At 45.9% G+C, this 55,818-nt stretch carries 48 protein-coding genes and 1 other annotated feature; of the genes, 30 read left to right on the top strand and 18 right to left on the bottom strand.

The window, feature by feature from the left end; all coding sequences use genetic code 11:
* Positions 1-124: 124 nt before the first annotated feature.
* Positions 125-448, bottom strand: a complete 324-nt coding sequence (gene fdxA, locus RH85_RS21730; protein WP_006714874.1) for a ferredoxin FdxA — start codon at positions 446-448, stop codon at positions 125-127.
* A gap of 240 nt (positions 449-688) precedes the next feature.
* On the opposite strand from fdxA, the gene RH85_RS21725 reads away from it, so the two are divergent.
* The 6 genes from RH85_RS21725 (at position 689) to RH85_RS21700 (ending at position 5,644) form a co-directional block, all read left to right on the top strand.
* Positions 689-2,305 (top strand): NAD(P)/FAD-dependent oxidoreductase, encoded by a 1,617-nt coding sequence (locus RH85_RS21725; protein WP_006714873.1) that lies wholly within the window; start codon positions 689-691, stop codon positions 2,303-2,305.
* A 178-nt stretch (positions 2,306-2,483) separates the two neighbouring features.
* Positions 2,484-2,984, top strand: a complete 501-nt coding sequence (locus tag RH85_RS21720) for an opioid growth factor receptor-related protein (protein WP_006714872.1) — start codon at positions 2,484-2,486, stop codon at positions 2,982-2,984.
* 148 nt (positions 2,985-3,132) lie between these two features.
* Positions 3,133-3,792 (top strand): tetratricopeptide repeat protein, encoded by a 660-nt coding sequence (locus tag RH85_RS21715; RefSeq protein ID WP_006714871.1) that lies wholly within the window; start codon positions 3,133-3,135, stop codon positions 3,790-3,792.
* 196 nt (positions 3,793-3,988) lie between these two features.
* The gene (def, locus tag RH85_RS21710) at positions 3,989-4,492 is read left to right on the top strand and encodes a peptide deformylase (protein WP_006714870.1); all 504 of its coding nucleotides are present in this window, start codon (positions 3,989-3,991) and stop codon (positions 4,490-4,492) included.
* A gap of 247 nt (positions 4,493-4,739) precedes the next feature.
* Positions 4,740-5,297, top strand: coding sequence for a hypothetical protein (locus tag RH85_RS21705; RefSeq protein ID WP_006714869.1), 558 nt, complete (start codon positions 4,740-4,742; stop codon positions 5,295-5,297).
* 35 nt (positions 5,298-5,332) lie between these two features.
* Positions 5,333-5,644 (top strand): hypothetical protein, encoded by a 312-nt coding sequence (locus tag RH85_RS21700; RefSeq protein WP_006714868.1) that lies wholly within the window; start codon positions 5,333-5,335, stop codon positions 5,642-5,644.
* Between the two features lie 29 nt (positions 5,645-5,673).
* Here RH85_RS21700 and RH85_RS21695 read toward each other — a convergent pair whose 3' ends face one another.
* The 6 genes from RH85_RS21695 to rnm all read right to left on the bottom strand — a co-directional run bounded on the left by RH85_RS21695 (position 5,674) and on the right by rnm (position 16,619).
* Complete coding sequence (locus RH85_RS21695; protein ID WP_006714867.1) at positions 5,674-7,197, bottom strand: hybrid sensor histidine kinase/response regulator; 1,524 nt, start codon at positions 7,195-7,197, stop codon at positions 5,674-5,676.
* 1 nt (position 7,198) lies between these two features.
* Positions 7,199-8,320, bottom strand: coding sequence for a response regulator (locus RH85_RS21690; protein ID WP_006714866.1), 1,122 nt, complete (start codon positions 8,318-8,320; stop codon positions 7,199-7,201).
* 52 nt (positions 8,321-8,372) lie between these two features.
* On the bottom strand, positions 8,373-13,772 hold the full coding sequence (locus RH85_RS21685; RefSeq protein ID WP_241210443.1) for a response regulator: 5,400 nt from the start codon (positions 13,770-13,772) through the stop codon (positions 8,373-8,375).
* A gap of 250 nt (positions 13,773-14,022) precedes the next feature.
* Positions 14,023-14,991 carry a 23S rRNA pseudouridine(2605) synthase RluB gene (gene rluB, locus RH85_RS21680; RefSeq protein WP_005596522.1) on the bottom strand — a complete coding sequence of 323 codons (969 nt, stop codon included), beginning with the start codon at positions 14,989-14,991 and terminating at the stop codon, positions 14,023-14,025.
* 128 nt (positions 14,992-15,119) lie between these two features.
* A complete protein-coding gene (locus tag RH85_RS21675) occupies positions 15,120-15,740 on the bottom strand; it encodes an L-threonylcarbamoyladenylate synthase (protein ID WP_006714864.1) in 621 nt (206 codons plus the stop codon).
* Positions 15,741-15,761: 21 nt separating this feature from the next.
* Entirely contained in the window at positions 15,762-16,619 is an 858-nt protein-coding gene (gene rnm / locus RH85_RS21670; protein ID WP_006714863.1) for an RNase RNM, read from the bottom strand.
* Positions 16,620-16,861: 242 nt separating this feature from the next.
* Here rnm and trpL2 point away from each other — a divergent pair, with 242 nt between their 5' ends.
* The 8 genes from trpL2 to RH85_RS21635 all read left to right on the top strand — a co-directional run bounded on the left by trpL2 (position 16,862) and on the right by RH85_RS21635 (position 25,488).
* Complete coding sequence (trpL2, locus tag RH85_RS22555; protein ID WP_005596518.1) at positions 16,862-16,987, top strand: tryptophan operon leader peptide; 126 nt, start codon at positions 16,862-16,864, stop codon at positions 16,985-16,987.
* Positions 16,934-17,049: a sequence feature (Trp leader region), on the top strand. It overlaps the preceding gene by 54 nt.
* A 126-nt stretch (positions 17,050-17,175) precedes the next feature.
* A complete protein-coding gene (locus RH85_RS21665; RefSeq protein WP_006714862.1) occupies positions 17,176-18,756 on the top strand; it encodes an anthranilate synthase component 1 in 1,581 nt (526 codons plus the stop codon).
* 16 nt (positions 18,757-18,772) lie between these two features.
* Positions 18,773-19,363 (top strand): aminodeoxychorismate/anthranilate synthase component II, encoded by a 591-nt coding sequence (locus RH85_RS21660; protein WP_006714861.1) that lies wholly within the window; start codon positions 18,773-18,775, stop codon positions 19,361-19,363.
* An 11-nt stretch (positions 19,364-19,374) separates the two neighbouring features.
* A complete protein-coding gene (gene trpD, locus RH85_RS21655; RefSeq protein ID WP_006714860.1) occupies positions 19,375-20,373 on the top strand; it encodes an anthranilate phosphoribosyltransferase in 999 nt (332 codons plus the stop codon).
* Between the two features lie 12 nt (positions 20,374-20,385).
* On the top strand, positions 20,386-21,813 hold the full coding sequence (trpCF, locus tag RH85_RS21650; protein WP_039949545.1) for a bifunctional indole-3-glycerol-phosphate synthase TrpC/phosphoribosylanthranilate isomerase TrpF: 1,428 nt from the start codon (positions 20,386-20,388) through the stop codon (positions 21,811-21,813).
* An 11-nt stretch (positions 21,814-21,824) separates the two neighbouring features.
* Positions 21,825-23,015, top strand: a complete 1,191-nt coding sequence (trpB, locus tag RH85_RS21645) for a tryptophan synthase subunit beta (RefSeq protein ID WP_006714858.1) — start codon at positions 21,825-21,827, stop codon at positions 23,013-23,015.
* Positions 23,015-23,821, top strand: coding sequence for a tryptophan synthase subunit alpha (gene trpA / locus RH85_RS21640; protein ID WP_006714857.1), 807 nt, complete (start codon positions 23,015-23,017; stop codon positions 23,819-23,821). Before trpB ends, trpA begins: the two co-directional genes overlap by 1 nt.
* 404 nt (positions 23,822-24,225) lie before the next feature.
* The gene (locus RH85_RS21635; RefSeq protein ID WP_006714855.1) at positions 24,226-25,488 is read left to right on the top strand and encodes a dicarboxylate/amino acid:cation symporter; all 1,263 of its coding nucleotides are present in this window, start codon (positions 24,226-24,228) and stop codon (positions 25,486-25,488) included.
* Positions 25,489-25,551: 63 nt separating this feature from the next.
* Here the strand turns inward: RH85_RS21635 and RH85_RS21630 are convergent, their stop codons facing one another.
* Positions 25,552-26,088 (bottom strand): RDD family protein, encoded by a 537-nt coding sequence (locus RH85_RS21630; protein WP_006714854.1) that lies wholly within the window; start codon positions 26,086-26,088, stop codon positions 25,552-25,554.
* A gap of 307 nt (positions 26,089-26,395) precedes the next feature.
* Here RH85_RS21630 and RH85_RS21625 point away from each other — a divergent pair, with 307 nt between their 5' ends.
* On the top strand, positions 26,396-28,414 hold the full coding sequence (locus tag RH85_RS21625; protein ID WP_006714853.1) for a hybrid sensor histidine kinase/response regulator: 2,019 nt from the start codon (positions 26,396-26,398) through the stop codon (positions 28,412-28,414).
* Positions 28,415-28,510: 96 nt separating this feature from the next.
* On the opposite strand, the gene RH85_RS21620 is transcribed toward RH85_RS21625, so the two are convergent.
* The 3 genes from RH85_RS21620 to RH85_RS21610 form a co-directional block, all read right to left on the bottom strand.
* Positions 28,511-28,996: an outer membrane beta-barrel protein gene (locus RH85_RS21620; protein WP_006714852.1), complete on the bottom strand. Its 486-nt coding sequence runs from the start codon at positions 28,994-28,996 to the stop codon at positions 28,511-28,513.
* 174 nt (positions 28,997-29,170) lie between these two features.
* Complete coding sequence (hrpA, locus tag RH85_RS21615) at positions 29,171-33,100, bottom strand: ATP-dependent RNA helicase HrpA (protein ID WP_039949542.1); 3,930 nt, start codon at positions 33,098-33,100, stop codon at positions 29,171-29,173.
* A 108-nt stretch (positions 33,101-33,208) separates the two neighbouring features.
* Positions 33,209-34,534, bottom strand: coding sequence for a MipA/OmpV family protein (locus RH85_RS21610; protein WP_039949541.1), 1,326 nt, complete (start codon positions 34,532-34,534; stop codon positions 33,209-33,211).
* Between the two features lie 97 nt (positions 34,535-34,631).
* On the opposite strand from RH85_RS21610, the gene RH85_RS21605 reads away from it, so the two are divergent.
* From RH85_RS21605 to RH85_RS21595, 3 genes are all read left to right on the top strand, one after another.
* Positions 34,632-35,006 (top strand): VC1380 family protein, encoded by a 375-nt coding sequence (locus tag RH85_RS21605; protein ID WP_006714849.1) that lies wholly within the window; start codon positions 34,632-34,634, stop codon positions 35,004-35,006.
* 29 nt (positions 35,007-35,035) lie between these two features.
* Complete coding sequence (locus tag RH85_RS21600; RefSeq protein WP_006714848.1) at positions 35,036-36,949, top strand: metallophosphoesterase family protein; 1,914 nt, start codon at positions 35,036-35,038, stop codon at positions 36,947-36,949.
* A gap of 61 nt (positions 36,950-37,010) precedes the next feature.
* On the top strand, positions 37,011-37,460 hold the full coding sequence (locus RH85_RS21595) for a tellurite resistance TerB family protein (RefSeq protein WP_006714847.1): 450 nt from the start codon (positions 37,011-37,013) through the stop codon (positions 37,458-37,460).
* A gap of 80 nt (positions 37,461-37,540) precedes the next feature.
* Here RH85_RS21595 and RH85_RS21590 read toward each other — a convergent pair whose 3' ends face one another.
* Together RH85_RS21590 and RH85_RS21585 are read right to left on the bottom strand one after the other, a co-directional pair.
* The gene (locus RH85_RS21590) at positions 37,541-38,071 is read right to left on the bottom strand and encodes a 3'-5' exonuclease (RefSeq protein ID WP_006714846.1); all 531 of its coding nucleotides are present in this window, start codon (positions 38,069-38,071) and stop codon (positions 37,541-37,543) included.
* A 96-nt stretch (positions 38,072-38,167) separates the two neighbouring features.
* Entirely contained in the window at positions 38,168-39,697 is a 1,530-nt protein-coding gene (locus tag RH85_RS21585) for a sensor domain-containing diguanylate cyclase (protein WP_006714845.1), read from the bottom strand.
* A gap of 289 nt (positions 39,698-39,986) precedes the next feature.
* On the opposite strand from RH85_RS21585, the gene RH85_RS21580 reads away from it, so the two are divergent.
* The 7 genes from RH85_RS21580 (at position 39,987) to RH85_RS21550 (ending at position 48,049) form a co-directional block, all read left to right on the top strand.
* Positions 39,987-40,619, top strand: a complete 633-nt coding sequence (locus tag RH85_RS21580; RefSeq protein ID WP_006714844.1) for a DUF2760 domain-containing protein — start codon at positions 39,987-39,989, stop codon at positions 40,617-40,619.
* Entirely contained in the window at positions 40,619-42,589 is a 1,971-nt protein-coding gene (locus RH85_RS21575) for an Hsp70 family protein (protein ID WP_006714843.1), read from the top strand. The genes RH85_RS21580 and RH85_RS21575 overlap by 1 nt, the downstream gene beginning before the upstream one ends.
* A gap of 177 nt (positions 42,590-42,766) precedes the next feature.
* Positions 42,767-45,598 carry an Hsp70 family protein gene (locus RH85_RS21570; RefSeq protein ID WP_006714842.1) on the top strand — a complete coding sequence of 944 codons (2,832 nt, stop codon included), beginning with the start codon at positions 42,767-42,769 and terminating at the stop codon, positions 45,596-45,598.
* A 168-nt stretch (positions 45,599-45,766) separates the two neighbouring features.
* The gene (locus RH85_RS21565; protein WP_006714841.1) at positions 45,767-46,129 is read left to right on the top strand and encodes a hypothetical protein; all 363 of its coding nucleotides are present in this window, start codon (positions 45,767-45,769) and stop codon (positions 46,127-46,129) included.
* A 91-nt stretch (positions 46,130-46,220) separates the two neighbouring features.
* Complete coding sequence (locus RH85_RS21560; protein WP_006714840.1) at positions 46,221-46,841, top strand: thiol:disulfide interchange protein DsbA/DsbL; 621 nt, start codon at positions 46,221-46,223, stop codon at positions 46,839-46,841.
* A gap of 90 nt (positions 46,842-46,931) precedes the next feature.
* Complete coding sequence (locus RH85_RS21555; RefSeq protein ID WP_039949551.1) at positions 46,932-47,624, top strand: DNA-3-methyladenine glycosylase I; 693 nt, start codon at positions 46,932-46,934, stop codon at positions 47,622-47,624.
* Between the two features lie 164 nt (positions 47,625-47,788).
* The gene (locus tag RH85_RS21550; protein WP_006714838.1) at positions 47,789-48,049 is read left to right on the top strand and encodes a hypothetical protein; all 261 of its coding nucleotides are present in this window, start codon (positions 47,789-47,791) and stop codon (positions 48,047-48,049) included.
* Positions 48,050-48,106: 57 nt separating this feature from the next.
* On the opposite strand, the gene RH85_RS21545 is transcribed toward RH85_RS21550, so the two are convergent.
* From RH85_RS21545 to RH85_RS21525, 5 genes are all read right to left on the bottom strand, one after another.
* Positions 48,107-48,349 carry a DUF6868 family protein gene (locus RH85_RS21545; protein WP_006714837.1) on the bottom strand — a complete coding sequence of 81 codons (243 nt, stop codon included), beginning with the start codon at positions 48,347-48,349 and terminating at the stop codon, positions 48,107-48,109.
* A 135-nt stretch (positions 48,350-48,484) separates the two neighbouring features.
* Entirely contained in the window at positions 48,485-48,919 is a 435-nt protein-coding gene (locus RH85_RS21540; protein WP_006714836.1) for a hypothetical protein, read from the bottom strand.
* A 46-nt stretch (positions 48,920-48,965) separates the two neighbouring features.
* On the bottom strand, positions 48,966-49,316 hold the full coding sequence (locus RH85_RS21535) for a putative quinol monooxygenase (protein ID WP_006714835.1): 351 nt from the start codon (positions 49,314-49,316) through the stop codon (positions 48,966-48,968).
* Positions 49,317-49,502: 186 nt separating this feature from the next.
* Positions 49,503-50,096 carry a hypothetical protein gene (locus RH85_RS21530; protein ID WP_006714834.1) on the bottom strand — a complete coding sequence of 198 codons (594 nt, stop codon included), beginning with the start codon at positions 50,094-50,096 and terminating at the stop codon, positions 49,503-49,505.
* Positions 50,097-50,225: 129 nt separating this feature from the next.
* A complete protein-coding gene (locus RH85_RS21525; RefSeq protein ID WP_138956515.1) occupies positions 50,226-50,717 on the bottom strand; it encodes a hypothetical protein in 492 nt (163 codons plus the stop codon).
* A 285-nt stretch (positions 50,718-51,002) separates the two neighbouring features.
* Here RH85_RS21525 and RH85_RS21520 point away from each other — a divergent pair, with 285 nt between their 5' ends.
* The 5 genes from RH85_RS21520 to RH85_RS21500 are packed head-to-tail and all read left to right on the top strand — an operon-like array spanning position 51,003 to position 55,693.
* Entirely contained in the window at positions 51,003-51,653 is a 651-nt protein-coding gene (locus tag RH85_RS21520) for a hypothetical protein (RefSeq protein ID WP_006714832.1), read from the top strand.
* Positions 51,654-51,662: 9 nt separating this feature from the next.
* The gene (locus tag RH85_RS21515) at positions 51,663-52,361 is read left to right on the top strand and encodes an ABC transporter ATP-binding protein (RefSeq protein WP_006714831.1); all 699 of its coding nucleotides are present in this window, start codon (positions 51,663-51,665) and stop codon (positions 52,359-52,361) included.
* Complete coding sequence (locus tag RH85_RS21510; protein WP_006714830.1) at positions 52,349-53,614, top strand: ABC transporter permease; 1,266 nt, start codon at positions 52,349-52,351, stop codon at positions 53,612-53,614. Before RH85_RS21515 ends, RH85_RS21510 begins: the two co-directional genes overlap by 13 nt.
* Positions 53,607-54,398 (top strand): outer membrane lipoprotein-sorting protein, encoded by a 792-nt coding sequence (locus RH85_RS21505; protein ID WP_006714829.1) that lies wholly within the window; start codon positions 53,607-53,609, stop codon positions 54,396-54,398. Before RH85_RS21510 ends, RH85_RS21505 begins: the two co-directional genes overlap by 8 nt.
* A gap of 2 nt (positions 54,399-54,400) precedes the next feature.
* A complete protein-coding gene (locus tag RH85_RS21500) occupies positions 54,401-55,693 on the top strand; it encodes a hypothetical protein (protein WP_006714828.1) in 1,293 nt (430 codons plus the stop codon).
* The last annotated feature ends 125 nt before the right edge of the window (positions 55,694-55,818 follow it).

Genomic DNA, 55,818 nt, shown 5'->3' with positions numbered 1-55,818 from the left:
CGTTACGCTTTTTTTTTATTCTAAATATTGGTGTTACTGCTGATGCGCTGGTTATTACTTCTATGCTCGTTGTTGCTTCTGTACTATGGCAGTAAACAAGCGGTAAACACAGCCTAATCAGGTCTTAACGCTCTAACTTGTCGAGTTTGTTTGGCACGCCATTCCATTGCTCTGCATCATCCATTGCAGGCTTAACTTCAGTTTGTACCGGCCAGATTTCAGCCAGTTCTGCATTGAGCTCGATGAACACTTGTTGATCGTCGCTCAGTTCATCTTCTTGAAAGATGGCTTGCGCGGCACACTCATCGACACAAAGGCCGCAATCTATACACTCAATCGGGTTGATCACCATAAAGTTTGGCCCTTCATGGAAGGCATCTGCTGGACATACCGCGACACAGTCAGTGTATTTACATTGGATACAGTTATCCGTTACGACAAACGCCATGACAATCAACTCTTAAATTAGGTAAAAAATAAGATGGGGATAATACTCGTCCCAAATCAAAATTCAACATTATGCACGGTTAATATTAGCCAAAATGCTCTCCTCTCCCTGATTTAGTATGACAGACAAATCAATTTCTCGTAAAATGCGCGCCATTGTGAGCGAGTAGACGATCCTCAACACCTGAGAGACAGACACTGGCTAAGACACCTACAGCAACATAAGTACCGAGATATCACTATGATACGTTTAACTGAAATTAAACTGCCTCTAAACCACGAGGAAGGCGCGATCTTAGACGCCATTACTAAAAAACTTGGCATCGCAGCTGACCAAGTTCTTTCTTTTAATCTGTTTAAACGTGGCTACGATGCTCGTAAAAAAGCCAACATCCAACTGATTTACACCCTAGATGTTGAAGTGGCAAACCAAGCTGAAATGTTAGAAGCGTTCATTAGCGATCCACACGTAAAAGAAACGCCTGATATGGATTATAAATTTGTCACTCAAGCGCCAGCAAACCAAACTGAACGCCCTGTGGTTATCGGTTTTGGTCCATGTGGTCTTTTTGCTGGCCTAATCCTAGCGCAAATGGGCTTTAACCCAATCATCGTTGAACGTGGTAAAGAAGTTCGTGAACGTACCAAAGATACGTTTGGCTTCTGGCGTAAGCGCACCCTAAACACAGAATCAAACGTGCAGTTTGGTGAAGGCGGCGCTGGTACATTCTCTGATGGCAAACTTTACAGCCAAATCAAAGATCCAAACTTCTACGGCCGTAAAGTGACTACTGAATTTGTTGCAGCTGGTGCTCCTGAAGAAATCATGTACGTGAGCAAGCCACACATCGGTACGTTCAAACTGGTGACAATGATTGAAAAAATGCGTGCAACCATCATCGAGCTAGGCGGCGAAATTCGTTTTAGCACCCGTGTTGATGATATCCATATGGAAGATGGCCAAATCACTGGCGTAACACTTTCAAATGGTGAAGAAATCAAATCTCGCTATGTGGTTCTATCTGTTGGCCACTCTGCGCGTGATACGTTTGAAATGTTGAACGAGCGCGGCGTGTACATGGAAGCAAAACCATTCTCTGTTGGCTTCCGTATTGAACACAAGCAATCAATGATTGATGAAGCACGTTTTGGTAAAAATGCTGGTCACCCAATCCTTGGCGCTGCCGATTACAAATTGGTTCATCACTGTAAAAATGGCCGCACTGTTTACAGCTTCTGTATGTGTCCAGGTGGTACTGTGGTTGCGGCAACATCAGAAGAAGGCCGTGTTGTGACTAACGGTATGAGCCAATACTCTCGTGCTGAGCGTAACGCAAACAGCGCTATCGTGGTGGGTATCGACCCTGAACGTGATTACCCAGGTGATGCGCTTGCGGGTATCCGCCTGCAACGTGAACTTGAATCTGGTGCTTACGTGCTAGGTGGCGAGAACTACGATGCGCCAGCACAAAAAATCGGTGACTTCCTGAAAGGCCGCGATCCAAGTGCAATCGGTGGTGTTGAGCCATCATTCACACCGGGCATCAAGCTAACCGATATTTCAAAAGCACTGCCTGATTTTGCGATTGAAGCGATTCGTGAAGCAATCCCTGCTTTTGATAAGAAAATCAAAGGTTTTGCATCTGAAGATGGCCTACTGACCGGTGTTGAAACTCGTACGTCTTCTCCAGTGTGCATCAAACGTGGTAAAGACTACCAGAGTGTTAACCTAAAAGGCTTCTACCCAGCGGGTGAAGGCGCAGGTTATGCTGGCGGCATCCTTTCTGCTGGTATTGATGGCATCAAAGTCGCAGAAGCAGTGGCACTAGCGATGGTTGCTGACGCAACTAGCAACTAGCAACTAGCAACTGGGCATTAGCCACAGAGAAATGACATTGAGCCAGTCAGCGATAGTTGACTGGCTTTTTTATTGATTCCGTTTCGTGCTTTAGCGTGTAAAATCACGTTTAATCAATTATTTAATCGTTCACCCATCAATGTATCGGTGAATGACACTTCTTCACTGGAAGCTTGCCATGACTGATATCGCTGGTTTTATTTTGGGTGACAAACCCGATAGCTTAGGTCGACATATCGACCAATTCTTTGCCTACAACCATTTTTGGTTAGAGCACGACCATAAATACATTCAGGTGCTATTTCCGATCGATCAAGGCACCAAGTTCAACCGTCACGCACCATTAGTGACCGATGATGTCCGCGCACAATTTGCCAATGATCCACAGCTACCCATCGCGCATTTGCGAGCCCTGGATTTAATGCTTGAATTCTGGGGGCTTACCCGTGATGGCGAGACGATTAGCTCTCCCTACCCTCTCAGTGCCACGCACCATGTCTGGCTAAAGAATCAAGATCATAATCAACTGAGAATCACCCGCGCAATACGTAGCCTTGCTCTGTTAGGTAACAAAACCATTGCAGAAAATTTAGCCCATTTTGTGATTAGCCAGTCACAGGAGAACGCCTCTGTTTCTGAATTAACACATCAATATTGGTTGCAAGCGCTGGACGTATAACGGAGGCTCTACACGGTTATTACTCAATAAAATAATCTCGTTTGCCAATGTTAAACCGCTAAAGTCATGCTATTCTACGCCACCGAATTTAACCGCTAAAACGCCAGTTCGGCCGCTATGACCTTATTCATCTATCACAACTAATGCCATGAATCGCCTAAAAAACTTCCTTAATCTGTTAAAAACCTCTCCGGACGACACAAGATTAGAGCAACTAAACGCACAGATTGAATCTCAGCCCAACTTGGCAAGCGCTTATTATCAACGAGGAATTTTACTGGCTGGAGAGTACATGCTGCCGGTGATGCACCATAGCCGCAACGAACAAAATGATGTTCCCCAAGCCATCGCCGATTTTAACCACGCAATCGAACTTGACCCGAACTTAGTGGATGCTTACTACCAGTTGGCGAACCTGTATTTTGCGCTGGATATTGATGATCACACCGCGCAGGAGCTGCTTGAGGCTGCGCTAAACCTTGCGCCGAATAATATTGATTGCTTGCTGTTATACGCCGATCTTATTTGCTGTGAAGGCGTCAATGCCTACGCGATTGAAATCTTAGATCGAGTGATCGGTGAAGACCCAAGTGCTAAGCATTTTTTCTACAAAGCAAGAACCTTAATGGATAACGGTGAAATTGCGTGGAATGGCGATAACTTTGCTCAAGGTGGTAGCCTATTCCAAGCCGCTATCGAGATATTCCAACAAGTGATGATCATGGAAGATAGCGAACAATATCAACCTGAAGCTCATGAATATATTAATCACTGCCAACAGGTACTCGCAAACCACGTTTACCACTAATGCTCTCAGCTTAATGGTATCAAAGGGAAACACCCTAGCGCTTGAGCTACCGAGGCTTAATTAATTGTCACGTAACCAAGCATCTCTTGTCGACTTAGGTATATAATGTCGCCCGCTATTTAAGATGAGCTCAAATTTTAAATCGCAGCATCATTGCAACAACATTAAGCATGACCAATAAAATTAGAAGGTAACTATGGCCGTTTTAGACATTCTCACCGCTCCAGATCCAAGACTTAAAATCCCAGCAACGAAAGTGAGCGACATTGAATCAGTTCAGACTCTGATTGATGATATGTTGGACACCCTTTATGCAACGGATAACGGTATTGGCTTGGCGGCAACTCAAGTGGGTAGCAAAGAGGCCATCATCATTATCGATCTTTCTGATGAACGCAATGACCCTCTAATTTTGATCAACCCTGAGATTGTCAGTGGTTCTGATAAAGCCATGGGCCAAGAAGGTTGCCTGTCAGTCCCTGAATATTATGCTGATGTTGAACGCTACACGTCTGTGGTTGTTAGCGCACTCGATCGCCAAGGTAACCCTGTCACTATCGAAAATGATGAATTTTTAGCGATTGCTCTGCAACATGAAATTGATCACCTCGCTGGTAACCTTTTCATCGACTACCTTTCACCATTAAAGCGTAATATGGCGCTGAAGAAAGTGAAAAAGCACTTAAAGCAAACTGCATAATCAAAACATTGATCGATAGCGACGGCTAGCCTTTAACGTTACGTCGCTATTATTTCCCTCTCGCTTAGTTTCCATCCTCATATCAACAATGCTGTTGAAAATCATGACGCTAGCCAAAGTTCTTCAACCTAACTTATTGTATGGTAGCGGCCTAATATTCGGCATATTCCTCGGTTGTCGTTACCATTTTTACGATGTTGGCTGCTCAAATTGAATCCCTCATCGCTTTAGCTCAGTACTTCATCATATGTTAAGTAAACTGCATTTTTACTTTGAACAACGCAAAGTTCTTTACGCTGGTAAAGAAGAGATCACGCCAGCACTCGGGCAGAAGCTTTTTGCCAAGCTAAATACTGGCTACTATAGCGCAGATGAAGAAGCCCTGATCATGCGTCTGCTGATCAAAAAATCTTATCTCAATAAGCGTCATGGCCAATACGAATTCAGCAAAAAAGTGCCGGTTTATGTTGCCAATGAAATACCGCGACAAATGCGCAATTTATGGGCCGGAATGGCGACACTGCTCATCACCTACGCCAGCTATGGGCTGATTAATGGTGAAATTTACATTCCCGGCAAGCGCACTGAAGGCATCACTTTTGCAGGCGAGCCCGTCTTGGCTGTATTCGCCGCCTGCTTTTGTTTAGCGCTGGCGCTACTGGTGACTGTTGTTGATCATTACGACAAACGGGACAACGAATACCTATATGACATCGCAGAGAAAGTCTTGTGGGCACTGAGCTGTCTCTTTTTTACTTGGGCTTGTCTTTGGGATTGGTCACAGCGCTCGAGCCTACTGAGCTAAAACGTGCACCATTAACTGTGGAAGGATAGCTGACAATGAAATGCGTGATACCTTTAGCTCGCAACCTAATACTCTCGGCCTGCTTATTAAGCAGTACCACTTGGGCTCAAACTGAATACAATTTAGCACCCGTTATATGGTATGAGAAAAATGGCCAACCGGTGTCACAAGAACAATTGGAGAGAATTACAGCGGAGTGCCAACTTAATCAAGCTGCTGATGAGATTGCCAATGCTACCAGCGAAACGTTCGAAGCAGCCTATAATTCGTTCTTGCAAGCGGCCGAATGCTTTAAGCAATATAATTTCATCAGTAGACCGCTCGCTCAGCAAATCACGGTAGAGTAACCACTGGCGAGGGCGGCCTAAAACCGTTGTTACTCTTTCGCTTGCATGTGCAAACTTATCGTCGTGCCTTCTCCGGCATCTTCGAGTTTAATCTCCCCTTGTTGCGCTTGTGCACAAAGTTTTGCTGAGTAAGCACCAATTCCCGAACCTCCCGACTTACCCGATGTGGTAAATTTGTCGAAAAATTGCGGACGAATCTCTTCCGGTACTTCGCCGTCATTGTGTATCGTCATCAAGATCTGTTGCTCAATCGGGCTGGCTTGAATCGTAATCGCTGATTCCTTAGGGGCTGCCTCGATCGCGTTTGAAAACAGATTACAAAGCATGGTGTAGCTAAGCAGTTCATCGCCTAAATAACGCAATGCAGGGTCCACATCAACGCTAAAGCGCAATTGCTTTTGCTCTGCTTTCGCTTGATAGTTCTCCACGACTTGTTGTATCGCACTTTGTGCCGTGACGGATGTTAGCGGTTTTGAGTATTCCCCTCGCTCCAGTTGTTTCAGCAAACGGTAGTTATCGATCATTTGTGCCAGCATCGCGGTGTTGTCTTTCACGACTTGTACATCGTTATCATCGCTTTTTAACTGGCTCAATGTGGTTTGGATCGCCGTCAATGGATTGCGTAGATCGTGGAAAAAGGTTTGATCCGCTTGGTCTTGATCTCGAGAGGATTCGATTAACTGGTCGACTTGCTTAATCAGCTTTTCACGTTGAATCACGGCATTGATATGCGTTTCCACTCGCGCAAGCACAATCTCGGGGATCACCGGCTTCATGATGTAGTCGAGAGCGCCAAGCTTCAATCCCTTTACCACATCGTCGGTTTGCGATAGTGCCGATACAAAGATAATCGGGATAAACTCTGTTACGGGATCAGATTTAAGCGCTTTACACACCTCTAACCCATCCATTTCAGGCATCATAATATCGAGTAGAATCAGATCCGGTTTATCTGCTTTTGCACAAATATCAATTGCTTGCGCGCCACTTCGGCAGGCTTTTATTTTATAAATGGGTTTTAACAACTCGCCAAGCACTTGTAAGTTCGAAGGCTCATCGTCCACCACCAAAATGGTCCGTTTCACCTCCGCATCCAGCTGTATTTCACTATCATTAGAGCGGCGCGATGCATGACTGCGGATAGGCGAAACAAATGCTTTGTGCACCCTTTCGCTTAACGTCACTTTAGAAAAAGGCTTAACAAGATATTCGGAAACGCCCGCTTCAATGGCTTGAACTACGTCACTTTGATTAAGATTACCGGTGAGCATAATAAAGGGGGTTTTCTGATGATGTTTAGATTCACGTACTTTTTTTAGTAGCTCTAATCCATCCATCTTGGGCATTTTCCAATCCGATACGATAATATCGACTGAATTACGCTCTAAGCTCTGCCACGCCTCGCGACCATCTCTCGCTTGGTAAATGGTTTTAAATCCAAGTTGTTCAAACGCATTACACAAGGTTCGTGTAATCGCTTCAAAATCATCAACGATAAGAACTGACATCCCCTTATAAGGAGAGTCATAAGCTATACGCTTAAAAGAATCCATACTAAGCGCCTCCATGCAGCAAAGTAATATTGGTAGACGTATCTTTATAGGTTTCAGCAATATCACGGAAGCATTCCGCGTGTTCGATAAAAGCATCAACCAACAAAGGTTCAAAGTGTGAACCTTTGTTTTCTAGAATAATTTGTAGGGCTTTTTCATGGCTAAATGCGGGTTTATAAACCCGTTCCGAGATCAATGCATCATACACATCCGCAAGCGCCATGATGCGAGCAGACAAAGGGATATCCTCACCCACTAAGCCTTCAGGATAACCACTTCCATCCCATTTTTCATGATGAGAATAAGTAATCTCTTTGGCAAAAACGAGAAAGTTGTCAGCAAAACCTAACGAGCCTTCTGCCGCTTCAACGGCATCACGGCCATAGGCAGCATGACGTTTCATCTCTTCAAACTCTTGTTCGGTCAGCTTGCCTGGCTTAAGTAAAATACTATCAACAACCCCAACTTTGCCGATATCATGCAGCGGCGCAGATTTGGCCATCGCCGCGATAATCTCTGGCTTTAAGTAGTCACGATATTTGTCATAGTTTGCTAATTTCTGCGCTAGCACTTCCACATATTTTTGTGTGCGACGAATATGATTTCCCGTTTCTGGATCGCGTGATTCTGCCAGAGCCCCCATCGCGACCAACACCACATTTTGCAGATCATCAAGTTGGCGTGTCCGTTGCGCCACCTTCTGCTCTAATATTTCATTTTGTCTTGCTAACTGATCTCGGGCCGATTTGAGCAACAAATGATTTTTCACTCTTTCCTTTAAGATCGGCGGACTGAGTGGCTTGGTAATGTAATCAACGGCCCCCAAAGACAACCCTTCTTTTTCATCTTCTTCTTGCGATTTTGCAGTGAGAAAAATCACCGGTATATCGGCTGTCTCTGGCGACGCTTTGAGCTGGCGGCACATTTCGTAACCATCCACATCAGGCATCATGACATCAAGCAAAATAAGGTCTGGTTTGCGCTTGTCGATAATTTTCATTGCCATTGAGGCGCTAAGCGCCGCTTGTACTAAGTATTCTTCAGCCAACACACCTTTGACGACCTCAATATTAATTGGCGTGTCATCCACGGCCAATATGATCGCTCTATTGTTTGTATCCATACTCGCATCTCTCTTTTCTATGCGTTCATTTCTCGCTCAATACACTCGTCGCTTAGCTCATTTCCTGCTTAAGCTGCTCAATCATTTGCGCCCCGGTATCAAAATCATAACTGCTTAGTGGTTCACGCAGTTGCTGAAGCCGCTCTTTGAGCCAATCTTCTATATTGGCCTCAAGCGCCTCATCCAGATAGTCGATCACCGTAGAATCAAACAGATCGATCTTCTGCTCCATGGTTTGCAACCACTCACTAAGATTCGCTTCAACCGGCTGCGTCGCTGAAACCGCGCCACCAGCGAGTTCAATACTTGCTATCAACTCGGCAAGTAAAGGCAAAGCCGCGTCGAAATCGTAGTTAGCAATCGCCGTTGATATTTGATTGGCTAGCCCTTTATCTAGCGCGCCGCCCATGCTTTCAAGGATTTCATCAAAGGTATCCACAGCTGCGCTGTCAAAGTCATCCAACTGCTGCTGCAATTGATAAGAGAGCGTTCTAAAACGATCTTTATCGATCACACTTCCTGCAGAGCCAGCACTGTCGTTTGAGTCACTCGCCGCTAAGGCTTGCTCTATCGAGAGGATCATTTTCTCCACCAGCCGCGCGACCTCATCAAGCATCTGTCGCTCCTCGTCGCCAAGCTCGCAGCGCGATTGTTCTTTTTGCTTCGCCAGCGCATGCTCTAAGCGCTCAGCAGGCTCGCGTAGATAATTCGCTCCGATATTACCGGCAATCCCTTTGAGCGAGTGTACTGCGATAACAGCACTATTGATTTGCTGCTGCTCTATCGCCGCTTCTACTCTTTGCGCCACATCCGCTTCACTCTGCGCTACGTTGGCTAAGGTCTTTTTATACGCTTTGATATTGCCACCCATTCGCGCTAGTGCACTTTCGGTGTCAAAACCATCAATGGTGAATGTCGTGTCAGCTTCCGGCTCCATCGTGAGCGACACCGATTTTCCAGTCGGTTCAATCCAGTCCACCAACGCTTGGAAAACTTGATTTGGATTGATGGGCTTAGGTAGATGATCATTCATACCCGCCGCGAGACATTTCTCTTTATCACCCGACATGGCATTGGCCGTCATCGCGATGATCGGCAAGTCATCAAACCGGCCAGTATTACGAATCGCCTGCGTCGCTTGATAGCCATCCATCACCGGCATTTGAATATCCATAAGCACCAAATCGAACGATTGTGCTTCAACCAAATCCACCGCTTCTTGGCCGTTATTGGCTGCTGTCACTTCCACACCAACCATATGCAGCAACTCAGTTGCAATTTCTTGGTTGATGGCATTGTCTTCCACCAGCAACACGCGCGCGCCAGCAATTCCATTGGCGATTGAGGTATCCAATTTATTGCCCGCTTTGGTTTTACTGGCTATGCCTTCTTTGGTCATCACCCTTGATACGGTATCAAGCAACGTTGAAGAGCTGACGGGTTTGGTCATCGACGCAGCAATGTCGACCTCTTGCCTTTGAGCCAACATTTCATCTTTATCGTAGGCCGTAACCATCACAAAATGAGGCGCAGCCGCGATCTCTCCCCTTTCTTGCAAGGCTTCAATTTGTCGACCTAACTCAATGCCATCCATTTTTGGCATTTTCCAATCGGAAAGAATGACATCAAATTTTTGTTGGTTTTGTTCTGCAGTCTGAATTTTCTCTAATGCTTCCGCTCCAGAACAAGCGACATCGGCAGTAAAATTCAAACTATCGCAAAGGCTAAATAGAATCTCACGTGCCGCGACACTATCGTCAACGATAAGTACCGACACACCTTGCATGCTTTGCGGTGGTAACACCTGTTGCTGTGGATACTCGCTAGAGATGCCAAATTGAGCGGTAAAGAAGAAGGTACTGCCTTGACCACTTTCACTTTCTACCCAAATCGAGCCATTCATCATTTCTGACAGTGTTTTACTGATAGTAAGCCCCAATCCAGTACCACCATATTTTCGGGTGGTCGAGGCATCCGCCTGGCTAAACGACTGGAACAAGCGCGCCATTTGTTCTTGAGTCATACCAATTCCGGTATCGCTGACCGAAAAACGCGCTTCAACGATGTCATCACCAAGCTCGATTAACTCCGCTTTGACAATGATTTCACCCCGGTCGGTAAATTTAATCGCGTTGTTGGCAAGGTTAAGCAATATTTGCCCTAAACGGAGAGGGTCACCGATTAGATGCGTTGGCAGTTGCGGGTCAAGATCAACCAACAGCTCAAGATCTTTCTCTTGTGTACGTTGTGAGACCACTTGAACCAAGTTGTCGATGGTGCTTTCGAGATCGAACTCGGTCTGCTCTAAATCCAGCTTACCCGCTTCAATTTTGGAAAAATCAAGGATGTCATTAATGATGCCTAACAGCGATTCCGCCGATGTTTGGATCTTATTGACATAATCCGCTTGCTTCTTATTAAGCTGAGTTTGCATCGCGAGATAGCTCATACCAATAATGGCATTCATTGGCGTCCGGATTTCATGGCTCATATTGGCCAGAAAATCGCTCTTCGCTTGCGTAGCTTCCTCCGCTTTTTGCTTGGCGAGCATCAGTTCTCGTTCTGCCTCTTTACGTTCTGTGGCATCACGTACAATCCCAGTAAATAATTGTTCACCCGCAAGCGTGGCTTCGCTAATGGCAATTTCGAGATCGATTTGCTCTCCATTTTTTCGATAACCGGTAAACTCCATCACCAGGTTACTGTCGGCATCCTCTTCGCTTAAGTGCTCAAGATAAACTTGATGGTATGGTTGCGACATTAAGGTTTCAATTTGCGTTGCCTCTATCAACACTTCTTTCGCTTGATAACCAAAAATGGTTTCGGCTGCTGGACTAAATTCGACTAATGTACCGTGGCTGTTCACCACAATAATGCCATCAGACGCATTGTCTATAATGGTACGGGTACGCTCAGCATTAATTTTCAGCTCGGAAGTTCGTTCGGCAACTTGTGTTTCAAGTTCCGCTTGAGAGCGTGCCAATGCGCGAGTCGCTCGCGTACCTAGGCGCAGAGTAAACAAACTCGTACCCATCATCAAAATCAAGGCAACAGCCAATATTGACCACACGGTCATCTTAAAGGTACGCAGCAATGCAAACGCTTCGCCACTGTCCATTTCCGCAGCAATCCCTAAGTTGAGCGTTTCATCCCATACCCAACTTCCGACAACTGAGACACCGCGATAATCACTATAACCACTGAGATTACGCCCCGACTGCCGCTCACTAATTTTGTTCGCCATGTAAGTCAACGGCCAACGGGCATCAGGCTCTACTTGACGCTGTGATATATCGAAACCCGGATTGGCTATACGCAAATTAAGTGATGAACGCTGATCCGCTCCTAATAAACCAATTTGTTTCAGTTGTTCTTCAAAGCGTACATTGGATAGCAGTAACCCGGAGCGATCTAGCGCGTACGTTTCACCCGTTTGACCAATAAACCCAGCGGACAATACTGAGGAGAAGACGCCTTCAAAATCGATACGTTTGGTCAATACGGCAATGACCTCACCCGATGAATCGACAATCGGCACAGCAAAAAACATGGTTGGTGGATTACGCTCGTTGTTTCCCGCATTAAGCGTGACATCAGATTTAATTGGCGGAACAAAAACGCCCTTGCCATCCATCACTTGCTGCATCAAATCAGGACGCTTGAGCTGGATAAGATTGGTCGTGCCAATATTAGTATCACGACGGGAGGAAAGGCTGATCATGTCAGGCGAGATGATAAAGAAACCGAACGAGCCTGATATTCCCGTTCGCCCTTCGATAAATTGCCTGATTTGCTGTTGCAGCGGTGAATTTTTCAATGCTTGTGGTGTCGGAGACACCTTGAGTAACTCTTCTGTCATCGCGACGAGTTGCGGATTGTGTCCAAGTTGACTCAGGCTTTCTAGCTCTATCCCAACCCAACCAACAATACGTTTATGGGCAGAAGCCAGCAATGTTGAGAGACTATCGTTAATAATTTCTATACTTTGTCGTTCTGCATAGCGAGTGACATTCAATGCCGTGGCGATCAAGGCGACACACAAACCAATTTGAACCACGATAATAGATCGTTTAAAACCGGTGCTACTGAATTTTTGTGCTAACTCTTTATCACTGGCCTTAAATACCCTTGAAATCATCACCATGAGCAATAACAGTAATACGACAACGGCAACGATAACGTACTGTAAGGATTTGTTGATATTGAAGGAACTGGTATCGCTAAACGCAGATAACTGCTGTTGCTGATTCCAATCATTCTTGGTCAACATCAGATCGCGTAGTTGTAATGCATCTAAGCCTTTTTGCAGCACGGAGCCCAACAGTGGTGTCTGATTGTTGGACCATAAATGCAATGACGAAGGCGTGACCACATCTTCATTGATGGAATGCAGTCCGGAAACTTGGTTCTGTACTAACCAATTTTGAATCACTGTTTCAGCGTCCAAAACTGCATCCGCGCGACCATCTAACACCGCACGGATCGCCTCATCAATACCCGAGGTTTGCAACACTTGGATCTTAGGATAGAGATTTTTAACTTTATCAATCGTGGTATAGCCCGCCGAGATGGCAACCGTTGCATTAGCTAAATCAGACGCAACGCGAAACTGCTCATCTTGATCCTTAACGAAAAAGAGCTCGCGAACCAAAAAATAGGGGGTTGTAAATTGGCCATATTGCAAACGTTGATCATTTTTATAAGCATGTGGCAGCAGGTCAATGTCACCTTGTTTGAATTGCGCTAATAACTCGCTCCACTCCCCCTCTACAAGTTCAATTTTTAGACCCGTTTTCTCCACAATCTGATTAACGATTTCCCCAGAGAGTCCCGCTAGGTTTCCGTTGTCATCTTGGTAAAGCATTGGTGGCCAGGATTCCACCCCAACTCGAACCACACTATCATTGACCCATTGGCGCTCGTTATCACTTAAAGAGACTTTGCTTGCCGCCCTAGTGTCAGCCGCTCGCTGTTCAATCCGCTCAGCAAGTTTGACTAGCGACTCCATGTATTGATTTTTATAACGGTGATATTGCTCCTGATTGATCAAATCCATCGCCTCGCGGCGTTGATCCAGCTTGACTAGATCGATCGCCTGCATGTCGAGTACCGCCAACTCAAAATGAGCGCTTTCCATACGCTCAACCAACATCAGATCAGGGGGGGATTGACTTGCCAATAGGGCATTAATCAATTCGTTTAAACGTGGTTCGTTATCTAAATAGCGATCGAGCCATTTTTCATCACCAGAAAAAGCGTAACTCAACACCGATGACGTCAACACTTCATCGAGATATTTGAGTTCCACAGCAATGTTTTTGGCTTGAGCTTCGGTTAATTGCCCCTGCAAAGAGGGAGGAAAGCCATCTAAATTTGCGGCAGCAAAAAATGAAAAGGTGGTGAGAAAAGAGAGTAAAGCAATGGCACACAATTGACTTATAGATTTGGGCAACAATTGCCTCACCAAACATAACCTAAACTTTATCATTTGCATGTCCTTGCATATACTACGATAGAATTAACGTAGAATAGCCTTCAACATTCGGCAAGTTATTGGCCTGATTAGTTTTCCAGTTTGCGGGGTCAAATTTGTTTCTATCCATTCCCGCTAAACTTTAGCATTAAATTTGCGTTTTTTTAAAAGCCCTCAAATCGCTGAAAATCAGCAACAAAAAAGCAGCCCGTAGGCTGCTTTTTATTATTTATTTTTTCGCTGGGCGACTTGGTCGGCTGACCTGAGTTTTTGCGCGAGCACCTTGCTCACCTGCCGCTTTTTTCGGCTTACGGCGGCTTGGGTTGTTGCTGCGGCCTTTTGGTGCGCTTACACGCTCTTCGTGACGCTTAACTGCGCGACGAATTTTTTGGCTACGAGAACGTTCACGACTGCGTGATGTTGAGTCTTTGCTTTCATCAAGCATAGTTTCACGCTCTGGCTTCAATTCAACCAATTCACGTAAGTAGTTCACGTCTTTCAGTTGCAGTTCCATCCAACCGCCACGAGGCAGTTTCTTATCAAGGTAGATGTCACCGTAACGAACACGCTTAAGACGGCTTACTGTTGTCTCTTGTGATTCCCACAAACGACGAACTTCACGGTTACGACCTTCGTTAATCGCAACGTAGAAGGTGTGGTTCATACCTTCACCACCCGCGTACACGATGTCTTCAAAACGAGCCATGCCGTCTTCAAGTTGAACACCACGTACTAGGTTTTTCACTTTCTGTTCGTTTACTTCACCAAACACGCGTACTAAGTACTCACGTTCTACTTGGCGGCTTGGGTGCATTAGGCGGTTAGCCAATTCACCATCGGTAGTAAACAGTAGTAGGCCAGAGGTGTTAGCATCTAGACGACCAACAGAAATCCAACGAGACCCACGGATTTTAGGTAGACGGTCAAATACTGTACGACGACCTTCTGGATCGTGACGAGTACACAACTCACCTTCAGGCTTGTAGTAAGCCAATACACGACAGACCACTTCTTCATCTGCTTTAACAGACACTGTGTGTCCATCAATACGAACGATCGCGGTTTCATCTTCTAGGCGTTCACCTAGTTTTGCCACCATGCCGTTCACACTCACGCGTCCTGCTTTAATCAACGTTTCTAATTCACGTCGAGAGCCATGACCCGCTCGAGCCAATACTTTCTGAAGTTTTTCGTTCATCTAACTACCTATGTGTCGTCTTCGCAGACGTCGAATGAAATATGCGACCTAAATTCGCGGTCGCATAATATATCAAATATTGCTGGTGAGGACAGCTAATTTTGTGATCTCACCACGCCTAATGTGTGTTATTCAAATGGCGCTGGATCACCAGCACCTAAACGTACCAACTCCGCTTCACCTTCACTAAAATCAATCACTGTTGTCGGCTGCTCACCTAAATAGCCACCGTTAAGAATGACATCAACTGCGTGCTCAAGTTTATCGCGGATATCTTCTGGATCTGATTCCGTTACTTCATTGCCCGGCAAAATCAGTGATGTTGACATCATTGGCTCACCAAGGGCTTCTAATAAGTCTAGCGCAATACGGTTATCCGGCACGCGAATACCAATGGTTTTACGCTTAGCATTCATTAGACGACGCGGCACTTCTTTGGTTCCTTTAAAGATAAAGGTGTAAGGCCCCGGCGTGTTGTTTTTTAACAAGCGAAATGCAACGTTATCAACCCGTGCATACAGTGCAATCTCAGATAAATCACGGCATAACAACGTGAAATTGTGCTTATCATTTAGACGACGAATTTGACAAATGCGCTCTAACGCTTGCTTGTTCTCGAGCTGGCAGCCAAGAGCGTAACCGGAGTCTGTTGGGTAAACCACAACCCCACCGTTACGAATGATTGCTACCGCTTGACTGATCAAGCGAGCCTGTGGGTTTTCAGGATGCACGTAAAAAAACTGGCTCATGGTAATTCCTCATTAATCGATCTATGGCGTACCGTAATATGAAGGCTCGATACCCCAATCTTTCCAAACTGGTTCTACGCCGGATGGCAACCAGAGGTTACGTCCCAACTCCATCCATGGTGATGGATAGTGAAAGTCGCTGCCTTGGGAGGCTAATAGGTTGTATTGTATCGCATAATCCGCCAAGTTGCGTCTTTCTTGTTGCGCTTGCTGTGGCTGAGCAACTTCCATTGCATCACCATTCGCTTCCACAAACGCTGCTAGTAGACGCTTAATCCACTTCGCCGTCAAACCATAACGTGCAGGATGAGCAAGTACTGCCTTACCACCCGCGGCATGAATAGCCGTTACCGCTTCTGCCATTGAGCACCAATTTGGTGGCACATAACCGGGATTATTGCGCGTTAAGTACTTTTTAAATACTTGCTGCATTGTCTTAGCATAGCCATTGGCAACCAGCCATGCCGCAAAATGTGCGCGGGTCAAGGGCGCGCCATCAGCGATCTCTCTGACTTCCGCTAACACGCCTTCACGGGTCGCTTTTTCTAAGCGAGCAGCCATGAGTTCCGCGCGAACTTCTCGGCGTTGTTTTTGCTCGCTAATCAGGCTTTGCAATTGAGGATGGTCTGGATCAAGGTTAAGTCCGACGATATGAATGTCTTTGTTTTCCCATACCGTCGAAATCTCGATACCGTTGATGATGTGCAGATCAATATTGTTTTCAGCGACATATTGCTTAGCTGGCGCCAAACCATTCACTGTATCGTGATCAGTAATCGCCAATACTTTCACATCAAAACCCACTGCGCGATCAACTAAGTCTTGCGGGCTGAATCTTCCATCCGAGGCCGTTGTATGGCTGTGTAGGTCTATTTTCATATCTGTTTTCTTGTACCAATTATTTTATTCATTCTCGGCTGCATACCCTTAACCACCACAATTTATGCAGAGGATGAAGCCCTCTTTACGAGAGGGTAACGTCTGCGGTGACTGGGTTCGTTAACCGCTATTCGGCGCAACTCAATAAAAAGATATTGATTAGTGTAGGTCGAAAGGTTGACACCAGGTTAAAATACTAGTTAACTAGTACACAATTACAGGCGAGAATGTGAAGACAGGCTATGTTACAAGAATTTAACCAAAAGCAGAAAACAAAAGTGACTTTGCACTCACCTAAGCGTGAGCAGGCGGAGTTATCTTGGTGGCGCACTTGGAATAGTTCTTGGTGGGCTAGCGTGTATTTCTAATTTATCGACAGATTTAAAAAGAAGTCACTCGTAAAGCCCGCTTAGTTAGCGGGCTTTTTGTTTTGTTGTGCAGCTCACACCCAACTGTTTAAAGAATGAACAAATAACTGTCATCGCAGTTTGGGAGAACGTTTGCTTTATGCGAGACTGTACGGCAGGAAGGATATAGACAATCAAAAGGAGGTCTTGTGAACAAGGCCATTACAATAAACGCACTGGCTAGTGTTGATGTGATTCATACTCAAGTGCCGTATGCTCAAGATCCAACACGCCTGTTTCATACCTTGTGCGAAAACAAGACCGATAGCCTATTGTTGGAGTCGGCAGAAATTGATTCTAAGCAGAATCTCAAAAGCCTACTGATTGTAGACTCTGCGGTGCGCATTGTTTGTTACGGCCATCAAGTCACAATGACGGCACTCACCGATAACGGCCAAGCACTCCTTCGTCATATCGTAAAAAACATCGATAAGAGTATTGAGTTTGAGCTACTCGAAAATTGCTTAACCATTACTTATTCTGAGCCAAGCAATCAATTAGATGAAGATTCTCGCTTGCGCGAAGCCTCATCATTTGACGCATTGCGCTTAATTCAGCATAGCTTTTATCTCGCTAATCACGATAAATATGCTCTGTTTTTAGGCGGTTTGTTTGCCTATGACTTAGTGGCCAACTTTGAACCACTCGGTGATGCCCAAGCAACCAATCAATGCCCTGATTACGTTTTCTACGTTGCTGAAACACTCTTAATTGTCGATCACCAAACACAAAGCTGCTTACTGCAAGCGACTCGTTTTGATTCCTCTAGCAGCGCGGCAACCATCGAAAAGCGTTTAGTTGAAATTGCTTACGCATGTGGCGACCCGAAAACTCTGCCAATGGCAACCCAGCTCGACAATGTGACGGTAACTCCTAGCGTTTCAGATCAAGATTTTTGCCAAACGGTGCGTGACTTGAAGCAATACGTCATCAAAGGAGATGTGTTCCAAGTCGTTCCTTCACGTCGTTTCACTCTACCTTGCCCTTCACCATTAGCGGCTTATAAAGAACTGAAATTGAGTAATCCAAGCCCTTACATGTTCTACATGCAAGATGAGCTATTTACGCTTTTCGGCGCCTCTCCAGAAAGCGCATTGAAATATGAAACCGACACTAACCAAGTAGAAATCTATCCGATTGCTGGCACACGTCGCCGTGGCAAGCGTGCCAATGGCGAGATTGATTTCGACCTTGATAGCCGTATTGAATTAGAACTGCGCACTGACGGCAAAGAGAATGCTGAACATATGATGTTGGTCGACTTGGCGCGTAACGATGTTGCGCGTATTGCACAAGCCGGCACTCGCCATGTAGCAGACCTGCTCAAGGTCGATCGTTACAGCCATGTGATGCACCTGGTATCACGCGTGGTTGGTCAATTACGTGACGATCTTGATGCATTACATGCGTACCAAGCATGCATGAATATGGGCACGTTAACCGGCGCACCAAAGATTCGCGCAATGCAGCTGATTCGCGATGTTGAGCAAGCAAGACGTGGCAGCTACGGCGGCGCCGTGGGCTACCTCACTGGCGAAGGTACGCTAGATACTTGTATCGTAATCCGCTCTGCGTATGTTGAAAATGGTATTGCACAAGTTCAAGCCGGCGCTGGGGTGGTGTTTGATTCCGAGCCACAAGCCGAGGCAGATGAAACTCGCGGTAAAGCACAAGCGGTGATCTCAGCTATTCAAGCCGCTCATCAGCTTGCATCTCAACGCTGTAGTTAAGGGAGCAGAAATTATCATGGCAAATATCGTATTTATCGATAACTTCGATTCATTTACCTACAACTTAGTTGATCAATTTCGTTCAATGGGACATCAGGTCACCATTTATCGTAATCACATTGCGGCCACCACGATAGAGCACGCAATCAACCAACTCGATAACCCGGTCGTTTTGCTCTCGCCGGGCCCCGGCGAACCGTCACAAGCGGGTTGTATGCCAGAGCTGATCTTGCGTCTAAAAGGTAAGGTGCCAATGATCGGCATTTGTCTGGGTCATCAAGCGATTGTTGAAGCTTATGGCGGTAAGGTTGCTGGCGCAGGCGATATCGTGCATGGCAAAGTCTCTATGATGGCGCACCAAAATCATCCTATTTATGCCAATCTACCGTCACCGCTTGCCATTGCGCGTTACCACTCCTTGGTCGCCACCCATGTTTCAGCAGAGCTGACGGTGACGGCGGAAGTGGATAATTTGGTGATGTCAGTGGTTCAAGAACAAGACAAGGTGTGTGGTTTTCAATTTCACCCAGAATCTATCATGACCACCTACGGCGCGACATTACTCGCTAATGCCATCGAATGGGCGTTAGAGCGAAACAACGGATAAGGAATATAATCATGGAACAGATTATTAATAAGCTATATGACCAACAAGCGCTGACGGAACAAGAAAGTCAGCAGCTATTCGATATCATTATTCGTGGCGAACTCGACCCAATTTTAATGGCTTCAGCGTTGACTGCCTTAAAAATTAAAGGCGAAACACCTGCGGAAATCGCAGGTGCAGCTAAAGCCTTACTAGCCAATGCGAATCCCTTCCCTCGCCCGGACTACGATTTTGCCGACATCGTCGGTACTGGCGGCGATGGCCATAACACCATTAACATCTCAACCACCGCCGCTTTTGTTGCTGCAGCGTGTGGTCTGAAAGTGGCGAAGCATGGTAATCGCAGTGTCTCCAGCAAATCAGGATCATCCGATCTACTTGATTCCTTCGGTATTGATCTTGCGATGAGTGCTCAAGATACCCGAGATGCCGTGGATGAACTTGGCGTCGCGTTTTTGTTTGCTCCGCAATATCACGGTGGCGTGCGCCATGCGATGCCCGTGCGTCAAACCATGAAAACCCGCACCATCTTCAATATCCTTGGCCCGCTAATTAACCCAGCACGTCCAAACATCGAACTGATGGGGGTTTATAGCGAAGAGTTAGTTCTTCCAATTGCTGAAACCATGCTAAAAATGGGCATGAAACGCGCTGCCGTTGTCCATGGCAGCGGTTTAGATGAAGTGGCCATTCATGGTGAAACTACCGTGGCTGAAATTAAAGATGGTCAAATCCATCAATACACCTTAACGCCTGAGGACTTCGGCGTGGAGCGCTTCCCATTGGATGCGATCAAAGGGGGCGACCCACAAGAAAACAAAGCGATCATTACCAACATACTCACAGGCAAAGGCACTGAAGCACAGCTAGGCGCTGTCGCCGTCAACGTTGCATTGTTGATGCGTCTATTTGGCCATGAAGATTTAAAAGCTAACACGCTACAAGCGATTGAAGCGATGAATTCAGGTAAGGCGTTCCAGTTGGTTGAACAACTGGCAGCGCGCGGTTAAAAAGGGCTTAGCATGACACATGTATCCGACAACTTATCACAGCATGTCTCTGTCAAAGAGGCGCAAATGGCCGAAGTGTTGGCAAAAATTGTTCGCGATAAATTTCAATGGGTTGCGGCACGTAAAGTGGTGCAGCCGCTAGAAGAATTTCAGTCAGAACTGCAGCGCTCAGAGCGTGATTTTTACCAAGCTCTTAGCGGTGAGAACAGCGCATTCATTTTAGAGTGTAAAAAAGCGTCTCCGTCTAAAGGGCTGATTCGTGATGATTTTGACCTCGATTACATTGCATCTATTTACAATAATCACGCGGATGCGATTTCAGTTCTCACGGATGAGAAGTACTTCCAAGGCAGTTTTGATTTCCTTCCTCAGGTCAGTCGCCAAGTACGTCAACCGGTGCTGTGTAAAGACTTCATGATTGATACCTACCAAGTCTATTTAGCGCGTCATTATCAGGCGGACGCTATCTTATTAATGCTGTCAGTGCTGGATGATCAAGAGTATCAACAATTGGCGGAGGTCGCCCACTCACTGAAGATGGGGATTTTGACTGAAGTCAGTAATGACGAAGAACTGCAACGTGCAGTGAAGCTCGGCGCTAAAGTCATCGGCATCAATAATCGCAATTTGCGCGATCTCAGCACTGATTTGAATCGTACTAAGGAGCTTGCTCCGACCCTGCGAAAGCTGGCACTAGATGCGACCATTATTTCAGAGTCAGGTATCTATACCCACCAGCAAGTACGCGATTTAAGTGCCTATGCCGATGGTTTCCTCATCGGTAGCTCGTTAATGGCAGAAGAGAATATCGAACTGGCAGTACGTAAAGTGATACTCGGGCAAAACAAAGTATGTGGCCTGACCCACGGCGATGATGCAGCCAAAGCTTATCAAACCGGCGCTGTATATGGCGGCTTAATTTTCGTTGAAGGTTCAAAACGCTATGTCACGCCAGAGCAAGCGCGCTTGGTGATGAGTGGCGCACCACTCAAGTATGTCGGCGTATTTCAAAATCATCCGGCTGAAATAGTGGCAGAAATAGCCGTTCAGTTACACCTAACCGCTGTGCAGTTACACGGTAACGAATCACAAGAGTATGTCGACGCCTTGCGCATTCAACTGCCTGCTGAGATCAAGATATGGAAAGCCTATGGCGTGAGCGACCAAGCTGCGATTCGCCTTAGCCGCCATGTTGATCGCCACCTTCTTGATACCAAAGTCGGTAACCAAAGTGGTGGCACTGGCCAAGTGTTTGACTGGTCATTAATTGGCGACAGCGAGCAAGTGATGTTAGCCGGTGGTATTTCTGCTGACAATGCTCAACAAGCAAGCCAACAAGGCTGCTTAGGATTAGACCTTAACTCTGGTGTTGAATCAGCCCCGGGTAAGAAAGATTTAGTGAAGTTGCAACAAGCGTTTGCTGCAATTAGACAATATTAAGGAAGAGAACAATGGCGAAGTTAGATGCCTATTTTGGCGAGTACGGCGGTCAATACGTTCCGCAAATATTAGTACCTGCGCTTGAGCAGCTAGAACAAGCGTTTATTGACGCGCAAGAAGATCCTGAATTTCGCAGCGAGTTTATGACTCTGCTGCAAGAATATGCGGGTCGCCCAACAGCGCTGACGCTAACCCGTAACCTCACTAAAGGCACCAAAACTAAGTTGTACCTTAAACGTGAAGATCTCTTACATGGTGGCGCGCATAAAACCAACCAAGTGTTAGGCCAAGCATTACTAGCAAAACGCATGGGTAAAGATGAAATCATCGCAGAAACAGGCGCAGGCCAACATGGTGTTGCGACCGCACTGGCTTGTGCTTTATTAGGCCTGAAATGCCGCGTTTATATGGGCGCAAAAGATGTTGAGCGTCAAAGCCCGAACGTTTTCCGCATGAAGCTGATGGGCGCAGAGGTCATCCCCGTCCATTCCGGCTCAGCCACGCTGAAAGATGCCTGTAACGAAGCGCTACGCGATTGGTCTGGTAGCTATGAGACGGCGCACTACCTATTGGGTACCGCTGCGGGCCCTCACCCATTCCCAACTATTGTGCGTGAATTCCAGCGCATGATCGGTGAAGAGACTAAGAACCAGATTTTAGCGCGCGAAGGCCGCTTGCCAGATGCCGTCATTGCTTGTGTGGGTGGTGGTTCAAATGCGATTGGTATGTTTGCCGATTTCATCGAAGAAGAGAGTGTGCGTTTGATTGGTGTTGAGCCTGCCGGTAAAGGTATTGATACCGACCAGCATGGTGCACCACTGAAACACGGCAAAACCGGAATCTTCTTTGGTATGAAAGCTCCATTGATGCAAGACCCTAATGGTCAAGTTGAAGAGTCCTACTCGGTCTCAGCGGGTCTTGATTTCCCATCGGTTGGCCCACAGCACGCGCACCTCAACGCGATTGGCCGCGCTGAGTACGACAATATTACCGATGACGAAGCATTGGAAGCGTTCCAAGAGCTGGCGCGTAGCGAAGGTATTATTCCTGCGCTTGAATCCTCTCATGCTCTTGCTCATGCCCTGCATATGGCACGCAACAACCCTGAAAAAGAACAACTACTGGTGGTCAACTTATCCGGTCGTGGTGACAAAGACATCTTTACCGTCCACGCCATTCTTGAAGAAAAAGGAGTGTTTTAATGGACCGTTATCAACTGATGTTTGACCGCCTAGGCGAACTAAAACAAGGCGCATTTGTCCCATTTGTCACCATCTGCGATCCTAATCCTGAGCAGTCGCTAGAGATCATGCGAACACTGGTGAAATCTGGTGCGGATGCGCTTGAGCTTGGCATGCCATTTTCAGACCCACTTGCCGATGGTCCAACGATTCAAGGGGCAAATATTCGCGCTCTTGAGTCTGGTGCTACGCCGGACATTTGCTTTGAGCTGATCAGTCAAATTCGCCAAGAATACCCAGATTTGCCAATTGGCTTACTGATGTATGCCAACCTAGTGTTTTCACGTGGCATCGAAGATTTCTATCAACGTTGTGCCAAAGCTGGGGTCGATTCAGTACTGATTGCCGATGTTCCCACCAACGAAAGTGCCGAGTTTGTCGCTGCGGCTAAGAAGTTTGGTATCCAGCCAATCTTTATCGCACCACCTACAGCCAGTGACGAAACACTACAATCGGTTTCTGAGCTAGGGGGTGGCTATACCTACCTACTCTCACGCGCTGGTGTAACCGGTGCTGAAACCAAAGCCAATATGCCGGTAGGTGATCTCCTTGCTCGTCTTAATCAATTTGCAGCGCCACCAGCACTGTTAGGTTTTGGTATTTCAGAGCCTGCACAGGTAAAAGAAGCCATTGATGCTGGAGCTGCTGGAGCTATTTCCGGTTCCGCGGTGGTGAAAATTATTGAAACCAATCTTAGTCAGCCATCAATGATGCTGGAGACGTTGGGGCAATTCATTACCTCAATGAAAACCGCAACCCAAAAATAACCTTAGCAAAGGTTTGACCGAGAAAATCTAATCGAGAGGGGTGATCATTCACCTCTCTATTCTCTCAAGCCAACATTTGCCCTCACAGCCATCGACATGCAATTTATCCGCAACCCATTCACACCATAAATGCGCTCCAAACCAAAACCACAAGCCGATAACAACACTCAAACACCACCTCAACCAAACCCAGCACAAACTCATACAACACAAGAGCAAACGTTTGCATTGGAACAAAAATCACACTCAAACCGCAAAAGTCTCTTTTTGTTGGCCGCTTTTAACGTGTTGCTTATTGCCAATTGTAAAAATTACGTGTACAAATTGACTCGAATTATTATCCACCAGTTACTATATGCTCAGTGGTTAATACTAGGAATTTCAAGATTAATAGCACAGAGGTTATGGAAGTGTTAAAAGAAAAGAGTTTGTTAAGCAACATCGGTGTCAAAGTTGTCATCGCTATGATCGTTGGTACTGCCGTTGGTGCCATGATGGGTCAAAGCGCGGTGATGTTCGCTCCACTTGGCGCAATTTTTATCAATCTAATCAAAATGTTGGTGATACCTCTAGTTGCCGTAGCACTGATTTCAGGTGCGGCAGGTCTAGGCAACAGCCAATCAGCCGGTAAAGTCGGCACTGTCACGCTCGGCTTTTTCGCGGTCACGTCGGCCTTGGCTGTCGCGCTCGCTATCGTCATGGGTAATATCTTCCAGCCAGGTATCGGTATCGATCTTTCTGGTGTTGAAGGTATGTTCTCAGCCGAATATGCTTCTAAAGGTGAACTACCTACTTTCTGGGCAACCGTCACTGGTATGATCCCAACCAACGTTTTCCAATCACTAAACGAAGCAAACATCCTACAAATTTTGGTTTTCTGCCTATTCTTCGGTATCGCTTTATCTAAACAGTCTGAAGAACGCCGTACTCCTATCATCAATGGCGTAAACTGCATTGTTGATGCGATGGTATGGATGATCAATAAAGTCATGATCATCGCCCCAATTGGTGTATTTGGCCTAATGGCAGAAGCTGTAGGAACCTTTGGTTTTGGCGCACTGATGGTGGTATTCAAGCTATTCCTTGTTTATACCGCAGCAATCCTAATCTTCGGTTTTGTGGTTTATCCCGCGATGATTCACGTCTTCACCAAGACTTCTGCAAAACAGTTTATTAGCGCAATGAAAAAGCCTCAGGCTGTTGCCTTGTCTACGGCCTCTTCTATGGCAACGCTTCCTGTAACCATGGATACCGTTGAGCATGAGCTGAAAGTTCGTAACTCAACAGCATCATTCGTGTTGCCGCTAGGCGCAACCATCAACATGTCAGGTAATGCGATTTACTACGGCTTGGTGGCGATCTTCTTTGCTCAGCTGTTTAACATTGACCTTGGCATGGGCGCTTACATCGCCATCATCGTAACGTCGACTCTTGGTGCCGTTGGTCAAGCCGGTGTTCCTGGACCATCATTCCTAGTGGTTGCGGTATTACTTGCGGCCGGTATTCCAATCGAAGGTCTACCTCTATTGTTCGCTCTTGACCGTATCTTTGACATGATTCGTACCGCGCTTAATATCACAGGCGATGCCGCTTGTGCCGTTATCGTTGATGCGCTAATTGAAGATGAAGTTGCAGAACAAGTTGAGCTTGAAAAACAACAAGCTTAACCCTCGCTAAAATCACAAAAGCCACTCTCTTGAGTGGCTTTGGGTTACTGCTCACAAGCCATTCTACTTATAAACTCTCACCACGACAGTGCTGCCTAAATAGTCGTGTAAGGTGCGCTTTTTCTCTGTCATTACCAAGGTAAAGAACGAAATCACAAACCACACACAAGCCGTAATCATGACGTAAGACGACCAGCTTGGCGCCCGACTCTGCACGATTTCATCACGTACATACCACTCTAAATGGGCATATTGGTCTGCAGGGATAGATTGAAAACCAATGATTTCCAAGTAACTGAAGATCATTGCGAAAACGAGATAAAAGCTGCCACGTAATAGCGCGGAACGGAAATTGATTTCTCGCTCATGGTATTCATCCACAACACGCAAGCTTAATAGCCGCTTACCAAAGGTTGCCCCGTAACGCCAATGCATGATGATGTAATAGCTTGAAAACAGTATCGCGCTAGGAAGAGAGAGCCATATGCCCATCTCTTTCGAGAAGCCTTGCGCATAAATTAACAGTGCGGTGAAAGGCAACAAAACTAAACCATCAATCAGCGACGCGCCTGACCGACGCCAAAAACCTCCGTATCTCATTACTTAATCCCTTAAAAGTTCAGTCGAACTAAACTAACATCGCGTTCAAAAGACCTCATAAGCACATTGGAATTTTCAAACCCGCATCAAATTTGTAATGTAACTAATAAGTCGATCTTAATTTTTAGACCATCCTTTCTTTCGACAAGAGGTTAAAAAAGGAACAATCTGACGTTGATCAACTCCTTACTAAAACTCTTCTTCTACCCTGTCGCTTTAGGTAAGAAACAGAGAATTTTCTGACATTGCTTGGTGGTCAACTAATGATAATATGAGCGCCGTTTTTCGATTGAACCCCCTACCTACAATGAAAACCAGTTTTCTAAAACGCCTTTTACTCAAAAGAAAATATAAACAAAGCTTCTTCAACAAAAGTAACTGTGCATTGCTGTTATGCAAAAACGACAGGCATTCAACCATAATTGAAGCCAATGATACCTTTTATCAATTGGTGGGGTATAACAAAGAAGAATTCGCCAACGAATTTAATAGCCAATTTGCAGCTTTAGTCATTGATGATTTGAGCCAAATTCTCGGTAAGGTATCGAAATCACTGCAAGATAGTTCAACGCTCGATTATGAATTTCGGATTCGCCATAAGCAAGGACACACGCTTTGGATTCATGACATTGCCACTTACGATCAACAGCTTGATTGTTTCTTGGTGGTCATTATGGATATCACCTATCGACAAAACGCCTTAGATTCAATCGTCAAAGCCACTAGCATCGATAGCTTGACTCGTTGGCTCTCCGCTCTTATCGATAACATTCCTAACCCTATTGCTATCTATAACAACGATGAAATCATTTTTTCTAACAAGAACTTTCAACGCTTAAAAAACAACGTTTACCAATTAAACGCTACGAGTGATCAAGCTTTTGAGCAATCCATTCGCGCAATCGGACACGAGTGTGCCACCGTCTCCAACGGTGACGAGATGATCAAAACGCTTGGGGGTAGAACCTATCGCATCAAACAAAAGCCCATCGAGCATCCTTTTGATAAAACGATATTTTCTATGCTGACATTTGATGACATTACCACCATCAAAGAAAAAAAAGTCGCGCTGACCAAAGCAATAAAAGCGAGAAACCATTTTCTTGCTGTCGTAAGTCATGAATTACGGACACCAATCGCGGCAATGTTAGGGTTAATGCGACTACTAGAGAAGCATTTAGAGTCTGATGAAAGTAAGGAGTTACTGGCCTCCTCGGTTCAATCGGCACAGAGGCTTAATTTGCATGTAAACGATATTCTGGATTTCTCCAAAATAGAAGCGAATCAGATTGAGCTCGATATTCATCCAACCAATCTACTGATTGAGCTCAGCTCAACACTAAGAAGTTTTGATAATTTATGCCAAGCCAAAAAGATTGAATTTACCCTAGATTGGCAGCCAACTCCGTTCAATATGACTGATTTGGACTGGTTAAGAACCGAACAGATTTGTAATAATATTCTCAGCAATGCACTTAAGTTTACTGAACAAGGAAAGATTCACGCGCACATTGACCTTGGCCAAAACAGGCTAGACATCCAACTGATTGATTCGGGTTGTGGGATGTCAGAAGAACAACTGTCGCTGCTTTACACTCCTTTTCAGCAAGGTGATAAAACCATTAGTCGCCGCTATGGGGGGACGGGGCTTGGACTCTCTATCGTCAAACAACTAGTGGAACTGATGGGGGGCAGCATTCATATTACTAGCCAGTCTGATATAGGGACAAAAGTCACTATCTCAATCCCATGTGAAAGCCATCACAGCCTAGATGAAGAGAGTTCCGTCTGGCTTGAAGCTTGGCAGAATGAGGTAAATCAGAAACTGACAAACCCGAATGACTACCACGCCAACATTTATCCCGACCAAATAATTAAGAGGGTCAAAACCTTAAGCTCGTCGCCATCAAAGAGTTCACGCTGCAACACCCAGCGCCTTCTCAGTGATGTGCACGTACTGCTGGTTGATGATGATCCGATCAATCGTTTACTTTTTAAAAAGCAACTCAACACGTTGGGAGTATTGAGCACAGTTTTAGAATCGCCAGCGCAAGTGATCGAGTTATTGTTAGAACGAAATAACAGCAATCAAATACCAGTGATAGACATCGTGATTACTGATATCCACATGCCGGAAATGAATGGTTATGAACTCGCTAAAAGGTTACGCCGCAGTAGAGAATTTCAGCATATACCCATTGTCGGCTGTACGGCTGACAACTCTAAAGAAGTGATTGCTAAAGCACAATCCGCACAGATGAATGACGTCATATTCAAACCCTACTCAATGGAAATACTGCATTCCATCATCAAAGAACATTGTTAACACGCGATACCCTTCTCTGTTTTAAGGTTGAGATAACACCAGACAATAAAAAACCCAGCGTCGCTGCTGGGTTTTTCGAATCAATTTTGCTCGGTATTACAAGAAGTGGAACGTCGCATTTAGAGAGAAGTTCTTCACATCTTCTTTGTCCATTGCAAATACAGTGTAGCTTGCACCAAGAGAGATTGGACCCATAACGAAGTACTCGGCACCAACACCGTACATCATATCCACACCATCATCTTTGAAGCCAAGATCGCCTTTAAGATCATATGAGTGAACACCACCTTTTGCGTAAACATGCAGCGGACCGAAATCAATGCTTGGCTTAACCGCAAAGTAAACTGAATCACCGTCAATTTTGTGACCGAAATTAGTCGCATCAAACTCGCCGTGATTTTGGTAACCCGCTTCTAAACCAATAAAAGGTAGAATGCCAGTACCCACATGCACACCGTATGAAGTTGCTGACTCACCAGCAAGATCAGATTGGCCCACATTAGCGCCGCCGTAAATCCATGAATCAGCTGAAGCGGTCGCAGATGCACCTAAAAGTGCTAGAGCGAGTAGTGTCTTTTTCATAATTAACCTTCTCTATAATTTTTTGAGTTCGGCAACGCATTGCCGGATCTCTGACAGTTCTGCCATTGGGATAAGATAATGCAAATTACATACCGTTGTGTAAACGGTAAGTAAAAATAATCCCACTAACAATAAAAATTTTAGTGGGATTAGATAGTTAAAGTAATTGAATTGCTAACAAGCGTTAATCGCGTTAATCACTCGTTTATCAGAAACCGGATACGGCGTACCCAGTTGCTGAGCAAACAAGCTCACGCGTAGTTCTTCTAGCATCCAACGGATTTCTTTGACGTTTTCTGGTACCGCCATGCCTTTCGGGATCTTATTGAGCAGTTCTTTGTAATCGCTCACTACAGACTCAATTTTAAGCATGTGTAATCGGTCTTTATTCGGATCGATTGGCAGCTTTTCCATCCGGCGTTCAATTGCTTTCATGTAACGCAAAATATCCGGCAAACGCTTCCAACCACATTCGGTTGCGAAACCTTTGAAAATCAAACCTTCGATCTGAGCTTTAATATCCGACAAAGCAAACGCCATGGTGAAATCGATACGACCTTTCAACTTCTTATTGATATTGAACGCTGTGGTAAGAATCGTTTCCACTTGCTGAGCTACGTCAACCACAGTGTCACCGAGTTCGGCACGGATATGTTCTTTCATCGCTTCAAACTGAGCCGCTTCCCACACCAGACCGCCCTTCTCTTCGATCAACTTATCGATACCACAAGCAATACAGTCATCGATAAGATCCATCACTTTACCGTAAGGGTTAAAGTAAAGGCCTAGTTTTGACTTATTTGGCAAGTTCGAGTGCAAGTATTTCACCGGTGATGGCACATTCAGCAGCACCAAACGGCGCTGACCTGCGCGCATTGCCGTAATTTGCTCTTGCTCAGTCTCGTAGAGTTTGATCTCGACGCTGTCTTTGTTATCAACAATCGCTGGATAGGCCTTTACTTCGTAGCCGCCGCGTTTTTGTTGATACACTTTAGGTAACTCGCCAAAGCTCCATGTATGCAACCCCTGCTGCTCGATATCCGAGTCTGCCACTTTCGATAAGGTTTCTTGTACCTTGTCTTTAAGGCTTTCTTTGAGTTCGTGCAGATCTTTGTGCTCTTTCAGCTTACGATTGCGATGATCCACCGCACGGAAGGTTACCTTCAAGTGCTCTGGCACTTGCTCTAATTTCCAGTCTTCGCGGTACAGCTCAACACCTGTCATTCGACGCAGTTCTTTTTCCATTGCATCCAGCAGCGGCATGTCCATTGCCGTCACGCGTGCCAAAAATGCATCGGCGTAATTTGGCGCTGGCACAAAATTTTTGCGCAGTGTTTTTGGTAGTGACTTAATTAAACTCATCACCAATTCATGGCGTAAACCTGGGATCTGCCAATCAAAGCCGGCCATCTCGATCTGGTTTAAGATCGGTAGCGGAATATGCACCGTCACGCCATCGTTATCATCACCCGGTTCAAATTGGTAGCTCAGCTTCAACTTGAGGCCATTTTGATACCAGAAGTTCGGGTAATCCAAATCGGTTACGTGGCTCGCATCCCCTCTGAACAGCATCTCTTTTTCAAAGTTAAGCAGTTCAGGGTTTTGTTTTGACGCTTTTTTCCACCAAGTATCGAAATGACGACCAGACACCACTTCGGTTCCGACTCGCTGATCGTAGAAATCAAACAGCTCATCGTCATCGACTAAGATGTCACGGCGACGTGATTTATGCTCAAGCTCTTCCACTTCTTGCAGCAATTTGCGGTTTTGCTTGAAGAAGGCGTGCTTGGTTTCCCAATCCCCTTCCACCAAGGCACTACGAATGAAAATTTCGCGGCTAATGGTGGCATCAATACGCTCGTAGTTAACCAAGCGTTTTGGCACGATTGGTACCCCGTACAACATCACTTTTTCGTGAGCCATAACTGCCGCGCGCTTCTTCGACCAATGCGGTTCGCTGTAGCTGCGCTTAATCAGATGCCCCGCCAAAGGTTCAATCCACTCAGGTTGAATTTTAGCGATAATGCGGCCCCAAAGCTTCGAGGTTTCCACCAGCTCGGCCGACATAATCCACTTCGGCTGCTTCTTGAAAAGACCTGATGCTGGGAAGATGTGGAAGCGTGCATTACGCGCACCTTGGTAGTCACTCTTCTCTTGGTCTTTAATACCAATGTGAGACAGCAGACCAACCAAAATCGCGCTGTGCACGCTTTGATAATTAGCCGGCTCTGAGTTGAGTTTGAACTCCATTTCACGCATTGACTGGTGAATCTGGAAGTACACATCTTGCCACTCACGCACACGTAAATAGTTCAAATAATCCAGCTTACACTGCTTACGGAATTGATTGCCTGACAACTCTTTTTGCTGTTTTTGGATGTAATCCCAAAGATTGACAAAGGTTAGGAAGTCAGACTCTTCATGGAAGAAGCGGCGATGTTTATCATCTGACGATTGCTTCTTATCACTTGGGCGTTCACGAGGATCTTGGATCGACAAGGCCGCCGCCACAATCATCACTTCCTTCAACGCGCCGTATTTTGGCGCTTCAAGCACCATGCGCGCCAAACGCGGGTCAATCGGTAAACGAGCAAGCTGGCGACCGGTGTTGGTTAAACGCTTTTTCGCGTCTTTAACATCGCCATTAATAGCGCCAAGCTCTTCCAGTAGGCGCACACCATCTTGTACGTTGCGTTTATCTGGCGCTTCAACAAATGGGAAAGCTTCAATGTCGCCCAAACCCAATGCGGTCATCTGCAGGATAACCGATGCTAAGTTAGTACGCAGAATTTCAGGATCGGTAAATTCAGGACGAGAATTAAAATCCTCTTCTGAATACAAACGAATACAAATACCTTCTTCAACACGACCACAACGGCCTTTACGCTGGTTAGCGCTCGCCTGAGAAACCGGTTCAATCGGCAGGCGCTGAACCTTAGTGCGGTAGCTGTAACGACTGATACGTGCTGTACCTGGATCGATAACGTATTTGATACCAGGAACCGTCAACGAGGTTTCCGCTACGTTCGTCGCCAAGACAATACGGCGGCCTGCGTGAGGTTGGAAGATTTTATTCTGTTCGCTGGCGGACAAGCGCGCATAAAGCGGTACGATTTCTGTACTCTTGAGATTACGTTTACTTAAAGCATCCGCAGTGTCCCGGATCTCTCGTTCGCCGTTCATGAAGATCAGAATATCGCCTAAACCTTCATCACACAGTTCATCCACCGCTTCAAAGATACCTTCAAGCTGGTCACGATCGACATCATCATCACCATTGAGTGGACGATAGCGCGTATCCACCGGATAAGTACGCCCTGACACTTCTATAATTGGCGCATTATTAAAGTGCTTAGAGAAACGTTCAGGATCAATGGTTGCTGAAGTAATGATGACTTTCAGATCAGGACGACGTGGCAGCAGCTCTTTGAGATAGCCCATAATGAAATCGATGTTTAAGCTACGTTCATGCGCTTCATCGATAATAATAGTGTCATACTGATTAAGGAATCGGTCATGCTGAATCTCGGCCAGCAAGATACCGTCTGTCATCAACTTGATTTGTGTGTTGTCAGAAATTTGGTCGTTAAAACGAACCTTATAGCCAACAAATTCACCCAACTGAGTTTGCATCTCTTCCGCGATACGGTTCGCGACTGAACGCGCCGCCAGTCGGCGAGGCTGAGTGTGACCAATTAGGCCAAACTTACCACGGCCAAGCTCGGCACAAATTTTTGGCAGCTGAGTGGTTTTTCCTGAGCCAGTTTCACCTGCAACGATCACCACTTGGTTCTCAGCGATTGCTTTGGCGATGTCTTCTTTTTTCTGGCTAACAGGTAAGATTTCTGGATATTCAATGGTGATACGCTGCGCACGGCGCTGCTCTACTTCCATCATTGATTTAGCGATATCAAGTGCAATTTCATCAAACACCGCATTGCGCGATGCTTCTTTGTTTATTTTACTTGCACCAGAGATGCGCTTGCTCAAACGGAAGCGGTCTCGAATCAAACATTGATCAAGTGCCTTACGTAGAGAGACTGCGGTGTTCGCGTTTACTGTCTTCTCACTAGGCTGAGATTTTTTAGGCTGTGACGAAGTCAAAGCGTGTCCTATTCTTTTTACTTATCAAAACTGCGCGGATTGTATCATAGAATAGCCGCAAGTAACTTGCCGATGCAGGCCACCCGCGGCTAACGCTATTCGCATTGATTAAAAATCAAACTGCAGATAGATGGTGTTGTAATTGCTGCCGCCTTTGATGCGACCAAACTGGGAAGCGTTTTCAAAAATAGCGCTGCGGTGATGCAATGAATAACCGAGCCACACGTCATTCCATGCTGGCTTGTTCACCAGTTCCCCGAGATTCACATCAAGCGAAAAGTCTAAGTAATTCAACAGATGGCTTGGCGTATACCCTTTTCGATCCATTTCACTTTGTTCAATATAGGTAATGTTGTCGACATAGGAGAGCCCTTCAGCAAGCCCAAAGCGCCAACGAGTTGGCCATTCCACGGTCACATACGCTTTAATCGCGGCAACCCACTCAGTACTGGCTCCCTGAACATCGGAAGACCAGTGATGTACGATACCCGGCGTAAAATAGAGGTCCAACGGAAAACCAAACAATTCGTCCGTCAAAGGGTGACCATAAAACAGCGACGTTAACTGGTTATTATTAGGATCTTTTTCTCGATTAAGGGCAAAAATATCACCAATATTGGACGGGGTAGCCCAACCATGTGCCACGCGCAGATAACGTTTATTGGTCAAGTGAGATTTAGGTTGACTGTTTTTATCATTAAAGAGACCAAAACCAACGAATACTTCTCCTTGATAACGGTCTTCTATGGCTTGCGTTTGGTAAGCATTATCGTCTAAACGGGTTACGCTGGTTGAGCCAAGCAGATACAGATTGGAGTAAACATGGTAGCGAGCATCAATGCCAACATTAAGATCAACGCCAGCGCCAATCGTTTGGTCGGTATAATCACTGAATGCATAATATTGACTGTTAAAATCCGCATCTTTGTATCTTAATGTGGCGTGCGGTTTGATATTCCAATCACCCCATTGATATTCAGCGCTGGCGCGAAGGTTAGCGTGAAAACGGAAATCCTCATCGCCCATCACTTCCCAGTCTAGATGCCAATCATCATTAAGTTGCTGGCGCAATTGCACGCCGAAGTCCGCGGTGTCACCTTGATTGGCGTTCTGGACCGAAGCAGGAATATCAATAAATCGCATCCGAGTCAGCGCATTTAATTGATAAGCCCCATCTTGCCACTCCGTAATGTGCACTCCGCCTTCAAGGCCATCAATAAATACATAGTCGTTACTGAAGTACATCAGAGGGACGAATGTTGCGACAGTTTGATCGCCACTTTGAGTGGCGAAAGGCACGCTGGCAACACGATACATTGCCGCTAATCCCCACTCTTGTTCGCCAAGTGAATTGTCGTCATTCGCTATCACCGAGGGAGTGAAATTGACTGTGATGATTGCTGCGAAAAGTGACCGCAGGTTAAGAATTGTCATTTTTTTAACCAAAAGGAAATTTATTTACCCAAATCAGCGACTTTGCTCTTATGTTTCACTGACATTCGCCGTTAAAATAGAATGATACGATCTCTCGATGCTAAAAAATGTGAAAGTTTCTGAACTCAAGAATGTACTAAACGCCCTGCCCACTGATTGCGACTTAAACATCGTAACGGGCGATGAGTGGCTACCAGAACAACTCGTCGCTACGTCCACGGTAGACGATATGCTGTTTTTACAGTTTGACAACGCACCCGAAGATATTCAAGGTGAAGAAGGTCGCGGCTTCGTCGATCATGAAATAGAGATGATACGTCATCGATTTGAACAAATTATTACCGAAAATTCAGATACAAGCAGCAAAGCTGATGCATTATTAGCATTATTTCTTATCGGCCATGAACAAAGCAGTGGCGAAGTTATCGAAATACTTGAAAGCGCCGAGTGCGAAGAACACATCATCGAATAGCTAAGCGAGACCTTATCATCGAACACCCTATGAGCGATACCCAAACCTTACCGCTTATTCTAGCAGGCCCTATACTGAGAAAAACCACACCATCAGAATTGGTGTTATGGTATGTCACCAGCAAACCTTTATCCGGCGAATTCCAACTTTACGCCGAAGCTGATAACGCTCTCATTTATCAAGCACCATTGGCAGAATGCCATTCACTCAAAGTTGGGGAGCACGCTTATGTGGTTTGCGCGCAGTTCAAAGGGGCATTTCCGGCAAATATCGCGCTAAGTTATGACTTGGTCACCCCTGACGGTCAATTAGCTCAATTGGTGCCAGATCTGCTCTATGCCGATGAGATTCGACCTATTTTTCGCATCAGCACGCAAGCGGATTACCTGCTACATGGTTCGTGCAGAAACCCGCATCACCCAAGCAAAGACGCCTTAATCCAAGCTGACATCAAAGTCTCAAACCAAGCCTTGGAAGATAGACCGGATTTATTAATGATGAGTGGCGATCAGATATACGCTGACCACGTCGCCGGCCCCATGCTCGATGCCATTCATCAAGTTTGCGATCTGCTTGGCCTCAAACAAGAGTGCTTTGTTGATGCCCCTATTGCGAGTAGCCAAGCGCTCTATGAGCATCCACGTTGCTACTATCAGCGCGATAGATTATTGCCAAGTTATCTTGATCACAGCCACTGGCTGAACCGCTGGTTGCAAGCAAAATACAGCCCTATCTTTAGTTCGCGCGAATGTGAAAATCACCTCATCAGTTTTGGTGAGTTCATTGCTATGTATTTATTGGTGTGGTCGCCAACCCTTTGGTCACACGTTAATCTAAACCGATTGGCGGAACATAACTTCCAACACGCCGGCCAAAAACTGGCGGCGAGCGATATCAAGCAATGGCACAGCGAAAAACAGCACATTGAGCAGTTTGCGCTTGGCCTACCACACATTCAGCGCTTAATCGCCCATATCCCAACCTACATGATTTTTGATGATCATGATGTTACTGATGATTGGAATCTTACCGTCGGCTGGGAAAAAGCCGCCTATGACAATCCGTTTGCCAAACGCATCATCGGCAACGGCTTGATCAGCTACTGGTTATGTCAGGGTTGGGGGAATGAACCAGACAACTTCAGCCAAGAACTATTGTCGTTAGCAGAGCACTTTAGTCACAGTGAGCAAGCCAAAGTCCAAGATGACTTAATTCAGTATCTGTACAATTTTGAGCAATGGCACTACACCATTCATAGCTCACCAAAAGTGGTGGTCTTGGATACCCGAACCCGTCGTTGGCGTTCTGAGTCACGCATGAACAAGCCTTCAGGCTTGATGGATTGGGAAGCATTGATTGAATTTCAACAACAACTCATGCACCAAGACAAAGTCATTGTTATTTCTGCCGCTCCGATGTTTGGCGTTAAATTTATTGAAGCACTGCAAAAATCCATGACACTGCTCGGTCAACCTTTACTGATTGATGCTGAAAACTGGATGGCGCACCCCGGTAGTGCCAACACATTACTGAGTATTTTTACCCATACGAAAACGCCAACTAACTTTGTGATTTTATCCGGCGATGTACACTACTCGTTTGCTTATGACATCAAACTTAGATTCAGAAAGTCGAGCCCGAATATTTATCAAATCACCTGCAGTGGTTTTAAGAATCAGTTCCCAGAACCTCTTTTAGGTCTCTGTGATCGACTCGATCGCATGCTCTATTCGCCTCGCTCACCATTAAACTATCTGACCAAGCGTAAGCGTTTAAAAGTCTTCAAACGCGACCCAGATATTGAAGGTTCACGCAGGCTGGTGAATACCAGTGCGGTGGGAGAATTAAAGCTCGACAGCCATGGTAGACCCTGTGAAATCGCGATTCTAACCGGTGAAGGTAACACGATTCGTTTTCCGCCCACTGAACAAGAAAGCTTGTGATCTGCATCGAAAGCCACTATCTATACAATAAGTCTCCATAGAATCAAGCAAGGCAATCAATATGCTCAATTCAATCAGCAAACTGTTTAAACAACTCTTAGAAGGCCACGATCTTAGTAATCAAAATAAGGCCGACCCTAATCTCGCAATTGCGTGCTTACTGTGTGAAGTTGCCGGAGCCGATCATCAAATTGAACCGAGTGAGATTGCAGCAAAACAGCAGTTGGTGGCGCGTCTATTAGATTTAGATGCGGCGCAGGCGCAAACATTACTCAGCCGAGCAGAGACGAAAGTGAAAGATGCGGCTTCTTTGTATGAATTCACCACCCAACTGCGAGAGTTAAGCCAAGAAACGCGTTATAACTTAATCAAAGCGATGTGGGAAGTTGCCCATGCCGATGGTGAAATTGATCCACTCGAAGACGCCGTCATTCGTAAGTCAGCTGAATTGCTCTACGTTGACCATCATGATTTTATTCGCGCTAAAATTTCAGTCACCGACAAAAAATAACGCCTACTGGTGTCATGACGTGGCGTAAGGACATTAAAAAAGCGAGCCATCAAGCTCGCTTTTTATTCAATGACTTTAGATTACAGCATCGTCAAGGCTAACTTCGCTAAGTTATACGCATCCACATAGCCGGAGTGTTGACGCCCTTCCCACTCAATGCCTTTCGCTTCTTGAGCCGCTTTGTGACCAATGCGTTTCTCTTTCAAACGATTTTGGATACGATAAATAGTGGCAAGGTTAACGTATTCTTTGAACGGCATTTCAATGCCTTTCGCTGCGCACTCTTGCGCAAGCACCAAATCATCACGTCCCCACGCAGCATAAATTTTGTTATTGCCGCCAAAATTTTTGATCATCGATTTGATCACTTCTGCTAATGGACGCCCCTGCTTTTCCACTTTACGTGGTGTGATACCGGTTAATTCCACGCAAAACAGCGATACTTCATCTTGCTCTGGCTTCACGTAATATTGCGCGCGCTTTACGATTTCACCTTTGACCAAATCAATCTCTGCTAAGCCGATCTCGATAATTTCACCCGTCGTGCCGACGCCATCGATATTCCAGCAGCACATTTCTAGGTCAAAACAAACGATACGATTATGATTCATGACTCGCCCAACAAGAGATAACTAAAGCGCAAAATTCTACCGTAAACCTGCCACTAACCCAAGCAACCCATAATCACTTAGGTTCTGTTCGCTGAGTTATTCAGCAATCGAGGTGGTATTTCTACCTGCGTTCTTACTTTTATATAGCTGAGCGTCAGCCAAATGGATCAACTGCTCTGCGGATTCATGCTGACGAATCGCAGCGCCGATACTCAAGGAACAGCAGACCTCTTGCCCGCTAATCTCGATATGACTGTGAAACACTGTCTCTCCGATATGAGTAAGATAGGCTTGTAACTTCTCGCGCTCAATGACATTACTAAGAATAGAAAACTCATCACCACCAAGACGAATCAAAGTATCACCCGGCTCTAAACAGTTTTCTACGGTACGGGCCACGTGCACTAACATGTTGTCGCCCCCAGTGTGACCGAAGTTGTCGTTCACTGATTTAAATTTGTCGACATCAAAACCGACTAAGGTGAAACGGCGATCTTCCGCCACCATCACGCTAATAAACTGGTTGAATGCGTGACGGCTATAGAGCCCCGTCAATGAGTCATGTTCTACCAAAAACTGTAGCTCTTTGGTTCGTTGGTCTAATTGGCGCTCAAGATTGGATTTCGCGCGGACTTGAAAGAAAGCGATGTAACTCAGCAAACAAGCAATCACAAAGCCACCAAAGACAATGGCATGGACAATAAAGAGATCGTTCGCGGTAACTTTATCGCCCAGTCTAAAATCAACGGCCCATTGACGGTTTGGTAGATGTAAAATTTTACGGACCTGCAGGCCATCCGTCGTTGACCAATGGGCACTTTCGAATAGCACTGGATCATCTTCTGCATCAAAGCCGAGATCGACCACTCGAACTTCAAGCTGCTGCTCTGCAGCCGTGCGAACCATGAGGTTATCAAAGTAATGAGAGGTGCGAATAACGCCAATCACAACGCCGATAAGACGCTGATTGGTTTGCATATCAAACACCGGGTGATAAACCAAAATACCATCGCGTTTTAAACTGTGATCCAAACCATCTTGAATCAAGCGAACCTTGTCTGAAAGACTCGGTTTGTGGTGCACTCGCATATTGTCCACCACCAGTTGAAAGCGAGGACGTGCAGAATAGAAACCAAGCACGCTATTGTTACTGGCATTGCGAGGATAAATTTCACGCGCGGCAAAGATAGCTTCTCCGTCAGGCATGACATAACCTTCAATTTTATCACCACCTTTGGGAATGGTATAAATTTGGTAATCAGGGTATTCAAGACGAGCATCAGCGATAAATTGTTCAACTTGCTGAGCTTCTACTCGTTCCATCCATTGCAGAGTAACGAGCGTTTGAGAGGCACCAATAACTTGCTTAGCAAAAATTGGAAAGTGGTTCCATTCATCGCGATCTGTGGCATGAAAGAAATTCGCCCCTGCGCCAATATGGTCTAAATCACTGCCAATAAATTCGGCCAAGACTTCGGTTTGTCGTTCGGCTAAATTTTCAAATAGAGTTTGGCTATAACGCTGTTGAGACTGGTAAGAAAAATATCCCACGCACAGTGTTATCAATGTCGTTCCAATAAAAACGAGCAAAGGATATAGCCACTTTTTGTTCAGCGATAAAGTCATTTAACCATATTTCTTAGCATTTTCTGGAGCTCATAGTACCCTTAACAACCTTAGGACTAAAACTTTTCTTACTCAACACTCATCCTTTTTTACTAGAATCACACTCTAGCCGTCCTACATCAGCATAAATCTGTTTAAAAACAGACCAACCAGTAACGTCTATAATGCTTTACATGTGTTTTCTACAAGAATCACGACTTGAATGTGATACCATCCATCCCAATTTATTTGTGATTACCCAAGTGCCGTGCTAAGCGGATCTTGAACTCAAACCTATAAGAGAATTGTCATGACGTTCGATTTACAAATGATTCCTCAAACCTTCGACATGCTGCATGCTGGCCTTGCGGTTTCTAGCATCCTATTACTTTTGATTGCCGTTTCACGTAAATCGAAAGTGATTGAGAAAGTAATCGAAAAACCAGTTGAGAAAATCGTTGAGGTTGAAAAACCGGTCGAAAAGATCGTAGAAGTAGAGAAAATTGTTGAAGTAGAGAAAGTGATTGAAAAAGTAGTTGAGGTTGAATCAAAACTGGCTACTGCATCAACGGATTCGGCTATGCAGCTCCTTTCTATCATGCAACAAGAAGCACGCCTAATTGACTTCTTAAAAGAAGACCTAACGTCGTTTTCTGATGAAGAAGTGGGCGCAGCCGCTCGCGTTATCCACACTGGCGGACAAAAAGTACTGGCTGACTACGTAACGCTTGAGCACATCCGTAACGAAGATGAAGAAACTCGCATTACTGTAGAAGCAGGCTTTAACCCGCAAGAAGTTCGTCTAACTGGCAATGTAACTGGCCAAGCACCATTTAGCGGAACCTTGGTACATAAAGGCTGGAAAGCAACCAATATGACTCTGCCAAAACTGGCTGAAAACTATAACGCAGCTGTGATCGCACCTGCTGAGGTAGAGCTGTAATGGAACACCAACAAAACGCTGCTGTAGAAACAATGCCAGCAGACACTATGGCCACAGAAAACATGCAACCTGCATTCAGTGTTGGTATCGACTTGGGTACCACTCACTGCGTATTGTCATACCTTGATACTCGTGACGAAAATGCCAAAGTTGAAGTGATGCCAATCGCTCAGCTAACAGCGCCAGGCATAGTAGAAACCCGTGAGCAACTTGGTTCGTTCTTGTACCAACCGCACGAAAACGAGATGGATAGCGCATCACGCGTGCTGCCTTGGTCAAGTGAGCCAAAAGCTTTAGTCGGTGCCATTGCACGTAATTTGGGCGCTAAAACGCCTATTCGCTTGATTGCGAGTGCTAAATCATGGCTTTGCCATGCTGGTGTAAACCGTCGTGACGCTTTCCTACCTGCCGGTAGCCCAGAAGAAGTAGAGAAAGTATCGCCACTACGCGCAACAGAGTTATACCTAGAGCACCTAACAGCGGCATGGAACCACAATCATCCAAATGCACCACTGCAAGAGCAAGATGTGACCATCACGGTGCCAGCTTCGTTTGATCCTGCAGCGCGCGATCTAACCGCAGAAGCGGCGCGTAATGTTGGCCTGACACATCTAACACTGTTAGAAGAGCCACAAGCGGCACTTTACAACTGGATCGACAACAGCAACGACGCTTGGCGTGATCAAGTGACGGTGGGTGACATCGTGTTGGTGGTCGATATCGGTGGTGGTACCACTGACCTTTCTTTAGTTGAAGTGACTGAAGAAGACGGCAATCTGACTCTTAACCGTATCGCAGTAGGTGAACACATCCTACTTGGCGGTGACAACATGGATCTCGCGCTGGCTTACCGCCTAAAAATGAAACTGGCGCAAGAAGGCAAAGAACTACAGCCTTGGCAAGTTCAAGCCATGACGCACGCGTGTCGTGATGCGAAAGAAGCGCTATTGAATGATGCTGAGCTACAAGCGGTTCCTATCGTGGTACCAAGCCGTGGTTCTAAATTGCTTGGCGCAACACTAAAAACTGAGTTGACGCAGCAAGAAGTACAACAAACTCTGGTTGATGGCTTCTTCCCGAAAGTCGCTGTAACCGAGCACCCGGTGCAACGTAACCGTGGCGCACTAACGCAAATGGGTCTGCCTTACGCGCAAGATGCTGGCATTACTCGTCATATCGCGGCTTTCCTATCGAAACAAGCGAATGCCCTTTCTGTTTCAGGAAATGGTGGCGATTCAACGCCAGCACAAGAATACAACCCATTTGCTGGCATGCCAGGCATGGGTGGCGAAACCGTATCAGCGGATTTCATCAAGCCAACCGCATTGCTGTTTAACGGCGGTGTGTTGAAATCAACCCTATTGTCTAATCGTTTAGAAGAGACCATTGGTGAATGGCTAATCGAAGCAGATGCTGAGCTACCAACTCGTTTAACCGGTACGGATCTCGATCTTGCGGTCGCCAGTGGTGCGTCGTACTACGGCTCAGTTCGTCGTGGTCAAGGTGTGCGTATCCGCGGTGGTATTGCATCAAGCTACTACGTGGGCATTGAAAGTGCGATGCCGGCGATTCCGGGTATGGCGCCACCAATGGAAGCTTTGTGTGTGGCTCCATTTGGTATGGAAGAAGGTTCAAGTGTCGATGTGCCAAGCCAACCATTTGGTTTGATTATCGGCCAACCAGTTAACTTCCAGTTCTTTGGTTCAACGGTACGTCGTGATGACTTAGCGGGCACACACCTAGATTATTGGGCGCCCGAAGAGCTTGAAGAGCTGCCTGAAATTCAAGTGACACTGCCGGTATCAGAAGGTCGTCGTGAAGGTGAGGTTGTTCCAGTGACACTGGCCTCTCGCGTCACTGAGCTCGGCACGCTTTATCTTGAAGCGATCGCCGCCGACAATGGCCAGAAATGGCATGTTGAGTTCGATGTGCGTGAAGACGCAAACAACGATTCGGCTCAAGAAGCGTAAACAAAAAATCAAACGGCATCCAATTGGGTGCCGTAATTATATTCCCTAACGCGCGGCACGAGCGAGAGAGGGAGTTTCATTTTAACTGCCGTGATTAAATTCCCGACTAATACGTGCTGTCTTCTCGGGAATGACAATAATAAAAATCCATCATCACTTAAGTTGCAGAAGGTTTGTATGGCATCTCCTCGTTTTCTTGTTGGTATTGATTTAGGCACCACCAATACTGTGGTGGCTTACTGTGAAATCACCGACAACCTTGAACAATCCCAAGTATCCCTATTTGAAATCGACCAATTAATTGGAGCTGGTGAAGTGGTGCGAAAACCGCTTTTACCCTCATTCCGTTACCATCCAGCGACGGCACAAGTTTCAACCACCGACCTAACTCTACCGTGGCAAAATGAGCCCGTTCCAGGTGATAGCCAAAACATTATCATTGGTGAATGGGCACGTGAGCTCGGCGCAAAAGTGGAAGGTCGACAAGTCTCCAGTGCCAAAAGTTGGCTGTCACATCAAGCCGTTGATCGCCGCTCTGAAATTCTGCCATGGGCAGGCGCAAGTGATGTAGAAAAAGTTTCGCCGCTGATCGCCAGTGCCAGTTACCTCAACCATATTCGTCAGGCATGGAATTATCGTAATCCAAGTAACAAGCTTGAAGATCAAGACGTGGTCGTGACCGTTCCAGCCTCGTTTGATGAAACGGCACGTAAACTGACCTTAGAAGCGGCCGAGTTAGCGGGACTGACTAAGATCGTGTTACTCGAAGAACCACAAGCGGTCTGTTACGACTGGTACGCCCGCCACCAGCAAACCGCAGCAGAAGAGCTCAAAGCACTACCACTGATCCTCGTGTGCGATGTGGGCGGTGGTACCACTGACTTGAGCCTGATTGAAGCACGTTTTACTTCCGAGAATGGCCATAGCGACGAACTGGCTCTTGACCGCATCGGTGTTGGTGAACACCTTATGCTTGGCGGTGACAACCTTGATTTAGCCTTAGCCCACCTAGCGGAAACCCGCTTTGCTCAATCCAGCCAAGCCCAAAACAAAAAGCTCAATGCCGCCAGTTTAACGAAATTAATCCAACAAACTCGTGCTGCCAAAGAAAGCCTACTCTCAGCCAACGCTCCAGAGCAGGTAAAAATCACCATGCTAGGTAGCGGTTCCAAACTGCTAGGGGGCACCAAAAGCATTGATTTAAGCAAACAAGAAGTGCATCAAATTGCTTTAGATGGTTTCTTCCCAATCAGTGAATTTGGCGAACTGCCAGATAAGCGTCGCAGCGCGGTGGTCGAGTTTGGCCTGCCGTACGTTGCTGACCCAGCAGTGAGCAAGCACGTTGCCGAGTTTTTAACTCAACACCAACAAGTCTCACGAGCAGCGTTAGGGTTAGATGAAACACAAAATGCGATTCCGGTTGCTTTGCTGCTTAACGGCGGCGTCTTCAATAGCGAATTGATCACCGATCGAGTCACGACGTTATTAGAGAACTGGCGTGGGGGTGAAATCACCGTGCTCGACAACCCACATCCTGATTGGTCAGTGGCGCTTGGTGCGGTCGCATTCGGTAAAGCTCGTCGCGGCGCTCAATTGAAGATCGGTGGTGGCGTTGCACGTTCTTACTTCCTGCATCTACAAGAAAAAAACAAACTAGGTAAAGCCTTGTGCTTACTCGCAAAAGGCACAGAGGAAGGCCAAGAGATCCGCTTAAGCGGTCGTCGTTTCTCTCTGACCTTGGGTGAACCAGTACGTTTTAATCTGCTCACCTCAACCCATGATACTTTGAGCAATCAAACCGCCATCCAAAATGGCGTGATGGTCGATGTTGATCCAGACCTGTTTCAGCCACTTCCGCCCTATATTTCCACCTTGGATAGCGAAGGCGCGGAATTGCAAGCGAACCAAAAAGAACGCGTCGAAGTTTTGCTCGCCTGCCAATTGACCGAAGTCGGCACGTTAAAAATGGAGTGTGTCTCTAGCCAAGATGACAACAAACGCTGGGCGTTAGAATTTGAAGTTCGCAACCAACAAGCCGACCAGCAAGAGCAAAATATCCACCCTCGATTAGAGGAATGTAAAGAGCTGATCAGCCGTATCTATAGCGCCAATAAAAAAAGCGCGGAAGGCAATGAAATAAAAACGCTCACTAAAGAATTAGAAAAACGCCTTGGTCAACGCGACGATTGGGATTTTATTACTCTACGTCAACTTTTTGATGCGTTTGCAACCGGCCGTAAGCGTCGTCGTCGCTCAGAGCAACATGAAAAAAACTGGCTACGTTTAGCTGGGTTTGCACTGCGTCCCGGCTTTGGTGATGCGACCGATGGTTGGCGTATTGAACAAGTATGGAGTTTGTACCAACAAGGAATCCAGTTTAAAAATCACCAAGGTTGGACCGACTGGTGGGTATTCTGGCGTCGCATTGCTGGCGGATTGAACCAAGAGCAGCAAGAAACCATTTTGGCCGACATCGCAAAGTATCTCCATCCGGGGGCGATGAAAAACCCGCAATCAGCGAAAGCCGCGCAAGAGATGGGCTACGAATCGATGGTGCGCTTGTCGGCGTCACTTGAACAACTTGATGTTGAAGATAAGGTGTTATTGAGTAGTTGGTTCCTGAGTAAAGCCATCAACCACAACCAATATCAGCAAGCACACTGGTGGGCTTTAGGCCGTCTTGCTTCACGTACGCCTTTATACGGCAGCCAACATAATGTGGTTAGCCGAGAGCAAGCGGAGCAATGGTTACCTAAATTGTTAGAGCAAGATTGGCAAAAAGAACCGATGGTGGCTTTTGCGGCGGTTATGATCTGTCGTAAAACTGGGGATCGCCAATTCGATATCTCAGAGGATTATCGCCAGCAAGTGCTCGATAAACTGAAACAAACCAAAGTACCTGAGTCATGGGTTGAACTGGTCGCAGAAGTGAAAGAACTGTCAGCAAGCGAATCTAAGCGTATCTTTGGTGACGCACTGCCACACGGTTTAACCTTACTAAAAAGTTAAACATTAGGTATTCATATCGCGCCACCATAACGCACTAGATAGTTGCTAGTCACGTGGCATTACTCTGCCCTCTTGCTTATTCTAAGCTTGAGGGCATTTTTTTAGCACTACCCTATCCATCTTGCTTGGGGTAAGATAAACCACAATGAGGAAATAGGTAGCCCATTGATGCCACACACAAATCGTCAATTACTGGTCGCTCTATTCAGTGCTTTTTGCCTATTGTGGCTAAGCGCGTTTAACTCCGTGCAAGCCAATGCTGCGCTGCCTGATCAAACGAGTCATGATATTCATTTCGACGCCGCCATGGTGTCAGCCAAATGCCCTGATGATATTCGTTCACCAAACATGGACCACCACGCAAAAGTCGAACATCAAAGCTGTTCATCCGTGTGTATCATGAAAATGCCGCTCGAGCCTCTCAATTACGCTCTGCAACTGTCTCCAAGTGCCATCGCTCCTATCGGACACGACGTAGAAGGCAAAGCCATTAGTCGAACTCAGACTCTTTTTCGCCCCCCAATATCCTAATCCTCACCTCAGGTAATACGATCGCAACGATCAACCTCGTGCACTGTGCACGCGCATTCCGTTTCAAGCGACACCATTAGGAAATTAAAACATGAACCAATTTTTTGCGCTTTTCGCCTCACTGATGATGGCATTTTCAGCTCAAGCGGCCACCGCTGAACAACCGACAACCACATTCACTGAAGGTGACTATTACACTGTGATTGATGGCCCGAAAGCCGACACTCCAACCGTGACCGAATATTTTTCGTTTTACTGCCCACATTGCTACAAATTTGAATCTATCGTACAAAACTTGAAGCCAGCTCTTGCTGATGATGTGACATTTGAAAAAGTACATGTGGGCTTTATGGGTGGTCCAATGGCACCAGCAATGGTAAAAGCCTACGCCACAATGGCAGCACTGCAGGTCGAAGACCGCATGGTTCCAGCCATGTTCGAACAAATCCACATTTTGCGTAAAGCGCCTCAAAGTGAAGCGGAAATACGTCAGTTATTTATCGATAAAGGCGTCAGCGCCAATGCTTTTGATTTGGCCTACAACAGCAAAGCAGTTGAAAAGAAACTAAAAGAGTACGATGAAAAGTTCACAAACAGCACGTTACGTGGCGTACCTGCCGTGGTGGTTAACAACAAGTACATCGTGGTTGCGAATAAGATCACCAGTTACGCTGAATACAACCAGTTGGTTAACTACCTACTAACGCTATAGGCGTTACACTCGCCATTTTCCCTACCCCCCACTAGCCAGAGCTCATGTTCTGGCTTTTTTATTAGGATTCACACCATGCCGATTGAAGCAATGAACTTAGAACACTTCACAGCTATCTACCAGCGCGCTGCGGAGCGTAAAGGCGGTGAGCAAGCGCTTGAAGCTCTGCTGTCCACGCCTCTCAGCCGCGAAGAGATCGCGGCGATTAGCGATGACCGCTGGCTCTCTGCATTTTCAATGAAGGTATTTCAATCCGGCATGGCGTGGAAAGTGGTACGTAACAAATGGCCCAATTTTGAAGAGCTGTTTTTTAATTTTAAAATTGACCCATTACTGATGCTTTCTGATGAACAATGGGAAGCGAAAGCGGCCGATAAACGTATTATTCGTCACAATGGCAAAGTCATGTCGATTGCCGCCAATGCACAGATGATTTACGAAGCACGTGTTGAGCATGGCTCTCTGGGCAAGATGATCGCCAACTGGCCGGTAGAAAACATTACCGAGCTTTGGCTCTATTTTAAAAAACATGGGCAACGTTTAGGGGGAAATACCGGCCCTTACGCACTGCGTCAAATGGGGGTTGATACCTTTATTTTGTCGGGCGATGTCGAGGCTTACTTGCGTGCTTACAGTATCATTGAAGGCGGTAGAGACACGAAACGCTCTCTGAGCCAAGCCAATCAAGCCTTTATTCATTGGCAACAACAAAGTGGCCGCAGTCTAACGCACATTAGTCAGATCATCGCTTTTAGTAGTGGTGACAATCGTCTTGTTGGATAACATAACTCACTGCCTACACAGACGCCTCTAGACAGCGTTGTATTTAAACCCATACGCAATGGATTGCCTTCTTGCTAAATGACTATTTTTTATAACTTTTCTTGATTACCGAGTGTTATTCCATTAAGTTCCACGTCGGAAATGTAACTACTAGGATTGACACCATGTACAAAGGTTTATTCGCTTCACTAATCGCGGTTATGCTGACAGCTTGTTCTGGCGCAAACGTGACCAGTCAAATGCGTGATTTTGACGCGACTAACTCAGAAAAAATGTTTCGTTGCGTAACAGTGGAAACTGGGTCTTCAGATACCAACGAAGAACTTGCGGCTTATGATGGTTGGACAATGGTTTACACGTCAGAATACACAACTGACAACAAATCAACCACTGAGCTAACAGTTTGTTTTGAAAAGAAAAACTAATTAAAACTATCGGTGGGGTAACTGCCCCACCGATAACTGAATAGTGAATATTCAATCTTAAGCGATAATGTATAGCGCCACATAAGGCACTACATTAAACACTAAAATTAACAGCTTATAGGTCGCTAAGTAACGAAAATACTGCGCTTTTAATTCATCATCAGATAAGGCGATAAATTGACGGTGGATACGCATAATACGTTGTTGACCATTGAACAATAAAAAACCCGCCACGGTTAACACCAACAAATTTAGCACTGAGCACCAACCAAAAAACGCTCTCAACACTTCAATATCCATCACACGCTCCTCTGTATTGACCAATCTCTTAGCCTATCATTGAAAAACTCATACTTCCGCTAATCTAAGCGACATCTGTGTAGTTTGACTTTCTAAAATGCTCTCAAGCATCCCAACATTCAAATGCCCATACACTCACGATAGCTGTCGCGGCTGCGCATTTACATTACGATGTTTCAATGAGATATAAGCAAATAAGAAAAAATATACCAGCGATTGAGCGATAGTAATCGTATTGGCCAACTGATCAAAACTGAAGGAAATAACAATATGACGAACAATGAAAATTATGGCGAGATAGAGCAGTGATGCAGTTAGAAACAATGTTTGCGCTGATGCAGCCTGCTGGTAATGCGCCGCTACTCTGCCACTAATAAATAACACACAAACAACCCCTGCGATAAAAGCCGCGCTGCCTATAGGCGCTTCATCACCGTAAACATTGAAGACATCCTCACAAAGGTAAAAAGTCACAAACCCCATCATGACGGCCATGACATTGAAGATCACCAACCCAGCAACCGTAATCGCCACCATTTTTAAACCGTCTTTAAATTTACTGTTTTGCACGAGACACTATCCTTGTCATAGTTCTAATATCAATACACGAAACGAGTTATAGATAAACAGGCGCATCGTAATGATGCCCTTCATCAGTGTAAGCGGTCACAATCACATCTTCGACTAAGCCGGATTCAGCGGTTACTTGGGTGTCAAAAAAATGTTGGATCTGCTTGCGACGTCCATGAGCAGACCATGACTCGGCATCTTCCCAGATTTCATTAAACACGATTGGATACTCATTTCTTACCGCACTTGGGTGATCAATCTGACGCGTGAGCATGTACTGAACACACCCTTCTTCGCGATAGGAATCAGGCTCTAACGCTTTTAATACTTCAAATAATTCAACTTCTTTACCTGCTTTGGGCTTAAATTGCGCCAAAACGTAAACTCGACATGTCATGTAACGACTCTCCCTGTAATGTTGTCAATTGTGCTAGATCTTCCCATAAAGCCTTAATCTAACGTTACCGTTTCTCACAAAACATGGGCCAGCATGAGACGCACTCGCGGTTTTTCAAACACATAAAAAAATCCCCCGATAAATCGAGGGATTTCTAAGTGCTTATATTATATCGAATAATTTAAACTAGTTTACTAAGCTCATTGCTCTGACTTTTTCATCCAGATCAAATAAATGCGCCGCGGCTTCAACATGCTGTGGGTACTCATGAAACTGCGCACGACAGGTCTCGGTCATTTGACTCAGCTCTTCAGCTAGCATCAATTTCCAATACAGTGGCGAGGTTCGCAGCATCGCCAATAACGGCTTAAGCACTTCTTTTTCGTACGCTTGCATTAACCACTCTAAGATTTCTTCGCGCTTGTCTTCACTATCAATTGACTCAGACATTGCCTTAAGTGCTTTCTGATAACTCGGATTGCTCGCCAAATCATCCATCACCTGCGTGTTCTCTTGGGCAAGAGCAAGTAAAGCCGTATCAATGACATACCGCCAATGAGCTTGGCTCAAATCGATGTCACTTAAACAATCCGGTTCGCGACGAATTTTTCCTTCAATATCACGTTGTGCTTTCATTACCACTGAGCGCACCGTTTGGAAAGGCAGTTGGTACGTTTTACTCAGCTCAACAATCAAGGCATAAAAGCCACCGTGTGGCAGATGAAGATTCGCTTTAAACGCAGCGAGGGCGGCATCTTGCTGAGGAGTCAGTTCGCTCATAAAAGTTTTATTCCTGTATTTTTGTACGTTTTACAGCTTGTGATTTACACCATTGCTAAGCTGAGCGGTCACTGTATACCAAGCGTAGAACTGAAGCGAGCGAACCTTAGCCGTCAATCTGATTGTCTTCTAATACGCTAAAATGGCTTTTAGCAGAGCACGGTTTACCTGCATTTGTATTTCTTCCGTATCAATAAACTTGGTTAAGCCCTCTGGCTCCATGTTTTCAGACAGCAAAAAATCTTCCTCCGTCAACGCACTCGCATCACCTGTTTCCATCGCGTAATTCAGCTTAGCATTTAGAGCTTTTCCCTCTTCGCTCTGCCAGAAATTAAGCACTATATCCATTTCTTCAGAAGTAACATATTGAGCGAAATAAGGGGCAACAACGGTGTAATAAACTTCGTTAGGTACCTTATCCATTTTCCCACACAGTTCAGCGAGATCTGAATCGATATCGTTCTCGGCACATAGATAGCCGTAAGTAAATTTTACGGTATCGGCAAATTCAACGACTTGCAGCGTTTTGACCGCTTTTTCTAGTAATTCACTCTCTTGAGCTGAAGATAGCCACGACATCGTCGACAGCAAAATCATGACGGCTATATTTCTAACTTTCATTCTATCCCTTAACAATAATCTTTCGTTTTAAGCTCGAGTAACCAAACTAACCAGCATCACAGATGAAAGACAATATCACTCGCCAAACCAACGATCATCTATTCATCAATGACTTATAAGTAATCATAACACTATTGGTTTATTAAACAGTGATGAATTGCTGATCCAAGTCATCGGCGCTTTTGACCGTTTATCCGCAAAACGAACCGTTTATCTCATCGCCCAACACCTCTTTTCTTTAGAGCGTATTCTGTCTCCATTCACATAGCGATAGGGATTCACGCAATGAAAATATCTAAAATGTTACTGTTAAGCGCTGTTTTATCCACCTCAATGGGCAGCACTCAACTCTTTGCCAATCCAACGGCCGATATTCTCGCCAGTTACTCACAAGCTGCTGACGGCGATAAAGCGATGGTTGAAACCGTATCCAACCAACTGAACGCGCTGATTGAGCAACAAGGAGCAAAACCGCTCACCATGGTTTATCTCGGTAGTACACAAACACTACAAGGTCGTGATGCCTTTTTGCCATGGAATAAAATGAAATACACCGAGCAAGGTTTAGCGACCATGGCCAAAGGTCTTGGTTTACTCGATACCTTGCCAGCAGACATTAATCAGCAAGAAAGAATTCAAGGGTTACCAGAAGCCTATCTTGCACAAGCCATGGCTGCAGTCACATACACCTCTTTACCCGATATGTTTAACCACTTTGAGCGTGGCTATGACTTGTACCTCAATCTGCTCAATAACGAAAATTTCGTTCAGCAACCTTTCGCTGCATCGGCATGGGTTTACCACACTGGTATAGTCGCAGCTCTCAGAGCCAATGATGTCAAACAAGCTCAAGCATGGTTGAGCACCATGGAAAAAATCGACGCCTATAACCCGCAAACACAAGCAGCTAAAAGCCTTGTGGCCAGCCAAAGTTAAGGGGGGAATATGATCGTTTTCAATCACATTCAACGTCATTATCAACTAGGTAACCAAACCGTGCCTGCCTTGAAAGATGTTTCAGGAGAAATTATTGCCGGTGAAATGGTTGCGCTATGTGGGCCATCGGGAAGTGGTAAAAGTACCCTGCTCAATATCTTGGGCTTGTTAGACATGCAATACCAAGGCTCCGTCAGCATGGATGGGGCTCCGCTACCCAAGAGTGCCAAGCAAGCCGCGATGCTACGTCGTGCCCAACTCGGTTTTATTTTCCAACGTTTTAATCTTGTTCCAGTGATGAGCGCGCTTGAAAACGTGGCTTATCCATTGCTGCTAAACGGATTTAGTCGTAAAGAGCAACACGACAAAGCGGCGCAAATGCTTGAATTAGTGGGGCTGGCAGGCTACCAACATCATCGCCCAGATAATTTGTCAGGTGGACAGCAGCAACGAGTAGCGATTGCTCGAGCTTTAGTGCATCAGCCACGTTTAGTGATTGCCGATGAGCCGACCGCAAGTCTCGACAGTACCACCGCCAATCTGGTGATCGACATAATGAAAAACCTCGGTCATGAAATGAACACCACGTTTGTGATCGCAACTCACGATGCTCGCATGGCATCGCGCTGTGATCGCACTATTGAGTTACTCGACGGCCAATTGCATTCCTATCACGCAAGCAATGAGGTGATATCATGGGCAAGTTAACCGCTTTACTCATCCCCAATGCAATGCGCCTTGCATGGCTTAATTTACGCCGTAATCAACGCCGTAGTGCGATGTCGATCTTAATCATTACGATTGCGGTCTTCGCCCTCACCGCCACCGGAGGCTTTGGTTTATACACTTACAACAGCCTAAAAGAAGCCACTGCGCGTGATATCGGCCACTTAATCATTTCGACTCCTGATTACTTTGAAAAAGACGAAGAGATGCCGTTAGCCAATGGCCTCGAACAACCTGACGAATTAGTCAAAAAAATCATGGCGATGGATAGCGTGCGTGGTGTTCAGCCGAACATTGCGTTCACAGGTTTGATTTCCAATGGCAATAAATCTGCGATTTATATCGGCAACGGCGTTAACGACCGCGAATTTGATATGAAAGGCCCCTTTTTGGATATTCAGCAAGGCAAAACACTGTCGAATTTACGCTCTTCTCGCTACCACGCTGACGAACCCGAAGTGATGCTAGCGGTAGATTTAGCGCGAAACCTCAACGTGACGATCGGCGATTGGGTCACGTTATTGGCAACCACCACTGACGGCGCGCTTAATGCCTACGATTTTAAGGTTCACGGCATTTATTCAACTGGCGTACCGGAAATGGATAAGCGTCAGCTCTACGTGCACATAGATAGCGCTCAAGACCTGCTCTACAGCAACAAAGTCAGCACGGTATCAGTATTCTTATTCGACTTAGCACAGACCGAAACCACCTCACAAGCCATTCGCCAATTAATCGCGCAACAAGCCCAAGCACTGGAAATTACGCCTTGGAATGAGCGAGCCTTTTATTATCAAAACGTAAAAAGCCTCTATGACCGTATCTTCGGCATCATGGGAGTGATCATGGCATTAGTGGTGTTTGTTGCCCTTTTCAACACCATGACCATGTCCGTGACTGAGCGTACTCGTGAGATTGGCACGCTTTCCGCTCTAGGTAATTACCCCAATGAAATCATCGCCGGATTCATGCGCGAAGCTGGGCTTCTCGCCATCATCGGCAGCTTGTTGGGGATACTCTCCGCCGCGCTGCTCACTCTATTCCTGATGCTTGTCGACGTACAAATGCCGCCACCACCCGGTATGACGCAAGGGTATCCACTCACGATCTATTTTTCGTTAGACCTTGCCGTTATGGCACTACTTGGCGTACTCGCCATTTGCTTAACCGCCGCCTTCTTCTCTGCCCGTAAAGGGGTTAAAAAACCGATCACAGAGGCTCTCACTTATGTTTAATTACCAATCAGCTGTTACGGCATTGGCGATGTTCAGCGCCTTGTTCAGTGTCACGTTCAATATACAAGCTAGCACCACAACCTTAGATACACAGCAAGTGAAACAGTTGGTCATAAAAGCAGATGCCTACCGGATGGAAGGCACTTCAGCCCGCGTGATCTCACTGGTTCATCTTTACAATGCTGGCCAGCTGGAAAAAACTCGTCAATACAATGTTTATTCAAGACCCAATCGTCAATCGCTAGTGGTGTTTAAATCCGCGGTCGAAGCAGGGCAAAAAATGTTGATGTTAGAGGATAACTTTTGGCTGCAAATGCCAAAGAGTCGCCGTCCAATTCGAATCACGCCGATGCAAAAATTACTCGGTGATGCGTCAGTGGGTGATATTAGCACCCTCACTTGGAGTGACGATTACCAAGGAGAATGGCGAGGCAATGAAACGATCAATGACGAGAACAATACGGCCTATCCAACTCATCTGATTGAGTTAAACGCCAAGACTAACGGCGCAAGTTATCAACGCATTGAATTATGGCTTGAGCAGAGCACGGGATTTCCGATTAAAGCTAATCTCTACTTGCGTTCAGGTAAACTCGCCAAGCAAGCCTATTTCTCACGTGGGATGCGCAATGACGCCATGGCCGTGACTGCGATGACCTTACACGACGCCATCCAAGCAGATAAGAAAACCGTAATTGAATACCAATCAATCACGCCATGGCAATTGGATGATAAGTTTTATAACCCAAGCTTCCTTGCTCGCAATAGCACATCGGAACTGTAGTGATGCACCGCGCACTCTTTCATACCCTCCCCGCAACGCTATTGCTGCTACTGACGGCATTGCCTGCGCAAGCGAGTCAATGGCAGTTTGATTGGGATTGGGCGGTGTCTGGCCAAATCCACCAGCTGCAAAACAGTGATTTTATCCAGCCCAATAACGATTCGCAGACGCATCTCGATGGCTTACTGGACGTGCAAATTGGATATGGTCAATGGAGTGGACTCTTTGCTCTATATAGCCAAGACCTCTACCAAAGCCATCCACAAAGCTGGTTTGAAAAAACCAATAATCAATGGATTGTTCGCGAGATCGCATGGCAAGGTGAGGTCGAGATTGGCCAACACAGTATTGATTTAAGCTTAGGGAAAATGCGCCTTGATTACGGAGTAAGCTATGGTTATCGGCCTTTGGATATGTTCAAACCTTACCGTCAAAACCCGATTGGATTGAGTGTTGAAGAAGGTGCTACGGTGGCTACCCTCTCCAAATTTGATGGCAATGGCGAGTGGAGTTTGCTCTATACCAATTCACATTGGAGCGATACTGATGTGGATACGTTTGATAAAGCTAATCAACAACAAGGCATTGGCCTGCGGCGCTATGCTTTACTCGCTCAACATGAGTATCAACTCGTCGCCTACTACGACGATGTACGCCAAGGAGCGCTTGGTGGCAGTTGGGTTAGCGTCATCGGCGATGCATGGGAGTTTCATAGTGAAGCATTGTGGCAACACAAAAGCGTTGGCTATGAACTACCGAACGCTCAGTATCAAGCGGTCGATATTAAAGAACAAGGTCATGCATGGCAGGCGCTTGCTGGCTTTACTTACACATCAATGACTGGCCATAGCCTGATTGGGGAATATTGGTACGATAGTCGCGCATGGAGTCACACCCAATGGCAGCAAGCAAGATCTAACGCCAAGAGTCTGCAAACACACCCAGCAACTGCATCTCTCGTAAATTCTTACGCCCAAGGATTAAACCACTACAACTTGACTCAGCACAGCGCGATGTTGCACTGGAGTTGGGATACCGAGGCTTGGTTACAATGGCAATCGGACAGCCATTGGCATTGGTTAGGCGACTTTACGCCGAAATTGGATCTATTAATGTCTCCCCAAGATGGTGGCATTATCGCAACACAGTGGCTCACTTACCAATGGATCGATAGCGGTGAAGCATCGGTAGATTTGGAATTTACTGCACGATTTTTAGCCGGAAAATCGGATTCTGCTTACGCGCAGATCAATGATCGCCGTACACTGGTATTCACGATTAAAGGGAAGTTTTAATGACCACCTCACGCTACACAATATGCCCGAAGTGGCGTAGCTTTATTATCACTAGCCTGTTTTGTTTACTGGTTTCTATTGCTACCTATACCATCTGGGGTGGGAAAGCCTATGTGCACGTCATG

The organism is Vibrio ichthyoenteri ATCC 700023 (assembly GCF_000222605.1).
GTDB classification, from domain to species: Bacteria; Pseudomonadota; Gammaproteobacteria; order Enterobacterales; family Vibrionaceae; genus Vibrio; species Vibrio ichthyoenteri.
Note: the sequence above shows the minus strand (reverse complement) of the source record. Positions and strands in the feature narration are given on the sequence as shown.

Coding starts and splice junctions, on each gene's coding strand:
- fdxA (WP_006714874.1), bottom strand. CDS start 448: ATGGCGTTTGTCGTAACGGATAACTGTATCCAATGTAAATACACTGAC.
- RH85_RS21725 (WP_006714873.1), top strand. CDS start 689: ATGATACGTTTAACTGAAATTAAACTGCCTCTAAACCACGAGGAAGGC.
- RH85_RS21720 (WP_006714872.1), top strand. CDS start 2,484: ATGACTGATATCGCTGGTTTTATTTTGGGTGACAAACCCGATAGCTTA.
- RH85_RS21715 (WP_006714871.1), top strand. CDS start 3,133: ATGAATCGCCTAAAAAACTTCCTTAATCTGTTAAAAACCTCTCCGGAC.
- def (WP_006714870.1), top strand. CDS start 3,989: ATGGCCGTTTTAGACATTCTCACCGCTCCAGATCCAAGACTTAAAATC.
- RH85_RS21705 (WP_006714869.1), top strand. CDS start 4,740: ATGTTAAGTAAACTGCATTTTTACTTTGAACAACGCAAAGTTCTTTAC.
- RH85_RS21700 (WP_006714868.1), top strand. CDS start 5,333: ATGAAATGCGTGATACCTTTAGCTCGCAACCTAATACTCTCGGCCTGC.
- RH85_RS21695 (WP_006714867.1), bottom strand. CDS start 7,197: ATGGATTCTTTTAAGCGTATAGCTTATGACTCTCCTTATAAGGGGATG.
- RH85_RS21690 (WP_006714866.1), bottom strand. CDS start 8,320: ATGGATACAAACAATAGAGCGATCATATTGGCCGTGGATGACACGCCA.
- rluB (WP_005596522.1), bottom strand. CDS start 14,991: ATGAACGAAAAACTTCAGAAAGTATTGGCTCGAGCGGGTCATGGCTCT.
- RH85_RS21675 (WP_006714864.1), bottom strand. CDS start 15,740: ATGAGCCAGTTTTTTTACGTGCATCCTGAAAACCCACAGGCTCGCTTG.
- rnm (WP_006714863.1), bottom strand. CDS start 16,619: ATGAAAATAGACCTACACAGCCATACAACGGCCTCGGATGGAAGATTC.
- trpL2 (WP_005596518.1), top strand. CDS start 16,862: ATGTTACAAGAATTTAACCAAAAGCAGAAAACAAAAGTGACTTTGCAC.
- RH85_RS21660 (WP_006714861.1), top strand. CDS start 18,773: ATGGCAAATATCGTATTTATCGATAACTTCGATTCATTTACCTACAAC.
- trpD (WP_006714860.1), top strand. CDS start 19,375: ATGGAACAGATTATTAATAAGCTATATGACCAACAAGCGCTGACGGAA.
- trpCF (WP_039949545.1), top strand. CDS start 20,386: ATGACACATGTATCCGACAACTTATCACAGCATGTCTCTGTCAAAGAG.
- trpB (WP_006714858.1), top strand. CDS start 21,825: ATGGCGAAGTTAGATGCCTATTTTGGCGAGTACGGCGGTCAATACGTT.
- trpA (WP_006714857.1), top strand. CDS start 23,015: ATGGACCGTTATCAACTGATGTTTGACCGCCTAGGCGAACTAAAACAA.
- RH85_RS21635 (WP_006714855.1), top strand. CDS start 24,226: ATGGAAGTGTTAAAAGAAAAGAGTTTGTTAAGCAACATCGGTGTCAAA.
- RH85_RS21630 (WP_006714854.1), bottom strand. CDS start 26,088: ATGAGATACGGAGGTTTTTGGCGTCGGTCAGGCGCGTCGCTGATTGAT.
- RH85_RS21625 (WP_006714853.1), top strand. CDS start 26,396: ATGAAAACCAGTTTTCTAAAACGCCTTTTACTCAAAAGAAAATATAAA.
- RH85_RS21620 (WP_006714852.1), bottom strand. CDS start 28,996: ATGAAAAAGACACTACTCGCTCTAGCACTTTTAGGTGCATCTGCGACC.
- RH85_RS21610 (WP_039949541.1), bottom strand. CDS start 34,534: ATGACAATTCTTAACCTGCGGTCACTTTTCGCAGCAATCATCACAGTC.
- RH85_RS21605 (WP_006714849.1), top strand. CDS start 34,632: ATGCTAAAAAATGTGAAAGTTTCTGAACTCAAGAATGTACTAAACGCC.
- RH85_RS21600 (WP_006714848.1), top strand. CDS start 35,036: ATGAGCGATACCCAAACCTTACCGCTTATTCTAGCAGGCCCTATACTG.
- RH85_RS21595 (WP_006714847.1), top strand. CDS start 37,011: ATGCTCAATTCAATCAGCAAACTGTTTAAACAACTCTTAGAAGGCCAC.
- RH85_RS21590 (WP_006714846.1), bottom strand. CDS start 38,071: ATGAATCATAATCGTATCGTTTGTTTTGACCTAGAAATGTGCTGCTGG.
- RH85_RS21585 (WP_006714845.1), bottom strand. CDS start 39,697: ATGACTTTATCGCTGAACAAAAAGTGGCTATATCCTTTGCTCGTTTTT.
- RH85_RS21580 (WP_006714844.1), top strand. CDS start 39,987: ATGACGTTCGATTTACAAATGATTCCTCAAACCTTCGACATGCTGCAT.
- RH85_RS21575 (WP_006714843.1), top strand. CDS start 40,619: ATGGAACACCAACAAAACGCTGCTGTAGAAACAATGCCAGCAGACACT.
- RH85_RS21570 (WP_006714842.1), top strand. CDS start 42,767: ATGGCATCTCCTCGTTTTCTTGTTGGTATTGATTTAGGCACCACCAAT.
- RH85_RS21565 (WP_006714841.1), top strand. CDS start 45,767: ATGCCACACACAAATCGTCAATTACTGGTCGCTCTATTCAGTGCTTTT.
- RH85_RS21560 (WP_006714840.1), top strand. CDS start 46,221: ATGAACCAATTTTTTGCGCTTTTCGCCTCACTGATGATGGCATTTTCA.
- RH85_RS21555 (WP_039949551.1), top strand. CDS start 46,932: ATGAACTTAGAACACTTCACAGCTATCTACCAGCGCGCTGCGGAGCGT.
- RH85_RS21550 (WP_006714838.1), top strand. CDS start 47,789: ATGTACAAAGGTTTATTCGCTTCACTAATCGCGGTTATGCTGACAGCT.
- RH85_RS21545 (WP_006714837.1), bottom strand. CDS start 48,349: ATGGATATTGAAGTGTTGAGAGCGTTTTTTGGTTGGTGCTCAGTGCTA.
- RH85_RS21535 (WP_006714835.1), bottom strand. CDS start 49,316: ATGACATGTCGAGTTTACGTTTTGGCGCAATTTAAGCCCAAAGCAGGT.
- RH85_RS21530 (WP_006714834.1), bottom strand. CDS start 50,096: ATGAGCGAACTGACTCCTCAGCAAGATGCCGCCCTCGCTGCGTTTAAA.
- RH85_RS21525 (WP_138956515.1), bottom strand. CDS start 50,717: ATGAAAGTTAGAAATATAGCCGTCATGATTTTGCTGTCGACGATGTCG.
- RH85_RS21520 (WP_006714832.1), top strand. CDS start 51,003: ATGAAAATATCTAAAATGTTACTGTTAAGCGCTGTTTTATCCACCTCA.
- RH85_RS21515 (WP_006714831.1), top strand. CDS start 51,663: ATGATCGTTTTCAATCACATTCAACGTCATTATCAACTAGGTAACCAA.
- RH85_RS21510 (WP_006714830.1), top strand. CDS start 52,349: ATGGGCAAGTTAACCGCTTTACTCATCCCCAATGCAATGCGCCTTGCA.
- RH85_RS21505 (WP_006714829.1), top strand. CDS start 53,607: ATGTTTAATTACCAATCAGCTGTTACGGCATTGGCGATGTTCAGCGCC.
- RH85_RS21500 (WP_006714828.1), top strand. CDS start 54,401: ATGCACCGCGCACTCTTTCATACCCTCCCCGCAACGCTATTGCTGCTA.